We start from the raw sequence: 57,671 nt of genomic DNA, 5'->3' as shown, positions 1-57,671 counted from the left end.
TAAATAGTTAATCTATAAGAAAGGAGATCATAACTATGCCAAGAGGAGATCGAACGGGTCCGATGGGAATGGGCCCAATGACCGGACGCGCGGCCGGATTCTGCGCGGGAAACGGAGCACCGGGATACGCAAATCCAGTGCCAGGACGCGGTTTCGGAATGGGCCGTGGCGGCTGGGGACGTGGATTCCGGCACGGGTTTTATGGCAACGGGTTACCGGGCTGGCAAAGGTTTAGCGGATATAACGTGCCTTACGGATACCCCTCGCCGTACCAGAACCCTGATCCGGAGACGGAAAAACAAGCCCTAATCAACCAATCTGATTTTCTAAAATCGGAACTCGATGAAGTGAAAAAACGACTTGCGACGATTGAAAAGGGAAAAGAAACCTGATCAAGTACCATCACTTGTTAACTAAGCCGTGCCGGTTTTGAAACCGGCGCGGCTTAGGCGACTCTAACCAATAAAAAAGGAGAAAATGTATGGAAATAAACAAAGAAAATCAGAATGTGTCAATGCCACGCATCGGCGACATGGCCCCTGCTTTCAAGGCCGTTACCACGCAGGGTGAGATCAACTTCCCGGATCAGTATTTGGGAAGCTGGGTAATCCTGTTTAGCCATCCGGCTGATTTTACACCAGTTTGTACCTCAGAATTCATGACTTTTGCTTCGATGGAAGATCAATTTGCCAAACTGAATTGCAAATTAGTTGGGCTTTCTGTGGACGGTTTATACAGCCACATTGCCTGGCTTCGCACCATCAAGGAAAAAATCGAATACAAAGGCATGAAGAATGTCGAGGTTAAATTTCCTTTGATCGAAGATATCACCATGGAAGTTGCCAAAAAATACGGAATGATGATGCCGGGCGAAAGTCCAACAAAAGCGGTACGCGCCGTCTTCGTGATCGATCCCAAAGGCATTATCCGTACGATTATTTACTATCCGCTCAGCTTGGGACGTAATTTTGATGAGTTGCTTCGTGTTGTCACAGCATTGCAGACTGCGGATGCATTTTCAATAGCGACTCCGGCGGATTGGCGCCCGGGTGATGACGTCATTGTTCCGACAGCCGGTTCTTGCGGCGTTGCCAAAGAGCGCATGGAAGGCAAGGAAGGAATCAAATGTCTCGATTGGTTCTTCTGCCTTAAAGAAATCGACAAAGAAAAGGTGATGAAAGCCATCGTAAAACAGGTAAAAATCTAGTAACTTTACGATCGTAAATGTTAACCCGCTTTTAATCCCAATCGGGAGAAGAAGGGGAAAGTTTATGAAAATTGCTTTTACAACATCAGGAAATGATTTGAGTTCTCTTTTAGACAACCGGTTTGGTCGAGCGCCGCTATTTCTCGTCTATGATTTGGACAACGAATCTTACAAATTGTTTGATAATCTGCAGAGCCAGAATACGGTACAGGGCGCTGGCGTCCAATCGGCGGAAGCCATTGCGCGCTTGGGAGTGCAGGCACTGGTGTCCGGAAATTGCGGGCCAAAGGCTTTCAGCGTACTTTCTGCCGCCGGGATTAAAATTTTTACAGCGGAGAATTTGACGATAGCCGAGGCTCTTGCACAATATCGCACCGGTAAACTTCCCGAATTAAAAAGTGATGATGTCGAAGGACATTAATTTGAGCGAATCTGAAATTTTATTCAAACCGATTGGAATCATTCACAGCGAGAACACTGCTGAAGATCAGACGCCAATTCAACCAGTTTATGCAAAAGAGTGTTCGGCGCAAGTTGAAGTATTTCCAGAATTTGCCGAGGGACTTCGTGATTTGGATGGGTTTTCGCACATTTATCTGATCTATCATTTTCATCGGGCACAACCGGCAAAACTTCTGGTAAAACCGTTTCTTCAGGATGTTGAACGCGGCCTGTTTGCGACACGAGCGCCCAACCGGCCGAATGCTATAGGATTGAGCATTGTCGAACTTGTCCGGCGCAAAGGCAACATTTTGTACATAAACGGCGGAGATATTCTGGATGGCACGCCGCTGATCGATATTAAGCCTTATATAAAAAGGTTCGATCGGATCGAAACGCTCCGGGATGGCTGGCAGGATGACGTAGACGAGAAATCAGCTAAAAAGAAAGGCAAACGCAGGATGATTGAATTATAAAAACGTACCTTGACTGCGTTCCCTGCTTCGTTACTCAGGCTCTCGACGCGGCGCGCCGAGTTACAGAAGACCCGGTGATTCAGGAACAAATACTCCGGGAAGTGTTGAAAAAAACCAGCGATATGAACATGAGCATTTCTCCGCCCGTTATGGGACAATTTTTTCATCGTCGTCTGCGTGAAATCACCGGACAGCGCGACCCATATCAGACGGAAAAGGAAAAACATAACCGTTTGGCTTTGGATTTATTTCCCAGATTGAAAGCCGAGGTTGAATCGGCGGAAGATTCGTTAGCTATGGCTACTCGTCTCGCCATCGCCGGAAACATTATCGACCTTGGCGTCAATGGTCATCTGACAGAAAATGACATAATGCGCGCTGTTCATCAGGCATTGCAAGAGCCACTCGCCGGCGATTGGGAAAAATTTCGGGCGGCTATTTTCGGCGCCAAGAATATTCTTTATTTGGCAGATAATGCCGGCGAAATCGCTTTTGACCGCTTGCTCATTGAGCAGATTTTAGAAAAACGGGTAACGCTGGTTGTTCGCGGCGCGCCGATTATCAACGATGCTACAATTATTGATGCGCAAACCGTCGGGCTTGATAAAATCGTCAAGATTATCGACAACGGCTCGGATGCGCCGGGCACGATATTGGCTGATTGCAGTCGGGAATTTATCCGGCGATTTGAGGATGCAGACTTGATCATTGCCAAAGGTCAGGGCAATTACGAAACACTCAGCGATGAACCGCGCAATATCTATTTTCTCTTCAAAGTGAAATGTCCGGTAATTGCGAATCATATCGGATTACCAGTCGGGACACAGGTTCTGATGAAATCCAACACCGAAAGTATAAAAGAGAGGTCTTTCTGATGATTCTCGCCATCGCATCCGGTAAAGGCGGAACCGGCAAGACAACCGTTGCCGTGAATCTTGCGAGCGCCTTTGACCGTGAGATTCAACTTTTGGATTGCGATGTCGAAGAGCCAAATGACCAATTATTTTTAAAAGGTAGCCCGCTTAAGCAAGAAATTGCCACAATTTTAATTCCACAAGTCAATGAAAATCTCTGCGATGGATGCGATGAATGCAGTCGGATTTGCGAATTTCACGCCATTGTAACGCTTGGCGCTAAACCTCTTATATTCCCAGACCTGTGTCATGGTTGCGGTGGTTGTGCGCAAATCTGCCCGCAAAAAGCCATCCGCGAAGTCGATAACCGGATCGGAATTATCGAGACATTTCAGGCGGATAAAATAACTTTGATTCACGGCCAGTTTGATATTGGGGGAGCGCTGGTTCCGCCGTTGATCCGCGCGATCAAAGCCCGTTTAAACAGAAAAATTCCAGCCATTCTGGACGCTCCGCCGGGAACATCCTGCCCGGTAATCAACACAATCAGAGGGGCGGATTTTGTGGCGCTCGTTACAGAACCGACGCCTTTTGGATTGTACGATCTGAAACTTGCCGTCGAAACGGTGCGGAAAATGAAAATTCCGTTTGGTGTCATAATCAATCGCGCCGGAATTGGAGACGACCGTGTGAATTTATACTGTAGCGCAGAAAATATTCCGATCCTCATAGAGATTCCTAATGATCGGCGGATTGCCGAAGCCTATTCCCGGGGCGAACTGATTGTAAAGGCTCTACCCGAATATCGCAACCTCTTTCTAAATTTGATCAAAAAAATAACAAGTTTGAAAAATACAGGGAATTTTAAATAATGACCGTTCAAGAATACAAATATTCTTACGGACCCGTTCCGTCGCGGCGACTGGGGAAAAGTTTGGGAATCAACAATATTCCCGCCAAAGTATGCACCTATTCCTGCGTTTACTGTCAGGTAGGGCGAACCTCACATATGCAAAGCGAACGCCGATTTTTTTACGAACCTGAAGACATTTTCCATGACGTGCAAAGTCGGTTAGCAAAGGCAAAAGAGACTGCCGAACGAGTCGATTATCTCACCTTCGTACCGGATGGCGAGCCTACGATGGATATTAATCTGGGCAAAGCAATTACCTTGTTAAAGATGCTGAACGTTCCCGTCGGCGTGATTACCAACAGCTCGCTGATTTGGCGGGAAGATGTGAGAGAAGAACTCAGCAAAGCCGATTGGGTTTCGGTGAAAATTGATTCCGTCCGGGAAAAGACATGGCACAAGATCAATCGACCCCATAAAACCCTCCAATTACCCATGATTTTGGACGGAATATCGACATTTGCAAAATATTTTACCGGCAAATTGGCGACCGAAACAATGCTTGTCAAAGGAATAAACGACAATGACGAGTGCCTGAAGGAAGTGGCTGATTTTGTCAATAAAATCCAACCGGCTCAGGCTTATATAAGTATTCCTATTCGCCCGCCAGCGGAGAAGCCGGTACAAAAACCGGATGAAGAAACTCTCAACCGGATGTTTCAGGTTTTTACCGATAGATTCGATCGAGTAGAATATCTGATTGGCTACGAAGGAAACGCCTTTGCCTTCACCGGAAATATTGAAAAAGATTTGTTAAGTATAACTGCTGTTCATCCAATGAGAGAAGATGCGGTTAGCGCGTTTCTTTCCCGAGCAGGTGCGTCTTGGGAAATCGTCGATCGACTGGTTGCTCAAGACAATCTTGCGGCAACGAATTACCAAGGACACACATTCTATCTGAGAAAGTTCGCGACAAAATGAGATACGAAAAACCAGTAATCTACAAGGAGAAGACGACGAATAACACCTGGCACAGGCACCATCCAAACCAAATGAGACAAGGTTATTGTGATCTGAAAGAGGAACGTTGATTCATGAAAGAATTGGTTATTATCAGTGGCAAAGGCGGAACCGGTAAAACCAGCCTGACTGCATCATTCGCCGTTTTAGCTGATCGATCGGTCATCGCTGACTGCGATGTTGATGCGGCGGATATGCATTTAGTGCTTTCGCCGGAAATCAAGCAGAGCCATGAATTTAAGGGCGGCCACGAAGCTGTCATTCGTCAATCAGACTGTATCGCTTGCGGTGCCTGTTTAGCGTATTGCAGATTCGACGCGATACTAATGAATCATGAACCTTCAGGCAAAGTGAAATTCTTCGTTGATCCAACTGCCTGCGAAGGGTGCGGCGTCTGCGTCCGGTCCTGCCCGGTGAAAGCCATCGACTTTCCGGAACGTGTCTGCGGCAAATGGTTTATCTCGGAAACGCGCGTCGGTCCGATGGTTCATGCCAAACTGGGAATCGCGGCTGAAAATTCCGGTAAATTAGTAACGGTAGTGCGCCAGCAAGCACGCCTCATCGCCGAAGAACAAAAGCGCTCACTGATTATCGTGGACGGCCCACCGGGAATCGGTTGTCCGGTGATCGCCTCCATAACCGGTGCAATGATCGTGCTGGTTGTGACTGAGCCAACTATTTCCGGCGAACACGATTTGGAGCGCGTAATATCGCTGACGCGGCATTTCGGTATTCCGACACATGTTTGCGTCAATAAATGGGATCTCAATCCAAAAATGACAGAACGCATAGAAAAAAAAGCACGGCAAAACGGCGCGCGGGTCATCGGACGCATCCGGTATGATCAGGGCGTGACAGACGCTCAAATGCAGGCGCTGGCAGTCGTGGAAACCGAAGCGGACAGCGCACAGGATATTAAAGAAATTTGGAAACAACTCAATTTGTAAAAGAATAAAAAAGCATGGAATCTGTCAATTTAACAGTTTTATCGGCGGTGGTACGAAATTATGCGGTAAATTATCCGGTTCTTTGTAGTATTTTGTATAAGTGAAAATGCTAAAAATTAACTTAGTTAAAAAGGAAACCAATTCATGAGAATCGCCATCCCTTTAGTCGGCGGACGACTGTCCATGCACTTTGGTCATTGCGAGTGCTTCGTCTTAATCGATATCAACGATACTGAAAAGAAAATCATCAAACGTGATGATCTCAACTCCCCACCACATGAACCGGGACTTTTACCCAGATGGCTGGCGGAGCGCGGTGCGAACCTGATTATCGCCGGCGGCATGGGTCAACGTGCATTGGCGCTTTTTGCCGAAAACAATATTCAGGTGATCATTGGCGCTTCCGCGGAAACCCCTGAAAAACTGGTTGACGACTACCTCAAAGGTACGCTTCAGATCGCTGATAACGCCTGCGATCATTAAAAATAGGTTCAGAGTAAACATCAATGCCGGGCGTTTATTTCGCCTGAATAATTCACCACGAAGAGCACTCCAGCCTGACTGGCATCGTTCAGGCGGGGAGAATCCGAATTCTCATCACGTGAAATTCTCTCTTTAATCGTTCAAATATCTCTCTTGTGATAGATAAACGAAAATAAACTGATTTTCTGTATCCTCTTGTTATCTATGGTGAAAAATTGCCCTGACTTTGTGACAAGTTTTTCGTAAAATTGCCCTGACTTTATTACAAGTTTGAGGTGCGTTGTGAATTTTAAATATCGCTGTAGCGATTGCGGGGCTGAATATCCGGCCGACCAAATCCGTTATCTTTGTCCACGATGCGAACAGATTCCCGGCGAATTTCAAAAAGGTGTGCTGGAAACCCTTCTCGATCCGGAATATTTGGCGTCGCTGAAAAATAAACCGGCGGTTACTCCGGCCGATTTTCTCGTTTATCAATTGCCGGAGGCCGCCGCCTATCCGGTGGGCAATACGCCGCTCGTTGCGCCGGAAAAATTGCGCCAGCAATATGGCTTACCGAATCTTTTCCTGAAAAATGACGGCGCCAATCCGTCCGGCTCGCTGAAAGACCGCGCTTCGCAATTGGTTGCCGCACAGGCTTTATACCATAACGAGAAAACCGTTGTCCTGGCCTCGACTGGCAATGCCGGTTCGGCGATGGCCTGTGCAGGTGCGGCGCTCGGCCTGAATGTCATCCTTTTCGTTCCGGCGACTGCGCCGAAGGCCAAACTTCTGCAGTCGGTGCTTTACGGAGCAACAGTCATTCCGATTCGCGGCACTTACGACGACGCCTTCAGACTGTCTATCGAGTACACAAAGCAATTCGGCGGTATCAACCGCAACACGGCTTTCAATCCGCTGACCATCGAGGGTAAAAAAACCGTTTCGATCGAAATGTTCAATCAACTTGGCCGGAGCGCGCCGGACATCGTCTTCGTGCCGGTTGGCGACGGCGTGATTTATGCCGGAGTTTATAAGGGTTTTGCCGATCTGAAAGTCGCCGGACTGATTGCGAAAATCCCGCAAATCGTTAGCGTACAGGCTAGCGGCTCAAATGCCATCGCGAAAGCTTATCAATCCGGAAGGATGCTGACCATTGACAAGGCGACAACCGCGGCTGATTCCATTTCAGTCGCTTCGCCGGCTAATGGTCGGATGGCCATCAAATTCATGCAAGCCTGTAGCGGCTGGGCTACGGAAGTCAGCGATGCCGAAATTACCGCCGCTCAGTTGCAACTCTGCCAGGATGCGGGCGTTTTCGTCGAACCGGCCGCCGCCGCGGCCTGGGCGGGATTTCTGAAAGATAAAAGTAACCTCGATCCCTTGCAGAAAATCGTTATCCTTTTAACCGGCGTTGGTTTTAAAGATATGAATGCAATAGAAAATAAGATCGCTATTCCACCGACAATTGAGCCAAATCTTGAAGCAATAATCAATAGTATGAAAAAGTATTAGTGTAAATTCGTGTCCATTCGTGGTTAATAAGTTTGATACAGTCGTCCTCGCCGCCGGGCTTTCCACCCGCATGGGCGCCTTCAAACCGTTGTTGCCTTTCGGGCAATCCACGATAGTCGAAACAGTCATTGACACCGCGCTGGAAGTGTCGGAGCGGGTTATCGTCGTGGTGGGCTTTCGGGCGCAGGATATTGTCAATCTGAAACGCTGGGACGAACGCGTGGTTTTCGTCGAAAATAAACAGTACGCCAAAGGCATGTTTTCTTCGGTGAAAGTCGGCGCCGCGCAGATTCAAACGCTACGTTTTTTCATTGCACTCGGCGACCAGCCACAGATTCCGGCTAAAGTTTACCAAAAATTAATCGCCGCAGAAAAAGCCGACATTGTCCAGCCATCGTTCCATCGTAGTGCCGGACATCCGATCCTCGCCAGCGAAAAAGTCCGGACGGCAATTCTGGCGGCAGACGAAAACGATTCTTCCATAACTCCTAAAACGATCATTAATCAATTCAAAAGGCGGTTTGTAACGGTTTATGACGAAGAAATTCTGCTGGATCTGGACACGCCCAATGATTATGGAATACTTCAATCCACCGCAGAACGAATTGCCAAAATGAAAGCGAGAACAAAGTGAACACCCTGTTTAATAAAATCACGGAAATAACTGCTTCTGGACAGGCTTGCGTTTTGATTACCGTCATCGAAAATTCCGGCGCGGCGCCGGGCAAGGTTTCTTTCAAGATGCTGGTTCTACCAAACGGTAAAACATTCGGCACGGTCGGCGGCGGTAGTCTGGAGGCAGAGGCGATCCGCCATGCCGGCTTGATTTTCCAATCGCATAAGTCGGAATTGAAACGATACGATCTCGATTCTCTTGGTATGCCCTGCGGCGGCAGTTCAACGCTCTTTTACGACTATTTTCCGGCGGTGCGCACGCTGTTAATTTTTGGCGGCGGCCATTGCGGGCAGGCGCTTTATAAAATGGCGCCGCAGATTGGTTTTCGGGTGACGGTTTACGATAATCGATCGGAACTCAAACCGCAATTCGCGCCCATCGACTTCATTCAGTGCGATTTGGAAAAATTGCCGATGGTAACTTTTCCCGGGTCGAATCTCTTTGCGGCGATTATGACCTACAATCATCAGTTCGATTACACTGTTCTGCGCCAATTGCTGACTTGCGGAAAGTCATTCGAATATATCGGCCTGATCGGTTCACTGCATAAAGTTAAAGAAACCCGCGCGCGATTGACTGAGGAAAAGATTGCCATTCCGGAGCAATTTTACTCGCCGATTGGCCTGAATATCGGAGCGCAGACACCGGCTGAAATCGCGGTAGCCATCCTGGGCGAAATGATAGGCGTAATCAATAAAACCGAAACCGATTCATTGAGGAAGAAATCCTAGATAACCGCGGAGACTGCAGCGGTCGCGGAGAAAACTAAACTTGTATTTTCTTCCAATTTGAAATGAAATATTTGCAATTTGAATTTTGAAATTAGCAATCTCCAGCCACCAATTTTCAATTAAAAATTCTCTCTACCATTATTCACCAGAAACGATTATCTTTGTAACCGATGTCCGATCAACAGAAAATGGATCTAAAATATGTCGGCCAGCCGATTGTGCGGTTTGATGCCGCCGATAAAATGCGTGGCGCAGCAAAATATACCAATGATCTGGATTTTCCGGATATGCTCTTTGGTGTAACGATCCGCTCGAACCGTCAGCGGGCGAAGATTCTGCGGATTGTCGCTCCGGAATTGCCGCCCGACGTCATTTATATCAAGGCTGAAGACATTCCCGGTGAAAATTACGTCGCCCTGTTCAACGAAGATCAACCCTTTTTGGCGAAAGATGTCGTCAATTACATCGGCGAACCGATTGCGCTGTTAGCCGGAAAAAATGAGGATGAACTGCGCGCGATCGCTTCACAATTTCAAATTGAATACGAAGATTTGCCGGCGATTTCAACGATGGAAAACGCGCTGTCCGGGAATTTTCCGCCGATTTACGGCAGTGACAACATTTTCAAGAGTTACGGCTACGTCAAGGGCGACCCGGATAAAGCTTTCGCAAAAAGCAAATTCGTGCTGGAGGAAACCTTCCGCACCGGCTATCAGGAGCATATCTATTTAGAAACGCAGGGCGTGATTGCTTATCCTTTCAAGAATGGCATCAGGATCGTCGGTTCAATGCAATGCCCGTTTTACGTGCAAAAAGGTCTGGCACCAGTGCTAAATCTCGACCCGGAAGATATAGTCGTTGAACAGGCGACCACCGGTGGAGCATTCGGCGGCAAGGAGGAATATCCATCGCTGATTTCCGGTCACGCGGCGCTTCTGGCGCTGAAATCTGGCAAACCGGTCAAAATCGTCTATGATCGAAGCGAGGACATTTCCGTGACAACCAAACGCCATCCGTCGCAAAGTATTCGCCGGATCGCTTTCGATAAGAACAGTCGCATTATCGCCATGGACATCGATTTCATATTGAATGGCGGGGCGCACAGTACGCTCTCACAGGTAGTTTTGGCGCGCGGCGCGCTGGGCTCGCCGGGAGTTTACAAATGCGATCATATCCGTTTAGCGTCGAAAGCCGTAGCGACAAATCTGTTGCCGTCGGGCGCGTTTCGCGGATTCGGCGCTCCGCAGGCGTTCTTCGCCATCGAAGCTCAGATGAATCACGCCGCTTATCGCCTGGATCTCGACCCTTATTCTCTGCGGAAAATTAATATTTTGCGCCTCGGTGACCGTACGGCGACCGGCCAATTATTAGCAGAATCCATTGGCTTGGAAAAAGCATTGAATGTTGTCGCCGAGCGTACGAATTTCGTTGAAAAATATAATCAATACCGCAATCAGCCGCGAAATGGTCAACTTTTAAAAGGCATCGGTATCTCTGCGTTTTTCCACGGATGCGGTTTTACGGGCAAAGGCGAAGAAATTATCAAGGCAACCGCCTCTGTCGATTATTCAAATGAAACCGGATTATTGATCCGTATCGCCACTGTTGAAATGGGACAAGGCATGAATACCGTCATGCGTCAGATTACCGCCGACGCGCTGGCTCTTCCCATCGAAAGAATCACGGTGGCAATTCCGAATACAGCCATTGTGCCAAATTCCGGGCCGACGGTCGCTTCGCGCACGACCATGATCGTCGGCGGATTGGTTTTTCAATGTTGTACCGATCTGATGGAGCAGGTCGGAGCGACGCCCGCCAAAAAGGATTTTGCCGAAAAAGCGAAACTGGCAACGAATGGTATTTTCACCGCGACGCGTGTTTATCGCGTGCCGGACGACGTCGTCTGGGATGATGATAAATTTGTCGGCGACGCTTACCCAATTTACTCCTGGGCGGCGTCAGTAGTGGAAGTTACTGTTGACCCGCTGACTTTTGAAGTGACGGTTGGAAAAATCACGGCGGCGCACGACATCGGCAAGGCAATCAATCCGGTTCTGGTTGAAGGCCAGATCGAAGGCGGCTCTTTGCAGGGACTCGGTTACGCCTCGCTGGAAGTTATGACGGCAACAAACGGCAGATTGAATCAAGCAAGCCTGACGGATTACATCATTCCGACAACATTAGATGCGCCGGAAATCGAATCCATTATTCTGGAAGAAAATTACTCGCGCGGGCCGTACGGCGCGAAGGGCGTCGGCGAACAACCGTTAGTCGGCATTCCGGCGGCATATCTCGGCGCGGTCGAGAATGCGCTGGGCGTCGAATTCCATGAGATTCCCTTGACCCCGGAAATGATTTACCATAGAGTACACAGAGAGCACAGAGAAAATATTAGATAGATAGATGAAATCACGAGAGGAATTAAATAAGATTACGGAGAAAATAATAGGTAAGGCTACTGATGTTTATCGTGCACTGGGTCCGGGTTTGCTGGAATCCACCGATGAAGCATGTCTTGTGTATGAATTAAAGCAATTAGGTTTGAAAGTGGAATCTCAGAAAGATCTGCCGGTGGTCTATAAAGATGTAAAATTAGACTGTGGTTATCGGATAGATTTATTAGTTGAGGGTGAAATTGCGGTTGAATTAAAAGCCATCGAAAATCTTCTCCCAATTCATACAGCCCAATTATTGTCTTATCTTAAACTTTCTAATCGAATCTTAGGATTATTGATAAATTTCAACGTAGTAAAATTAATCGATGGGGTTCACCGAATTATTAATGACTAAAGTAAAGAAAATAAATAAAAATACCTCTGTGCCCTCCGTGTCCTCTGTGGTGAATATTATTGTAAATGGTATAGCTCGGGTCTCAAAAGCCTCTCCCTCAACGCGTCTGCTCGATTATTTGCGCAGTGAATTAAAGCTGACCGGCACGAAGGAAGGTTGCGGAGAAGGCGAATGCGGCGCGTGTATGGTTCTGCTCGATGGCAAACCGGTGAATTCCTGTCTGGTTCTGCTCGGCCAATGTGACGGTCGGGAAGTGACCACAATCGAAGGCATCAATGCTAATGAACTTTTCAAATCCTTCGAAGAAACCGGCGCGGTGCAATGCGGGTTCTGCACACCGGGATTCGTCGTATCGGCTTACGCCCTGCTGAAACACAATCCGCATCCGACTGTCGCTGAAATTAAAGAAGCACTCTCGGGAAATCTCTGCCGGTGTACCGGATATAAGAAGATCGTTGAAGCGGTGGAGAAAGTGACAAGTGACAGGGTGAGTACATGGCAATAAAATCCCATAAAGACCTGAAGGTTTGGAAGAAAAGTATGGAACTCGGTTCGGAGGTTTATTCTTTAACACGGGATTTTTCCAAAGAAGAAACCTGCGGGATTACTTCACAAATCCGCAGACCCGTAATATCCATTCCAGCCAACATTGCCGAAGGCGCTGGACGAAGTTCTAAAAAAGAATGCATTCAGTTTTTATTTATTTCGTTAGGATCGTTAGGCGAATTAGAAACGTTATTAATTATTGCAAATAATCTAAAGTTAATCAAAAATATATCTGCTTTGGATGAAAAAGTAGCCACAATCCGACAGATGCTGATAGGACTAATAAATTCATTGAAAAAAGAAATAGAATATTTTTACGTAATTGATATGCATAAATTACCCGTCACTCATCACCCGTCACTTTTAAATAAACATGTGGTACGAAAAACTCAAATATTACCGTCCATCTAAAAAATCGGAAGTGCTCGATCTGATGAGCCAAACCGTGGCACAACCAATCGCCGGGGGCACTGATTTACTTGTGCAAGCCCGCACAAATGTCAAACGAGTGCAGGTATTCATTCAGATCAATCATCTTTCGGAACTTAGTCAAATAAATTTCAGCGAAGGAAAGTTGACAATCGGAGCCGGTCTGACCTACGCCGCCTATCTCGAGCAGGCGAAAAGTATTTTTCCGCCGCTGACCGATGCAGTGACTCAGATTGCTTCGCCGTCAATCCGCAACATGGCGACTTTCGGCGGGAATATCGTTAATGCTTCTCCGGCGGGCGACACACTTCCGATCTTTTACGCGCTGGATGCCGAACTCACGCTCGAATCAGCGCAAGGTATCCGGAAGATTCCGGTTCGCGACTTCATCACCGGGCCGAAGAAGACAATTCTCCGCTCGGACGAACTGCTCACAGAAATCCGGCTGAACATTCCGTGGAACTATAAATATTCATATCGCAAGATCGGGCCGCGCAAGGCGCTCTCACTCTCGAAGGTCGCTTTCCTCGGTCTGTACCTGCCGGATAACAACGAAATCCGCCTGACATACGCCTCGGTCGGACCGACGATTATCCGGGCTTACGAAGCCGAGCAATTATATCGTGAAGGAAAATCCGCTGAAATCCTCGATTGCATCGAGCGCAGGGTCAGACCGATTACCGATCAACGCTCGACCGCGGAATACCGGCGCTATCTGTGCCGGGCTCTGACGGAAGAATTTCTGTTAAGAACCGCAAAAATATTGGTTTGATAAGCAGGTTCTTTCAATTAAATTAAAAAAGATGTCTTACGATATTATCAATAAAAATTGTTTGGATGTTTTTTCAGCAGGTGAAATAAGACGCCATGTCGATCTGACTTTTTTGGACCCGCCATTTAATCAAAACAAGGAATACGCGTTTCACCAGGACAATATGATTGATGAATCCTATTGGGAAATGATGCAAACCGTATGTCGATCAGTTTTCGAGATTACCGCTACGGGCGGCACAATCTATTTTATGCAGAGAGAGAAAAACATTGAGTTTGTACTACAATCCCTTCGGAAAACTGGGTGGACATTGCAGAATGTGATAATTTGGAAGAAAAAAACTTCTGCGGTTCCTGTCACGACGAAATTCGGGAAGCACTACCAAATTATTGCTTATGCCACAAAAGGCGAGCGCGCAAAGACTTTCCACCGCTTGAGAATCGATCCCGAACTTCCATTAGAGTATAAACTACCTAGAGAAAACGGAGTATTTATTACCGACGTGTGGGATGACATTCGGGAATTGACATCCGGTTATTTCGCTGGAAATGAAGCAATCCGACTATCGACTGGAGAGAGATTTCATAAACAACAAACGCCAATCGCATTGCTCTTAAGAATTATACTCTCTTCAACAAATGTAGGCGACTTCATTTTTGATCCATTCGCTGGCACGGGCACATCTTTGATAGTGGCACATCAGCTCCAACGGGATTCTTTAGGCATTGAAATAGATCCCCAAAATGTCGCTTGTATCCGGGATCGACTTGCCGTCATTCATGAATCCGATTCGATCCAGAAGTACTATAGTGATTATAAATATTCCGAAAACATCAGTAGTATCTGGGCAAACGATTCCGGTAATTTAGTGCCTAAAGCCCAAAAGGTATTAGGACTCTTCGAAAACTAATGTATTCGATCTACCATTTCTTCAAATCAATTCATCAAAACAGGTCACATTTTTAGACGCACAAAAGTTACAGGATTTTCCTTACGAACGAGATATGTTCTCTTGCGCCAATGATGGTATTTTCCCTGATTTTGCTCTTAAAATCTCTCCACAAAACGATTTATACACCGGCGGCGAATTAATTGAACTAAAAGACGGTAAATCATTTAGCGTTTCTTCTTTCAATTCAACGATTCCAACAGGGCAAAAACCAATTTCTTCACTAATACGACATCAAAACAGTACTATCAAAATTCAGATGGAAAACGCTGGCGATGATATAGATTCCTTACCGATACGAGATGTATTTTACTTGATTCGCGGAATAAAAAGAAGCGCTGTTCCTTATCTAAAGGTCGTTTTGGTACATGGCCACTTTTTTGAAACTATACCGCCAGAAGAGCTCATCCAAAAATCATTTCTTCAGGTATTAGAAGAACGCTTGAAAGAAAAGGAGGTTAAACTATCGTCTTTCGCGATCAAGCAATTAATCAGTATTTTTTCTGAACAGGATAATTTCAGCAAAGTACGGTCTGTCGATAAATCTTCAGTAAAATTACGTTTCAGAATCATGACAGAAGTTAAAAATGAAGGCAATATTCTCAATTCTCGACGCTATCCACAAATCGCTGATAATTCCCTGAATCTGATAACTCCTTTCTTTGATGATAATTCACGTGAAATGGAAGTAAACCGGATGAAATGCGTATTCGGAGATGACTATAACCAGCTAAATGTCTTTTCTTTGAAACATCCATTAAACGGGTATTTTATCGTCTTTCAGGCAAAATTGTAAAAATTCCCATATCTCTACAATCGTCCCCTAACGAAAAACTCTTCCAGTTTTTCTATATATTCTCACGTATCCAATTCATTAATTCTTACATTAGATTTTCATATAAAAGCCTGTAAAATTAAACCGGATTAATTTGAATCGAAAACTGAGTGTCACAAAGTAGTATATACGGCGGACAGTTTTTGGAGGAAACCGTCCGCCGTATCGAAATTATTAATTCATGATGAAATTTTGATGGGTGAGATTCTCTTCGGCTTCTATGACTACAGACTGATACAAAGTGTCAGCCGTAAATCCGTCAGCCGCGGCGGAAATATCATAAGTTCCCGCAAGAACAACTAACTGATAATAACCATCAGAATTTGTCAATGTTGTGATTGAGTCGGAACCAGAAACGGCATAAACCGAAGCACTGGCAAGAGCTGTTTGATCAGACTTCGCCACTTTTCCGGAAATCGTACCCGAAAGGACTTTCTTGATTACCCGAAAAGTTGGCTGAAGAGAGTACCGATCCTGTGTGGGATGTTTATTAATGGATCTTTCCGCATCGAAATCCAGATAAAGTTCCGTGATTTCATCCGCATCTATGTCAAAATTTATATTCAGTTTTACTCCGGATTGGGAACCACTCGGAACTCTAAGTTCATAAGAAATGCCGTCCACCACAATCAACGAACTATCGCCCAGCATTAGCCGGATTTGGGAATAGTGTCCTTCTTCAAGTTCTGATTCCACCAGATTTGACATTTCACCGTTTACCAGAGTCAGAAAATCGATGACAGTGTCTTTATCGCTAACCATCGTCCAGCCTGAAGTCGAATCGTCGGCTTCTGCCTCGTGAATACTGACTGAATTGATATTGAGGTAAATATGCTCGACGTTTCCTTTGAATGGAGCGTCGAAAGCCTGAATGATCAGTGAGCCTGTCTTCGTTTCGTCAAAAGTACTATCGCATTTCATTAAAATCAACAATATGATGCCAATAAGAAAAATAAGTTTTGTTTTCACTTTTTACTCCTTTTGTTTTCAATTAGCAAAATCCCTACCGTAATATTACCATCTTCCAAAATCGGAATCTGTGTGTATTATCACAAACCATTTTTCAAGAAGAGTATGAGATTACCATCACATTGAAAATTCTTCCTATGGTTTTTAACGGAAAACCATTAAAATTGAAGCGCGTTTTTAAAAGGAAGATTGCTTTGAATAAAAGTCAAAACTATTTCGATGTAATTCTGATCGGAGCGGGATCTGCCGGGTTATTCGCGGCGGAGCGTCTGATTGGAAGCGGATTGTCCGTTTTGGTAATCGATCGCGGCGAAGAGCCGTCTCTACGCACCGATATGAACTATGGAATCGGCGGTGCCGGAACATTTTCCGATGGGAAATTAAACCTGACGCATCGCATTGGCGGCGAGCCGGGCAGCTTCGGACGAACACCCGCTGAAGTTGAAAAATTGATCCTTCAGATTGATAATATTTTTACAGAAAGCGGCGTCGAAGACGGTTATTCCGGCGAAGACGGAGGCGAATATCATAAACTGCTTCGTCAGGCAAGCGCCGTCGGAGTGGAATTCATCTTTGCCCGGCAACGCCACATCGGGACGGACAGACTTCACATCGTCATCGAACGTTTTTACAGACGACTCGTCGAACGTGGAATTCAGTTCAGGAAAAATTTAAAAGTCGATGAAATCCGACTTAAAGATGACCATTTTGAACTTGTCTGCGGGAATGAAAAACTGAACGCCGACGCGGTCATCGCCGCTCCCGGGCGCGCCGGCGCTTACTGGTTGAGAGAACAGGCTAAGCATCTGAATATTCAAACCATCTACGGGCCGATCGACGTCGGCATTCGCGTCGAATTTCCCGCCGTGATCTATCACGAAATCGGGCAAATCATGTACGACGCCAAGTTCAGGCTTTATAGCAAATCATACGACGATCTCGTCCGAACATTTTGCACGAATCCCAACGGCTATATTGTCAGCGAACATTTTGACGACTTCGTTCTGGTAAACGGTCACGCGCGGCGGGATTCTAAAACCGACAATACTAACTTTGCCTTATTGTCGCGCGTTGTTTTAACTGATCCCGTCGAAGACACCACCAAATACGGACGCGATATTGCCCGCTTAGCGACTACAATCGGCGGTGGCAAGCCGATTATTCAGCGGCTAACCGACTTTCTATCGGGAAGACGTTCGACATGGGATCGAATCTCACGTTCGTCAATTGTTCCAACGTTAAAGGATGCGACGCCCGGAGACATCGCCATGGCATTCCCTCAGCGAATCGCCACAAATCTGATGGAAGGTTTGAATGTTCTAAATGCCATTATTTCTGGATTAGTCTCGAACAACACGTTGCTTTATGCGCCGGAAATCAAATTTTACGACACGAAATACAATGTTACGCCATTTATGGAAACCTCCATCAGAAACTTTTTCGTTGCAGGCGACGCAAGCGGACACAGTCGAGGAATCGTCTATTCCGCCGTGACCGGTATGTTCGCCGCAGAAGGCGTGATGAAAAATCTCGGAAAACTTTAAAAATCAATCGGAGTCGTTTATGGATGAATTATTGACAGAAAAACCGAAAAGACTAATCTCTCTCGACGCTTTCAGAGGAATTACCATTGCTGGGATGATCCTGGTAAACAATCCCGGAAACTGGGGCAAGATTTACCCTCCATTAGGTCACGCGCATTGGCACGGCTGGACGCCGACCGATTTTATCTTCCCATTTTTTCTGTTTATCGTCGGCGTCGCAATTGTCTATGCCTTCTCCAATCGCTTGGAAGTCGGTGCGCCTCGAAAATCGATCTATTTGAAAATTGCTAAACGAACCGCGTGGCTATTCGGCATCGGTTTGTATTTAAGCGCGTTTCGCGGAATCCCAACTCCTGAACTCAAAGTCTTAGGCGGGTTGCTAATTATCGGACTTCTGGGATTGTATATCGTCCCCAGACTTTCCATCTCCACCGAAGTAAAAGAGCAATATTTAAAGTATATCAAAATTGCGCTGACTTTCATCGTTATTTTACTGGCTTTTACCGGTATTATGGATGTGAAATTGTCCACTTTGCGAATTCCTGGCGTTTTACAACGAATCGCCGTCACTTATGCCATTGCCTCGATTATCGTTCTCAACACGAATATCAAGTGGCAAGCGATTCTTGCCGTTGCCTTTTTGGTCATTTACTGGTTGGCGATGAAATTGATCCCCGTTCCGGGTTACGGCGCGGGAATGCTGGCTTTGATAGACGACCCGACTGGAAATAAAATGGGAAATTTGGCATGGTACGTTGACAGTATTTTACTAAAAGGTCATACGTGGAGCGGCGCTCCCGCGGCTGGCTTTGATCCTGAAGGAATTCTCAGTACGATTCCGGCGATTTCGACGGTTCTGTTCGGCGTGCTGACGGCTCACTGGCTCAAAACAAAAAAAAACGACCTTGAAAAAGTTGTCATGCTGTTCGTATTTGGAGTCATTGGATTAGTCGTCGGAGAAGTCATGGGAATCTGGTTCCCGATCAATAAAAATCTCTGGTCGCCGTCTTACACGGTTTTCATGGGAGGAATGGCGCTTCTTTTTCTGGCAATGTGCTACTGGGCGATCGATATCAAGGGCTATCATAAATGGTCGAAACCATTCGTAATTTTCGGATCGAACGCCATCGCAGTCTATGCATTATCAAGCCTGACGGCGCGTGCGCTTGTTTTTTGGTGGAAGGTTCCGTCAGCCGACGGAACGCCAATGGCGCTGAAGACTTTTCTATATCAGCACTATTTCGAATCGTGGGCGAGTCCGTACAACGCGTCGCTTCTTTGGGCGCTAAGTTATGTTCTGATCTGGTTCATTTTCGTCTGGATTCTTTATCGGCGGAAGATTTTTATCAAAATTTAATTCGCACAGAAGATCGATCATTTATGCCATTCCCAGAACTACAGGAATTTATAAATATCGTCGCTTCACCGATGAAGCAAGATGAAAAACTTTCGGCGGTTTGTTTAACTTTGAACCGTACGGTTTCCTATTACAACTGGGTCGGTTTTTATATGGCCAACGATGAAAAACAGGAATTGGTTCTGGGTCCGTTCGTTGGCGCGCCAACCGAACACGTTCGGATTCCATTCGGGAAAGGAATCTGTGGGCGCGCGGCGGATGAACTGGAAACAGTCGTCGTTCAGGATGTCGCCAAAGAGGAAAATTACCTGTCTTGCAGTATCAACGTTCGGAGCGAAATCGTCATTCCGGTTTTCAAAAACGGCCGATTCGTCGCGGAATTGGACATCGACTCGCATGCTCCGTCTGCGTTCACAACTGAAGATCGCGCGTTTTTGGAAAAGGTCTGCAGCATTGTTTCTTCAATATTCTGAAACTTTTTCCATTGGCAGTTTTTTAACCGGAAGCCGATAGATTTCATTTTGGGAATTCGGTGGATGCCAATTATCGGCGTTGCACTTGTTTTTCTGTCAATTGCATGTTAAAATCTGATTGTTTTTTTAAAGAAGGAAGAAAAATTGAAAATACGTGAAAAATTTACAGTTCCGGTCATCATACTGGTTGTTCTGACTCTATTTTTAGTGGTCTCGCCGCTGGGAAAAGTTATTTGCGCCACCGGCAGTGACCTTTATTTGAAAATAAAAATACTAAACGATATCATTGGCATCGTGAACGAAAACTATGTCGAAAATCCCGATTGGGACAAAGCGATGGACGGCGCATATACCGGATTGTTAGAGAGTCTTGATCCGCATTCGGTCTTTATCGATCAGAAACAAATGTCCAAAGTGCAGGAAGATTTTTCAGGAAAATTTGAAGGCGTCGGCATTGAATTTGACGTACTCGACGGCTTTATCACGGTTATTTCGCCCATCGCGGGCGCACCGGCGGAAAAAGCCGGTATAACGATCGGTGATAAGTTCGTGAAAATCGACGGCGAGTCCGCTTATAAAATCAAGCGCGACGACGTCGTAAAAAAATTGCGCGGACCCAAAGGATCTAAAGTCACCGTTACCGTTCGCCGCGAAGGAACGGAAGATTTCGACGTCGTTATCATTCGGGATGAAATTCCGCTTTATAGCGTTTCGGCTTCTTTTATGCTGGATGAAACCACCGGATACATTTTTCTGAACCGATTCAGCGAAACGACCGAAGACGAAGTCGAAAAAGCGCTCACCAAACTCGAAAGAATGGGAATGAAACAGTTGATCTTCGATCTGCGGAGCAACAGCGGCGGGTTTCTGGATCAGGCGGTGAAAATCGCCGACAAATTCATCCCCGGAAGGCAAATGATTGTCTATACAAAAGGCAGAATAAAAAACTCTAACGAAGAGTTCTATTCGGGACGCGATGAAAATCACGGCATGTTTCCGCTGGTCGTATTAATCAACCGAGGTTCGGCAAGCGCCAGCGAAATCGTAGCCGGCGCAGTTCAGGACCTTGACCGCGGAATCGTTGTCGGCGAAACCAGCTTCGGCAAAGGACTCGTGCAACGTCAATTCCCGCTTCGCGACGGCGGAGCAATTCGAGTCACTGTCGCTCGGTACTATACACCGAGCGGAAGACTTATCCAACGTCCTTACGTCGGCAATATTGCCGATTATTACGAGACGTTCGGCGAAGAAAACCGGGATTCTATTCTCGCGGTAGAAGATACGGTCAAACAGCGACCGGAATTTAAAACACTGATCGGCAGAACGGTTTACGGCGGCGGCGGGATTACGCCAGACTACCATGTGAAATTTATGCAAAATCTCACCGGTGATACTTACAAGTTGCTCAGACACCCATCCCGGATACTGTTCGAATTCAGCGCAGATTTTGCCAAGAGAAATCCGCAGTATCAAGCCGAAAACCAAAAAGATTGGTTCATTGAAAAATATGAAATTAGCGCGAAGACATGGGATTCTTTCAAACAAGCCGTGAAGGATAAAAAGATTGACGTCAGTCTGACAAATCTCGACAAGGACGCCGAGTATATTAAAATGATGTTAAAAGCAGAAATATCTAAAAGTTATTGGAGCTATGACGAGTATTACAAGACAATCAGATTGAAAGACAATCAGGTCATAGCGGCCAAACAATATTTTAAAGAAGCCGAGAAAATGACTTTGAAATGATAAATTGCACACCTAAAATACCGTTAATATTTGCCGAATTGATTATTGACTTTTATCAAAATTTGGCTTAAAATACCAAGCATTTATTTGGAATTTGAAACAATGAAATGGAGGATTTAAACTCATGGTTGCACTATTTATACGTGGCGGATATTTCATGTGGCCTATTTTGCTTCTTGCAATTTGGGGTTTTATGATCGCTTTTGAGAGATTTTATACACTGACAAAATCCTCAATTATCACAAAGAAATTCATCCCTAAATTAACCAGCACGCTAAGAGAAAATGGCGTTGATGCCGCGAAAAAAGTCTGCGTAGAAACATCCGGACCTATCGCCGAAATTTTCGCCGCTGGACTCGAAAAAGCCGACAAAGGCATTTCCGAAGTCGAAAAAGCCCTTGAAGCGACAGGTGCGGTCGAACTGGCATTTCTGGAAAAAGGAATGATCTGGTTATCGACGGTCATTTCCCTTGCCCCAATGTTCGGATTCGTCGGAACGGTATCCGGAATGATCGGAGCCTTCGACTCCATCGCCAAAGCCAACGATATTTCTCCCGCCATCGTCGCCGACGGTATTGCCGAAGCCCTGTTGACCACCATTTTCGGTCTAATCGTTGCCATGCCGATGCAGATCTTTTACAACATTTTTATGTCGCGTATCGATGCTATTAGCGTCGAAATGGAAGAAAGTTCAATTACTTTTCTCGAAACACTGAAAACAACTCTCGATACAAACACAAAACAATAAGAATCGTCCACTATGGCCCTCATCAAAAAGAAAAAAATCCCCGATGCCGATATACCGACCGTCTCTCAGGCAGACATTGCATTTCTTCTTCTTCTCTTCTTTATGGCTACATCGACGATGGATACAGAGAAAGGACTTGGCATCATTTTACCGCCGGAAGGCGGCACTATAGAAGTTGCCAAGAAGAATATTACGAATTTGGTCATCGATCCTCGTGGAAAAGTTCTCTTGAACAATAGAGAGATTGAGATTTCTGATATCAAAAATTCAGTTAAAGCGTTGACTTCCTTAAATCCGAAAATGATCATCTCCGTCAAATCTCATCCATTAACCAAGTACAGTGTCTATATCAAAGTTCTGGATCAGTTGAAAATGGCAGACGCCCGAAGGATTTCAATCGCAGAATAGGAATATGTTCGATGAAATTAATTAGAAAAACAAAAGCTAAGATGACTATTCCTCAAACATCGTTGCCGGATATCGTCTTCATGCTTCTCTTCTTTTTCATGTCGGCTACAACGATGAGAGATTACGAAGGATTAAACATCGTTCTGCCTGTTGCCAGACAGATCGAAAAACTCGGTTCTGATACACACGTTTCCACTCTCTGGATCTCTAAAGAAGGCTTATTATCCGTAGATGGAAAATTGATAGAAATCAATTCTATTCGGACAATCTTTTACGAAAAACGTACAGCCGATCCTCAATTAACGGTTGCGATTCGATCCGACGCTCAAGTCACGATGGAAAGGATCCACAAAGTGCATAAGGAGCTAAGATTAGCGGATGCTTTAAAAGTCAATTACTCAGCCGATAGAGCAATTTAAGGAGAGTTAAAATGATTGTTAGAGTCAATCCGGAAAAAAGTTTAAAACTACGATACAATTTTATCCTCAGAGTTGGAATGGTCGGCGCTCTGTTATTGACGATCGTAACACTTGTTGCTTTCCCGAGATTTCAGGAATCGGCGGTTGCTATTAAAAAATTGGAATTCGTCATGGAAACCACCGATGTACCGATCATTGAACAGAAAATCGATCAAGCCGCCGCTCCGACGCGTCCGGCAATCCCAATCGAATCAGAAAGAGAAGACTTTTCCGAAGATATTACGATCGATGAAACGACCGACCTGAGCGATTATCAGGCATGGGAAGCCCCGCCTCCGCCACCGGAACAACACGAGGAATCCTCCGGGCCACGAATTCGGTTCATTCCTTACGAAAAAGCTCCGGAACCGCTCGGTGGATTTGCCGCGATTCAAGCGAACGTCATTTATCCGGAAATCGCTCAAGAAGCTGGAATTGAAGGCACCGTAATTGTTCAGGCATTCATCAATGAATTTGGAATTGTAGTGGAAACCGTAGTTCTCAAAGGCGTTCCGAACACGGGACTCGACGAAGCCGCCTGCGCCGCGATTAAGAAAACGAAGTTCAAACCGGCGCAACAAAGAGATCAGAATATTGGCGTCTATATTTCCATTCCGATTATTTTCAAGATCAAGACGAATTAAGTTTCACAATCCAAAAATTGCACAAAGAGAGACGATTCAATCAATCGCCTCTTCTTTGTTTTAACGCCAAGTCTTTTCCCTCCAATGGAAAATGGGTTGACATTTATTCGAGAAGACCGTAAAATCGTTCGTCGGAAAAAGGAAAACGAGAAAAATATTTTGAGCAAAATTAACCAAACAGACAAACCCAAGCGATATTCGATCACGTGGAAAAGCGTCGAATCGGTGGAAAAATACTCCATAAACCGGTACAAAAATCTCGACCAACGATGGGTCAGCTGGCGGGAAAAACGAATCGTCAACCGGATATTAAATCATCTCAGATCTGCAAACCAGACGCTTCTGGACATTCCAACTGGATATGGTCGTTTTACGGAACTTTTTCTAAAAAACGACTTTTCCGTGACAAATGGCGATCTGAATCTCTATGCACTGGAATATCAGCAAAAACTGCATCGCGGTTCGACGCGCGTCGTCGTCTCGGATGTCAATGCAACGCCTTTTAGAAAAAACGAATTCGACGTCGTTTTTAACTTTCGCCTACTTCAGCATTTCAAAACTAGCGCCGAGCGGCTTTCTACCCTCTCAGAACTATATCGCGTGACCAAACGTTGGGTGGTTATTTCCGTCTATCTGGAATCTTCACTTCACCGACTGAATCAAAAACTCTCTTCGCGTCCGAGAAAAATGACAATGGCAACTACCAAAGACTGGGAAAACGAGGTGAGCGAATCCGGCATGAAAATCGTCGATTCATGGTGGGTTTTGCGATTCTTCCACGCAAATAAAATTTTTCTACTGGAAAAACAAGTATGAGCAAATGTTGGCAACGACAATCGTCAATCTCCAATCGATTTTAACCTTGATTTCATTTCGAGGGATTATATGAAGAAACTATTTCTGTTTTTCGCGGTGGTTTTTTCAGTTCAGGCGGCTGAACTGATTGATTTGCCTTTTATTTTTCAGCGTCCGCTGAGTTACGGAACGGTTCCAATCTCTGTAAAATGGTCTCCGAACGATGCAAAGTTGGCATTTCTTTGGAACGAAAAAGGTGAACAATTTCGGGATATCTATATCAAAGACATCGAGTCAACCGGTATTCAACGGATCACTTCTTTTGGGAAGAATCTTTCACTTTCACCTACAAATATTATCCGGAACCTTGTATGGTCGCCGGACGGAAAATCAATCATTTTTGAATTTCAGAGCGACATTTATCAATGTGGCATCCGAAGGGACGATAAACCGGCAATTTGGATTCCATCTGCATCACACCCCTCTTTTTCACCCACCGGTAAATATATCGTTTATGAAAAAGACTCCGATATCTGGATACAGGAAATTTCCTCGGGAAAAATCATACAACTCGCCTACGCTTTGTCGGTTGACAATACGCTTGCAAGCCATCCATTGTTTGCCGAGACTCCTCGTTTTCAATGGTCATCCGATGAAAATTCGATTGCATTTATCGAAGCTAAAAATAAACAAGCGCCCTGTTTAGTCATTCGCCAAATAAAAACGAGTCAATTGCGAAACGCCGATATTCGTTTTCCTATCCATCCACAAACGATCGTTCGTGATTTTCAATGGGCGCTTGACAACCAATCCATTGCCATTGATGAAATCGCCACAGACCTGAGCGAGCGATATCTTTTACGTTTCGATGTCCGGCAATCTGTTGTTGATACTTTATATCGGGAAACCAACCCAAAACGAGTGGGAGCGTTTGGCGGAAAAATTTTCTGGATCGATGGCGGACAAAGCTTGTTGTTTGGTTCTTCAGCAAACGGATACGATCATTTGTACACTGTCAAAGTTGAATCCCGTATCGTCTCGGCTTTGACACGCGGTCAATTCGATATAATCGATTATTCGGCTGAAAACCAAAAACAAAAGATATTTTACACTTCGGGTGAAGTCGCGACCGAAATACATATCTTCAGCGTCGATCCCGCAACTGACAAGTCCGAAAAATTAACGTTCCGAAATGGTGTCCATTCATTCATTACTTCCAATTCAGGAGAAAAAATCGCTGAGGTTTTTTCGAGTTCTCAACAGGTTCCGGAATTATTCTGGTCGAACGCTACGCCGAAAAGTAAGATGGTCAGAATTACCCAATCAATTTCGCCAGAGATGGAAGATTATCAGTTGAAATTGCCGCTGACTAAATCCGTTCGCAATCCGCAAACCGGGAGGTTAATCTATTATCATTTGTGGTTACCTGAAAAAAACCTCGTTTCATCCAAATATCCGGTTATCTTGAATATTTTCGAAGAGACTCGATCCCAAAAAATCCACGACGCTTGGAGCATTAACGGTTTAGTAAATCAATGGCTTTGCGACCAAAAATTTATCGTCGTCGAGATGACTGTTCGCGTAATAGACGCCGATTCGATCGGGCATTCAATTTCCGACATGAAAATAGTTTTAAAAGAGATCAGTAAATATGATTTTGCCGACGTCAATCGTGCCGGTATTATTGGAACGCACTTTGGCGGATACGATGCAACCGTTGCGATGTTCACTGCACCTGAATTGTTTAAAGCGGGCGTTGCCATCACAGCGCTCCCCGAATGGCAGGAAGAAATGCCAACCTGTGAGCCAGATATTTTACCATTTCTTTTCGATCATGTCGATACCGAAAAAGCATTAAAAAGACTGGATTCTTATCCGAATCTTACCGGACATTTATTATTTATTCAAGGTGCCGAAAGCAGTATTGAAGCGCTTTTACCAACGGTGACTCTTGCGGAAAAAATGACGGATGCGCGGAAACGCGTCGATTTTATTTTTTATCCGTGGAAAAATCTGCATCTCGAGGCTGATGAGACTACTATCGATTTATATCAAAAGATTTATGAGTATTTCCGCAGATATTTGCGATAGACGGCGTCAAAAGGTATTTAGGCATCAAGTCAGCGTGGCATTGTATAACCAATCAACCAAGCGCTGACAGGTTTAATCTACTTAATTAACCTAATCAACCTAATCAACCTAATCAATCCGCCGGTGGCGGACAAGCCCAATCTACCTATTCAACCGGATCAACCTGATTTTCAATTGGGAAGCGAATTGGAAGAAACCGGTGGGAAACTGGGCTGTGATTCCTTATCCGGTAAAATAATCTCGCCGAATTTCGATTCGAATTTGGAAATATTTTCCTGAAGCGTAAATAGCAATGTCTTAGCGTGAATAGGCGTCATGATGATTCGGCTCTGAACGATCGCTTTGGGGGCTCCGGGCATCAAGCGGGCAAAATCCAGAACGAATTCCGCCGGCGAATGCGAAATCACGGTAAAATTGCTGTAATTCCCTTCGGCTTTAGATTCGGGGATTTCGATGTTTAATTGCTGAGGCGCTTTTTTCTGTTCCATGATAATTATCCTAACTGTTTCAATAATTAGTATTTAGAACCTTCACCGGAATTTTCTTCATCCCACTCATCCTCATTGGGAAGATTATCGTTGCCAAAGAGTTTCCACGGATCCTCCGCTTCGGCTTCTTCGGAGAGGCTCTCATTGAGTTCAGTGTCGTCTTCAAATTCATCCCAGACTTCTTTCCGCTTCTCGAACTTAGATGGATCGATGTCAGGTTCATCGTAGTCTTCTCGCTCGCTTTTAAGCATTTCCTCGCCATACAAGCTCATATCGAAAAAATCGATGTCTTCTACAATGTCATGGAACACTAGGAGTTCGAGAAAATCGAGGTATTTTGGATCGCGAAGATTGGTCTTGCAATGCGGGCAGATGAGCGATTTTTTCAAATCCTCTTCTTTAAGTGGATGGTTACATTCGGGACAAACTAAATCTTCCATACTAACTCCTCTTCAAAAGTGGCGATTAATATAATCCTCGATATCCTATCCGTCAAGGTATATTTTTTCATTTCGTTTCTCCGGAAAGAATCCGAATCTGGTCGTCTAAAAGTGACTTGATGCGCTGATAGCTGGGCTCAATTATATCTTTATTTTTTTTGATCAACAGATTGAAGATCGAGGCTGTGGCGGAGGAATGAAATCCGATTCGCATCGCCGCTCCGCAGTTGTAAACCAGATACGCGTTGGTCGGATTCGGATCGGATGATAAATCCACCGCCGCCGAATATTCATATTGAAAAACATCCTGAGCCAGGTGGCCAAATGGCAGGCGGGATTCATCCAAATCCGAGTTGAGGATCGGAAAAAACAGAGAAAGGTCGATATTCTTCAGGACGGGAAAAAAGGATTGATAAACGCAGACTTTAATGAAAAATGCATTATTGATGATAAACGAGAAAAGCATCCGCTGTGCGATTTGAAATTCATCTGGGGCAAACGGCAAACAAAGGAGCAGGTACTTCCTGTCGCGTTTTAGTTTTTCACCTTTCAACTCGTAAAGAGAAGATTGACGGATTATCCGCTTCGCTGTTTTTTTTGTAATGCTCATCTCAATTGTCCAAATATTTCTTTTCGTTCGTCCTGAAGCGATCGTGATTTCAATCTAAATTCTTGTCCGAAGATAACAGATTACTTGAAAAAAACAAATGGTTTCTCAAGCCCATCGGAAACGCGCCTCACTTTTACCACTGAGTTTTTCATTTGTTTCATTCTTCCGATTCAATTAAGATAACGATGTAATCTTGATACCGTAGAAATTTTCAAAAGGAGTAAATGATGAAACGTTTCCGATCGATCATTGTCATTCCAACTGGACTGATCATTCTGCTTCTTGCCTGTTTGACCAACGCTCAAACCGAACTTGTAGAACTTAAGACGATCATCCCCGATATTGAATTAGACATTCGTTACGCAACGACAAATAATTTTGTCAGACAGGTTCTTTATCCGTCAAATCGCTGTTTTTTAGTTCGGGAGGCCGCAATTGCACTGAATGAAGTTCAGGCAGATTTAAAAACAAATGGCTACAAACTGAAAGTCTATGACGGATATCGTCCGCTTTCTGTTCAGCGGCGCATGTGGGAAATTTTTCCGAATCCCAACTTCGTTGCCGATCCGAAAACCGGTTCCCGCCACAACAGAGGTTATGCGGTAGATGTAACGCTAATTACTATCGATGGAGATTCTATCGATATGCCGACACCATTTGACGATTTCACCGAAAAAGCCAGTCGAAGTTACCAAAATCTTCCTGAGTCAGCGCTAAAGCACCGACAAATTCTGGAAGACGCAATGGAAGCGCATGGGTTCACCGGTTTGTCAAGCGAATGGTGGCACTTCGACTATCAAGGTTATGAAAACAAACCCAATTTAGATATTCCCATCGATCAAATTTCAAAATGAGGTCATCATGAATCAAAAGCAGGCAATCAAAAAATTGCTAATCGGACTATTTAGCCTGACACTCATTTTCGGACAGATATTAGTTGCAGGCGATCATCTCTTAAGCGGTCAAGCACAGAACGCCGGATTCGATCTTGAAAAACTCCAGCGCGTCGATGCAGTGATTCAACAACATATATCGGATGGAAAAATCCCCGGCGCCACGTTGCTCATCGCACGAAAAGGTTACATCGCATATCGAAAAGCATACGGCAACGCCCAACTGACACCAACCGTTGAAAAAATGACCGAAGATAAAATATTTGACATGGCTTCCTGCACAAAACCGGTTGCAACAGCTTCCTCCGTTATGCTTCTTGTTGAGGAAGGGAAAATACGTCTCGCAGACCCGGTGAAACTGTACATTCCTGAATATACCGACTTTATCGATTCCGTCGGAAAGAAAGACGAACCCATCCGGGTTTACCATTTATTGACGCATACCTCCGGTTTACCGCCTTATACTAATGCAAACGCATTGAAAGAAAAATTTGGCTCGCCATGCCCCGACCAGCTTGTTCAAACTATCGCGACAATCAAGAAACAGAATCCGCCCGGAAAGGTCTTTGATTACAGTTGTCTCGGATTCATCACGCTTGCTGAGATTGTTCACAGAATTTCTGGTAAAACGATTGATGAATTTTCGCAGGAACGCATTTTTACGCCACTTGGCATGAAAAGCACCCTGTTCTGCCCGCCGGAAAAATTCCAGCCACGCATCGCGCCGACGGAAGTCATCAATGGAAAACCGTTGAGAGGATTCGTTCATGATCCGCTCGCTCAACTCATGGACGGAAAATCCGGAAATGCCGGACTCTTTTCAACCATCGACGATCTGGCAATCTTCTGCCAAATGCTATTAAATGGCGGAACCTACGGCGGAACGCGTATTTTTTCGCCGCTGACCGTTCAAGCAATGACATCGGTTTATTCAGATCTCGCCTTCGCTGGACGCGGACTCGGATGGGATGTGAACTCTGCATACAACTCGAATCTCGGCGATCTGTTTCCCGAAGGAACATTCGGTCACACCGGCTTTACCGGCACATCGATCTGCGTCGATCCCAAAACCGAAACGATCGTCATTTTGCTGACGAACGCCGTTCATATACCAAACAGCAGCGCCATTCGGCTCCGGTCACTGGTGGCAAATATTGTTGCGGCGAGTATTGTAAAATATTAGCGGTTTCCGGATTATTCAACCGTGACCGATTTTGCCAAATTGCGCGGCTTATCGACATTCAAACCTTTTTGATCGGCAATTTCGTATGCCAGCAGTTGTAACGGTATAGCATTGAGCAAAGGCGATAAATCCTCATCTGTCTTCGGAACATAAAAAATATGGTTTGACAAAGCGCTGATCAGTTTATTCTCACAATCTGTGACAGTCAGAATTATACCGTGACGAGCCTTGACTTCCTGCATATTCGACAGGACTTTATCGAAAACTTGACCATTTGTCGCTAAAAATATAACCGGCATATTTTCGTCGATCAGCGCAATCGGCCCGTGTTTCATTTCTGCCGCGGGATATCCTTCGGCGTGAATGTAGGAAATCTCCTTTAACTTTAACGCTCCTTCAAGTGCAACGGGAAAATTGATGCCCCGTCCGAGATAAAGTGCATTTGTCTTTTGCAAGTAATCCGAAGCAATTTTCGCAATTTGTGATGCACTGTTGAGAATTTCCCTAACCTGCGCCGGAATTTGAGTCAAATTTTTGATGAGCGCATCCGAGACTGGCAGACTTTTTTCCTGCCGAAACCGGAGACTTAACAGCAACAGTGCCATCGTCTGACAAACAAACGCCTTTGTGCTGGCGACGCCGATTTCAGGTCCGGCATGAAGATAAATTCCGGAAGTCACTTCGCGGGCGATCGTCGAGCCGACAGCATTCACAATTCCGATGACCTGTGCGCCAGCGGATTTGGCCTTGCGGAGAGCCGCTAACGTGTCCGCTGTTTCTCCCGATTGCGAGATAACGACGACGAGAACATTCTCATCAATAATGCCTTGCCGATAGCGAAATTCGGAAGCATAATCAACTTCCGCTGGAATGCCCGAATATTTTTCAAAGTAAAATTTCCCAATAAGAGCCGAATGCCAGCTAGTTCCGCAGGCAGTGAGAAGAATTCGTTTAACTCTTCCGAAATCGACTGATAAAGAAAGTTTGATCTGGCCATCCTTGATCCGACCTCGAAGCGTGTTCAGAATAGCTTCCGGTTGCTCGTAGATTTCCTTGAGCATGAAGTGCTTGAAGCCTCTTTTCTCAATCTGACCGGCCGTCCATCGGATTTCCTGAACTTCGGGCGTGATCGTGCTTCCGTCCAATTTTCGAATGACACATTCCGCTTCTGTGACGGTGGCGATTTCGTTGTCGTTCAAATAGACCACCTTTTTAGTATGTTCGACAATCGCAACGGCGTCCGACGCCACAATCGTCTCGTCCTGACCTAAACCGATGACCATTGGCGAGCCTTTCCGGGCAACGACAATTTTATTTTCCAAACGGTGAAGAACAGCAAGGCCATAGGTTCCTTCGACATTTTCCAGAGCCGCCGCAACGGCAGATTCCAGATTTCCACGATAGAATTTCTCAATCAGATGCACAATTACTTCCGAATCAGTTTCCGATGCGAATTTGTGCCCTTCCCGCATCAGCACCTCTTTTAAAACCGAATAATTCTCGATAATGCCGTTATGAACAATGGCAATCGACCGGTCGCAGGAAAGATGCGGATGCGCGTTGACTTCATTCGGCTCGCCGTGAGTCGCCCAGCGCGTATGAGCAATTCCGATCCGACTATCAGTGACGCTGGAATCAACGGCTTTTTCCAGTTCCAAAATTCTGCCTTGGCGCTTGACCGTCACCATATCAGTTCCGGTAATGACAGAAAAGCCCGAACTGTCGTAACCGCGATACTCCAACTTTTTCAACCCATCTAAAAGAATCGTCAATGCCGGACGATTGCCAATGTAAGCGATGATTCCACACATATCAGTTTGCTCCTATAAAAGAGTGCAAAAACGGACAGCCGATTTGTCCGAAAATTTATTATTTTTACAAATCTATTTCCTTTAAAGTGACGACCGTTGCACCCCAACCGCCGCCTGTTTCATCCGAAAGTCGGTAAGAATCGACTTCCGATGGCATTTTCTCTAAAAAATGATGAACAGTTTCCCTAAGAGCGCCGGTTCCTTTGCCGTGAATGATCCGAACCTGAAAAATGCCGCGCCGACGACATTCGGAAAGATAATCAGCCAACAATTCTTTCACTTCGCGCGGCTGGAAAGTATGTAGGTCTAGCGTTCCGTCGATCGGAATTTCGATGGAATTGGCGTTTTCCTCTTTCAAATTTACCAGTCGAAAAGCATCTCGCGCCTCCGAAACGAATTTTTCCACCAGTTGCCGCACTTTATCGCCGTTTGAATCTTCGACGCCTGTGTGCGCATCGACCGCCGCCGGTCTAACATCCAGAATGGCTTTCCGGACGTTTCCGGAATTCAGTCCGCCGGCGAGAATCACCGGTTCGGGCGAAAATTCAACCAACTTCCGGCTGATGTTCCAATCATGAGTTCTGCCGGTCGCGCCGCTGGCGCCGGTTTTCGGATCGTACGAATCAAGAATAAACGCATCGACCAGCGACGAGAAACGTTCGACATCGATGGATAATTCGGTCAAACCCGTTTTGACGATCAGGCTTTTAATGAGGCGAAGTCGCGGACGCTGTTGTTTTATCTTGACGAGTTCCGGTATCGTAATCATTCCGTGAATCTGGACAATCGACAAGCCGAGAAAATCTGCCAGATCGAGAATCCCTTCGGCGCGATCTAAGTACGTAATCAAAATAGACTGATCGGCGATTTTCAGATTTTGAATAATTTCGGCGACTTTTTCGGACGGAATATCTTCCCGATGAACGGCTAATTTCAGCGGAAATCCGAGAAAATCGACGTCGCAATCCATCAGCATTTTTGCTTCAGAAAGGCTTTTAATCCCGGCAATCTGGACGCTGTTTTTCGGGAACGACATGTCGCTCATCTCAAATTGATGTAAAGTCCCCACGAGGCGTCCGGCTCGCTGACAAACGTCATTCGCTCGTTTTTCGTCGGATGATTGAACGACAACAAATAGGAATGAAGCGCGATGGCGGTACCGTCATTGAATTTGGTTTTTGAACCGTAACGAAGATCGCCGAATACCGGAAATCCGCGATGCGCGAACTGAACGCGAATCTGATGATGTCGCCCGGTGACAATTTCAACCTCGGCGAGTGAGTAGCCGTTTTCGTAATTCAGTCGCCGAAAATGCAACTCCGCAGGTTGCCCCTTGCCGCTTTTCACAATTCTGCTCGTCACGTTGTCACGCAGAATGTCGTCCTTCCATGTTCCGGAGTCGGGAATTTTTCCTTCGACGAGAACGCGGTAAATTTTCGTCACTTGCTTCGTCTGAAATTGCACAGTCAGGCGCGCGGCGGCTTTGGAAGTTCTGGCAAAAACGACCACTCCGGACGCCGGTCTGTCGATGCGATGGACGAGCCCGAGGAAAACATCGCCGGGTTTTTGATATTTCTCTTTGATGTAACTTCTGGCAATCTCCAAAAGTGTAATATCACCGGTTTGATCGCCCTGCATCAGAGTTCCCGCCGGTTTGTCGACAACCAGCAAATGATTGTCCTCATAGATGATTTTTAACGATGGATTCGGTTGATTTTTCATAATGGCTAATTTCCGGCAATTCGGCGGAAATGCCAAATCATTCCGCGCTACGGCAGAGCCAGAAACCGGTTGAAAAGTCGCAATAGGACGGATGATAATGACGGTAGGCAATTGTGCATAAAAAATCAGGCGGTTAAAAATAATATCCGAGATTGATCTGATGCTGTTGTCCGCCATGATTTGTATATTCCACTCCCGGAGTTTTCTTGGTAAACCGGATCGGACTGTCGTCCAGGCGCCGGCCGATTGGGATTAATTGTTGGAAATTATAGGTCAATCCAAACGGACCTTTACGCCATTCCATTTCCGCGTGTAAATCCAGCAAATGTAGACTGTATTTGAACGGGTAATCGAGTGGGGTAGATTCAAGGCCAAGCATCAGGTCGGCTGTTCCTTTAATCCAGAAATCGTAAAGAGCGTGGGTATAAACTGAACCAGCTCGGATATTGATATTCCGGAAGTCGAAGTTGTTATCGAAACCAATCTGCTGGCTGAAGGACCGTCCGTGTGAAAAATTAAATTCAGCCGAATGGGAAATCGGAAAAAATAAATAATATCCAAGGACTGGTGTACGCAAAAATGAATCGAGATCGTAATTAGCAATCGACAGACCGCCGGATATTTTCCATTTCTGTTTTTCGATATTAATATTGATAGCAGAACCGGAGCGACCAATATCTCCCTGGCCGAGAGTTTTCAGATCAGTAATATTAGGACGGTTATTATCGATAAAATAATCGATATTATCCCTGAAAAATGTAATTGATATATCTTTTAGCAAAGATTGATTTGGGAGTAAAGAAAAGCGATAAACCTTATCGAATCCGTTCATAGGAATATCTATCCGCCGTTTCCCATTTTGACCTGAATTGATATAGTTAATCCGCCAGTCAGAATCGAAACCCGCATAATGCATCGAAACGCCGATACGCCAGCGCCTATTCAACCTGGTCGAAGCCCAAAAGGAAAAACCGGTATTTTTCAGACTCAGAGTACTGCCCAATTCCCTTCCGAAAGTCGGTTCGAGCAAGTCAAAGAAATACTTATTGGTTTGGGAGTCTTCGGACTCGGGAAAGGATTTTATGTTTATCGTGAAGGGCATGTTGCTCTGACTGTACTCGGTACCCAGGCTGAAGATACTGGATCCTCGTGAAATAATCCAGCGGGCGTCTATTCTGGTATTCGCGATCCGGCACCGGCTGATAAGGCTGGTCTCGTCATTAAGATTATTGAAATACAAGAAATCTTCGGCTAATTCACCCGTGAAAAGATGACGGGTCTTTCCTATTTGCCAGGGCAATCCGAATTGCACCCTATTACTTTGCTCAGCCAGCGTCAGGGTTGTTTTGCCATAGATTTTTTTGCGATATACGTCATCGTAACCAGTCGAAAAGGAAATGTATTTTTCATGATAGTATGACTCGGAAGACACACTCTGATTAATTTGCGGAAAGCCCATCAGGCTGTAAATCGACTCGTACCATTGGCCGGCGAAAACTGGCGCGCTGATTAATAGAACCGTAAAAAAAGTGGGGAAAAGTTTTCGGCTTTCCCCCACATAAAACATGCGGATTAAGTGCAATCCCGTTCCTATTTAAGCAGTGTCATCTTCCGGATAGTCTGATGACCATTAATTTCCACCGTGGCAAAATATATTCCGGAGGGATAACGAGAAGCGTTCCATGTATAAGAGTACTTTGAAAAACCGTCCCTTTTACTTCATGGTCAATATTTTCACAATTTTAAAATTTCGGTGGTCATTTCTAGCCCGAATGATCCCAGATACTGTCCAGTCGATACAGTTTTTAGCATTTTCCCTTGTCAATTTCTATCATTTTTACCTGCTTTCTGAAGGATTTCACCTTCGGGACGTACCTGTCCAACTAAGCCGCCATTTTAATCAAATAACTGCCTCGTAATAGATTATAGACGATGCAATTCATCATGAACCTCAACTCATTCCTCGCCAGATTCCGAGCCCTCGCACATTCGTAATTCAGGATGCGTTTCATATATGCGAATGGATGCTCAACCTGCGACCGGATCGACGAGTGTCGTTTATTCTGTCTGATCTGTTTCTCCGACAATTTATGTCCTCGTTTTCCTTTGTTCAGGATTCCATAATAAATCCCTTTTCTTCGAAAGTCACGTTTACCCTTGTCACTGAAATATGCCTTATCTCCAAATACAGATTGCTCGTCACCGCTGATTAAATCTCCCATTTCCTGACTGTCGTGAACATTGGCTGATGTCAAAGACGCCCGCCGGATCAACTTGCTTTTCACATCCGTTCCAATATGTCCCTTATATCCATAATGATATTTCCCGTTCTTTTTCGTCGATCTGGCATCCATGTCGATCCCTGAAGTTTGGGTTGGATTCTTTTGTAGTTCCTCTCTTTTTTTCTCACTCAATGGGCGATTGTAGGACTGTATGATCGTCGCATCCACTATGGTCCCTTTCTTTAATATCAACCCCCTCAACTTCAAATCGTCTAATATTAAGTCAAATATTCTGCTTAACAGTTTGTGCTCTGTCAAAGCCTCTTTAAATCTCCATATCGTGCTGTAGTCCGGAACCTTCATATCAAGTCCTATTCCTGCAAATCGCTGAAACGAGAGTCGGTCATTTAACTGGTCTTCTAACTCTGGATCAGACAGATTATACAAATATTGCACAAACAGAATTTTCGCCATCATCAAAGTCTCTTTTCGCGGCCGGCCTCCGATGTGTTTATCAGTCTTATCAATTACTGAAATTAATTCAACAAGACGATCCCATTTTACGATCTTATCTATCTCTGTTAATTTCATTTCCGCTTTCGTAACAATCCGATTTTGACTGGCTTGATAATCTCCAAGACTCAACTGGTACATTTGACGTTCAACTCCCTTTTTTAAACAACCCAAATTTACCAAAATCTGAGGTCCTTATGAAGAGGTTTTGCAAAGAATTCTATAAGTGATCCGGCCAGCCGCCATCCGGTTGTTTACGAGTTGTTCGACCGTACGGCCTTGCAAATCAACAATGGATAATTTCACGACGGATTCCTGCGGCAGATCGAATTCGATATTCGTCATCGGATTGAACGGGTTCGGATATATCGGGTAGAGTTTGAACTCAGTCGGTAAAATCTGGTCTCTCTTGGCTATGCCGACCTTAAAGCGGTCTGGGAACATGCCTCCCAACGTACTGTCGGTGCCCATGAAGAAATTCTTCATCATTGTTAGGAAACTGGTCGGCGGATTGTCGAACCAAGCCGATATATTGACCCGCTCACCATCGATCATTACCGTAGAATCCGGAGTTGCAAAATCTTCATACAGACTCCACGCCATGTCAGCCGACATTGCGGACATAAATTGCATATTTTCGGCATTCATATCAAAGTCATCCTGATAGGGTTCCATGGCGACGAACAGATCATTCAGATTATCAAAGAATATTCCGAAATTCTCGAACGTGTCTTCCAACCAGTCACCTATTTCATGAAATTTTCCAATACCATAAGGAGTGACAGTCATAAAATCCGGATTGGATTGTTCCAATATATTGATCATATCCATTGGGCCTTGTACATTAGAGAAATCCAAATACTCAGGATCGAGATCCAGAATAAACATCTGGTCGAGTTCGTTGTATAAACTTGTCAATGCATCGGCCATCATTGACATGGCTTTACACGCCTGTTCAATCGCCTCAGTTGCGAGGTAGACCTGAGAGACGGTCAGATAATTAATTGAAAATTCACTGTCTTTACCCAGAACATAGGAATCCAGACCATCATCATAAGTTTTGACCAAAACCACATAATTCGTTATATCAGGACTTCCGATATACTGATCGACATGATAGCGGATAACGTCAATCTGATCCTGCACGTCGAAATCGCTCCATTCATAGGTGGCGAGCAGGCTGTCGATCCGTCCGTCGGAGATCATTTTCATGACCGACTTGATGTTACCGAAATATTCTTCATCGTTCAATAAATCGTATAGCAGGGTCAGCGCCAGACCAAAATGTTCGTCGGGTGTCAGGGGGGTAAGTGGCGAAGATTCTTTAAGCGCCAGCGCCGTTTGATAGGCATGTAGCTTGGTCTCAAATTGTTCTCTTGTGTCATTGGCATTCAGAATAATATCGGAAGCGATCATGGCATACATGTCGGCAGTCAAGCCGTTCGGGAAAGTATTATAAAAGGTGTAAGTCGATTGCTCTCCGCCGCGATAGTAATCCTTGTAGACACCCATCGGTCCGTCATGGTGTGCCAAGCTCTCGATGATGCCTCTGGGCCGAATGACTTTATTTTCCGCCTCAGGTCCGATTGGATAGGTTTTACCGCCCAAAAGGGCGTCGATTTCGGCAATGCCTTTTTGGAGCGAATCCATCCACGCCAGTTCGAATTCAAATGGAGCAAACGGTTGATTCCAGAGTAATACCTAAATGCTGTCGATCAAAGCGCTTAATGAATCGAGTCCTTCCTGAACGACTGTGACTCCCGGATCAATGGCGGTGCTGTTATTATTCAGCGAATCAAGAATCTGGGTAAATCCGCTGTCAAGGGTCTTGGCCATGGTCTCGCCGAGTGTAGCGATCATTTTTTGCCGATCGAAAAACGTTCGGGAAAAAACAAACAAGGTGTCTTCATATTTGGAGCCCACTATCTGGACTTTAAATTCAAAGTCAGCAGTGCTATCATAGACGGTGCTCCAGTGATCTCCAAAGGCTTCCATCAGCGGGCTGGTTTTTTCTCCAAAGTAGTCGATAGCCTCACCCATTTCATCTGCCAGCATGCTATTGTTAGTCAACCATTCATCGATTGAATCACGATAGGCCGGATAAGTACCAGATTCGAAGAATTCAGTCAGGTTCAGTACAAATGCATTCGGATTACCGGCATCGAACACCGGAAAAATATCTGTGATGGTTTGATTAACTCCCAAGATAATATTGTCACTCATTTTTTCCATTAAATATTCAAGATCATTGACCAGAGTGTCGCCATTAACATAGGTACGAGCGGCCTGGATAATGGCCAGTCCCATGTGGGCTTTCATGGTTTGAGCGTCGTCGACTCCCGGCAATAACTTTAGAAACTCAGTTTCCATGCTGTCAAGATAAACGTTATATTCCAACGTAATTTCTTTCTGGAGAATGAGATCAGGGACTTGAGCAAAAAGGGTGGTCGCAAAAATCAGTGCAACTAAAAAGGGCATTTTTAACAATTTATTCATAACTCCTCCGTTTAAGACTACTATAATTTAGCAACATTTTGACGAGAAGATGTTATCAATCTCACAGAATTGAACATTTTTCTTCTCAGGGGCTGGTTCGAAAATCAAACAACCCGCTTTAAATTTGTCCACGTTACGGCAGATCGGAAAACCGGTTGAAAAGTCGCGATAGTATGGATGATGATGACGGTAGGCGATGTGCAAAAATTATCACCACTTGATTTGAAATGTCTTTTTCACGCCTTTTACCCTTTTTCAAAAGAATCTTATTTGCGTTGGATTTACCGACATCTTTAGAAAAAACAAATCCATGAAATAATTGCCATAAATGCCAAAAAAATGCTCAAAAAATTTGCATCCTGGATTTATATTATGGCTCAGGATGTTGAAAACAGTTCTTAAACCCCGCCGAAAACTAAAGCGGGAGCAGATTTACTGATGTCTTATCAACCGGCTCGTCTAATTCTCGAAGATGGAAGCGTTTTTCACGGATTTTCTTTTGGCTTTCCTGCGTCGTCCGCCGGCGAAGTCGTCTTCAATACCGGTATGACCGGTTACCCGGAAGCCCTTACTGATCCGTCGTATTTTGGTGAAATTCTTACACTGACCTATCCGCTCGCGGGTAATTACGGCGCCCCGATTTCAGCATATCCGGATTTCCCGAATCCCGATTTTGAAAGCAATCAAATTCAGGTGCGCGGTCTCGTCGTCGCTGATTATTCAGAATCGTTCAGCCACTGGCATTCCAAGCAAAGTCTCTCAGATTGGCTTATCGCACAAAAAGTCCCGGCGATCACCGGAATCGACACGCGCACGCTAACGCAGATTCTTCGGAATAAAGGCACGATGCTTGGCAAGATCTTTATCAACGACGATATAGAATTTTACGATCCAAATCAGCACAATCTAGTCTCGGAGGTCAGCCGGAAGGAATCCGAAATTCTGGGCAAAGGGAACAAGCGAATCGCTTTAATCGACTGCGGCGCCAAGCGGAGCATTTTCTCTAACCTGATTAATCATGGATTCGAGATACTGGCGCTTCCGTGGAATACCGACATTTCAGCGTACGATTTCGACGCGATTTTAATTTCAAACGGTCCCGGCGATCCCACTATGTACGCCGAAACAATCCGCTCGGCGAAATTCGCATTCGACCATAACATTCCGACATTCGGCATTTGTCTGGGACATCAGATCATGGCGCTCGCCGCCGGCGCAAAAACGTTCAAACTGAAATATGGTCACCGCGGACAAAACCAGCCGGTTATCGATCATCTTTCGGGTCGTTGTTATATTACGTCGCAAAATCACGGCTACGCTGTAGAAAAAGAGACTCTTCCACGCGATTGGCAGGCTTGGTTCAGCAACTTGAACGACCAAACAAATGAAGGAATCATCCATCGTTCCGGTAAATACCTGAGCGTACAGTTTCACCCGGAAGGTTCTCCCGGTCCTGTCGATACACGATTTTTGTTCGATCGCTTTTTGGAATTAATTAAGTGAACCCCGAATGGACACGAATAAACGCGAATGATTAGAAATATATGATTTTCGCCCGTGAAAAAACACAAAGCGACAAAAAGGGTTTTTACAAAGTCAGCAAATGAGAATGAACAAAATTAATTCTGAATATCTTTTATTCGTGCGTATTCGTGTTCATTTGTGGTTAAAAGGTGCATCATGATCAAGAAAGTTCTTATCCTCGGTAGTGCCGCCTTAAAAATCGGCGAAGCGGGCGAATTCGATTACTCCGGCAGTCAGGCGATCAAAGCACTAAAAGCCGAAGGCGTTTATACAATTCTCGTCAATCCAAACATTGCGACGATCCAGACTTCCGAAAACCTTGCCGACGAAGTCTATTTCCTGCCGGTCAATTCCGAATTCGTCGAGAAAGTTATCCAAAAAACACGCCCGGACGGCATCTTGCTCGGCTTCGGCGGGCAAACCGCGCTGAATACGGGCTTGGAATTGCATCACCTCGAAATTTTACAGAAATATGACGTGAAGGTTCTGGGAACGCCGATCCAGGCGATCATTGATACGGAAGATCGACGGCTCTTCATCGACCGGCTGAATGAGATCGACGTGAAAACGGCGCGCAGTCATACTGCTACGACCGTTGAAGACGCCGAGAAATTCGCTGATAAAATCGGTTTTCCGGTGATGGTTCGCATCGCCTACGCGCTGGGCGGACTCGGATCAGGCGTCTGCCGAAACCGAAAGGAACTGAACGACAAAGCACAAAAAGCGCTTCTCTATGCACCGCAGATTCTGATCGAAGAATACCTTAAGGGCTGGAAAGAGATCGAATATGAAGTGATGTGCGACAGGCTCGGAAACAGCATCACGATTTGCAATATGGAAAATCTCGATCCGATGGGAATTCACACAGGCGAAAGCATCGTCGTTGCGCCCAGTCAGACACTTTCCAACACCGAATATCATAAACTCCGCGAAATCGCAATCCGCGTGATCCGCCATCTGGGAATCGTCGGCGAATGCAATATCCAGTACGCTCTCGATCCAAAATCGGAAGATTATCGCGTCATCGAGGTTAACGCCCGGCTATCGCGAAGTTCGGCTCTCGCATCGAAAGCCACCGCCTATCCAATCGCTTACATTGCAGCGAAACTCGCACTCGGTTTTGGATTGCACGAATTGCCAAATAACGTGACGAAAACGACGACGGCGTTTTTTGAACCTGCGCTGGATTATGTCGTTGTCAAAATTCCGCGCTGGGATTTGAAAAAATTTCGGAAAGTCTCGCGACAAATCGGTTCCGGAATGAAATCGGTCGGCGAAGTGATGGCCATCGGACGAAAATTCGAAGAAGCATTGCAGAAAGGTCTGCGGATGCTGGAAATCGGCGCCAACGGGCTGGTCGGCAACGACATCGAATTCGACAACCTCGAAAAGGAACTCCGGGAACCGACAGAAGAGCGCATCTTTGCCGTCGCTAAAGCTCTGGAAATTGGGAAAACCGTTTCGGAAATTCACCATTGGACGCACATCAACGAATGGTTTCTCTATAAAATCCAGAATGTCGTCGAAATCGAAAAACAATTGATCGAGTCGCGAACTAAATCCATTTCAAGAGAACTTTTGGAATCGGCCAAAAAGCACGGCTTTTCCGACAAACAAATCGCTTTAGCAATCGACAAGACAGAAGCGGAAATTTCCCAACTCAGAAAACAATGGAATCTCCGACCGTTCATTCGTCAGATCGATACGCTGGCGGCGGAATTTCCCGCCCAGACGAACTACCTTTATCTCACTTACAACGCTGTTAAGGACGACGCGGCTTATCCAAATCCCAACACCGTCATCATTCTCGGTTCGGGCGCCTACCGGATCGGCAGTTCTGTCGAATTCGACTGGTCTTGCGTGAATGCCGGGCAGACGCTCCGGAAATTGGGTTACAACACGATCATGCTGAATTATAATCCGGAGACTGTCAGCACCGACTATGACGAATTCGATTACCTGATCTTCGACGAGATCAATTTTGAGAACGTGATAGAAATCTATGATTCATTCAGGTCGCTCGGCGTGATCGTTTCGATGGGCGGACAAATCCCGAACAATCTGGCAATGAAACTTTATCGTAACAACGTCCGCATCCTCGGAACATCGCCGGAAAGCATCGACCGAGCCGAAAATCGCCGTAAATTTTCCGATCTGCTTGACAATCTGGGCGTCGATCAACCAACATGGAAAGAGTTGACATCGATCGACGAGTCTAAGGCGTTCGCCGCCGAGCATGGTTATCCGGTACTAATTCGCCCTTCCTATGTGTTAAGCGGCGCGGCAATGGCGGTCGCTTCCAATGACGAAGAACTGGTTCAATATCTTCAGCGCGCAGTGAAAATTTCCCCGGAATATCCGACCGTCATCAGTAAATATTTAGAAAATGCGAAGGAGATCGAGATCGACGCCGTGGCACAGAATGGAGAAATCGTCCGCTACGCGATTTCCGAGCATGTCGAAAACGCCGGCGTTCATTCGGGTGACGCTACACTGGTTTTACCGCCGCAGAGGACCTACATGGAAACCGTCCGGCGCATCCGCATTATCACCGAAAAGATCGCTAAATCTTTAAACATCAACGGGCCGTTCAATATTCAGTTCCTCGCGAAAAAGAACGAGGTCAAGGTCATCGAATGCAACCTCCGCGCCTCGCGCAGTTTTCCATTCATCTCCAAAGTGCTGAAGGATAATTTCATCGACTGCGCCACGAAAATCCTCATGCGGATTCCCGTTGCCAAGAGTTCGCTTTCGCCGTTTGAACTGAATTACGTCGGCGTCAAAGCGCCACAGTTTTCCTTCACACGATTACAGGGCGCCGATCCGACTCTTGGCGTTGAGATGGCCTCGACAGGTGAAGTCGCCTGCCTTGGCGACGATTTCGACGAAGCTTTTCTCAAAGCGCTGATCTCCGTTGGCTATCGCCTGCCGATCAAAACGGTTCTGCTATCAACCGGCCCGATCGAATCGAAAGCGGAACTGCTGGAATCGATTCGCGCACTGAGAGATATGAACGTCAAACTATTCGCCACTACCGGCACGGCAAAATTTCTCGAAGCGAACGATATTTCCGTCGAATCGCTCTACTGGCCGCTCGAGAAAAAAGAACCGAACGCAGTTACCTTTATCAAGGAGCGAAAAATCGATCTCGTCATCAATATTCCCAAGAATTATCAGGAAAAAGAGCTCACCAACGGTTATCTCGTTCGACGCGCCGCGGTCGATTACAACGTTATGCTCATCACCAACCGCCAGATCGCGATGCGGTTCGTCGAGGCGCTGACGCGGATCAAACCGGAAAATCTCAAGGCGCTGAACTGGGGAGAGTACTGAGGTTATTTCAACGTGGAGCAACGCTGGCTACAGCATTTTCATGTCAGCAAATAGGCGGGTAATACGCGAATATCGTTCTGGGTGGAGAATTCATCCCTGATGCTCACAATATAACCTGCCGGACATTGGTATTCCTTACGGAATAAGTTTATCTGGCTGAGAATTTTTTGCTGTTTCTGAATTTTTGACTTTATTTCGATGGGAAGAAGTTCGCCCTGTCGATTCAGAACAAAGTCAATTTCATTTTTCGCGCGGGTTCTCCAAAAATGGAGAGACGAAGATGCGGGTTGAGTCTTGTAAAGTTGTGAAAACGCAAAATTTTCGGCAAGCGCTCCGGTGTCTGTCCTGAATTCCGGTTTTTGAAAATTTTCGAGAACGGCGTTGCGAATGCCATTGTCGATGAAAAAGAGTTTACTCGATTTTTTCAATTCAGTACTCTTATTTTGAAAAAACGGCGGGATGCGTTTGACGATAAATGATTCTTCCAAAATGTTGAGATAATTCAGGATCGTTTCATGATAAATCCCGACCTCAGTAGCAAGGCTATGAATAGAGAGTAGATTGGCGATGTTTGCCGCAAGATACCTAACCAGGTGGTTGAACTTATCAATTTTTTCGATCGTAAACATCGTGCGAATATCTTTCACGATATATGCGTTGACGATTTCCGTCAGATATTTGACTTTCCGATCGAACTGGTCAATTTTGGCGACTTCAGGATAGCCGCCAAACAACAGAAATTCATAGAGAAGCGGCAACAACTCGTCACGACCAAATCGTAATTCATCTTCCTTCCAATCAAAAAAATGACGATTCAATTTTTCATAGAGATGGTCTTTGCCTCTAAATAACAGAAATTCACGAAATGTAAGAGGAAAGAGGTTAAAAATATACTTCCTGCCGGCAAGCGAATCCTGAAAACCCGTTTGGATTTGTACGGACGATGAACCGCTCAGGAATAATTTGATGGAATCCGAATGGTAATCGACCAACAGTTTCAAAAGATTGGAAAAATCTTTCAGATACTGGATTTCATCGACAAAAATGTAGTTCCTGGTTTTGAGATCTAAGCCGTGAAATTCCAAAAACGAGAGCAGGTTTTGGACGCCACCCTCAAATACCTTTTTATCTGACATTTTTTCCAAATCAAAATAGTATCGATTGGACTCGGGAAAATTTGTCATCATCCGTTTTATCAGAGTTGTTTTTCCTACCTGCCTTGCGCCTAAAATGAAGATTGCCTGCTTGCAGTCAATGTAGGTCTCCAGTTCTTTCTCGATGTCGCGGTAAAACATGTGTACTCCGATTAATTATACTTAACGCGAACGAAATTTAGGTACCACCCGTAAAAATGTCTAAACATTTATTGGGGTCAAGGCGAAATATTGTTTAAAGATGCCCTGAAAACCAAAGAGGCTGGAGAATTCCAGCCTCTTCTATTTTCAGTTTAAACTATCTGTCTATTTCTGCTCGACAACGGCTTGAGCCGCGGCGAGACGCGCAATCGGAACGCGGAAAGGCGAGCATGAAACGTAATCCATGCCGACCTTGTGACAGAACTTGACCGATCTCGGTTCGCCGCCGTGTTCACCGCAAATACCAATTTCGAGTTCAGGACGAGCCTTACGACCGCGCTCGATGCCGATCTGGATCAATTCGCCGATTCCTTCCTGGTCGATCGACTGGAACGGATCTTCGGGCAGGATTTTCTTCTCGATATAATCCGGCACAAATCCGCCGATGTCATCGCGCGAAAAGCCGAAACCCATCTGCGTCAGATCATTCGTTCCGTAAGAGAAGAATTGCGCGACTTCAGCAAGTTCTCCGGCAACCAAGCAGGCGCGCGGAATTTCGATCATCGTTCCGTACATGTATTTAATCTTCTTTAAACCATATTTTTTCAGCGTTTCTTGATAGACTTCGTCGACAATTGTTTTCTGATTCTCGAGTTCTTTGGTAAGTCCGACGACCGGAACCATGATTTCAGGATACGGTTTTTTACCTTCCTTTGTCAATTCCGCCGCCGACTCGAAAATCGCGCGAATTTGCATCTTCGAGACCTCCGGATAAGTCACGCCGAGACGAACGCCGCGATGTCCCATCATCGGATTCGATTCATGCAGATCATCGGCGCGCTTTTCCAGTTCTTTCAGCGTGATGCCGAGGTCTTTAGCCAATTGTTCGAGTTTTTCTTTCTTTCTCGGAACGAACTCATGCAGAGGCGGATCGAGCAAACGAATCACGACGGGATAACCGTCCATTGCTTCGATGGTTGCCTTGATATCCTTTTTAACATACGGATAGAGTTCGTTCAGCGCTTTTTGACGTTCTTCGAGCGTATTCGATACGATCATCTTGCGCAATGCGAACAATGGCGCGTCGCTTCCTTCACCATAAAACATGTGTTCGGTGCGGAACAATCCAATGCCTTCGGCGCCGAATGCGCGGGCGCGTTTAGCGTCGGCAGGCGTGTCGGCGTTGGTTCGGACGCCCAGTTTCCGGATCGAATCACAGAGTTTCAGGAATTTGATCAGGATCGGATTCTCGGTGGCGTCGATCATTGGCAGTTGGCCTTCGTAAACGTAACCCTTTGTGCCGTTCAACGTGACAAAATCGCCTTCACTAAATGTCTTGCCATTTACCGACAGCGTCCGCTTCGCATAATCGACATGCAGTGCGCCGCAACCGACGATACAGCATTTTCCCCAGCCACGAGCGACGAGTGCCGCATGGCTAGTCATTCCGCCGCGCGCCGTCAAAATCGCCTGCGAAGCTCTCATGCCATCGACGTCTTCCGGATTGGTCTCTTCGCGAACGAGGATAACCTTCTTGCCTTTAGCCGCCCATGCAACCGCATCCGCCGAATTGAAAACGATCTGACCGCAACCGGCGCCGGGACCTGCGGGCAAACCCTTAGCCACAACGGCAAGTTTGGCTTCCGCTTTCGGATCAATGATCGGATGAAGCAGTTCGTCCAACTGTGCTGGCGAAACGCGCAGAACGGCGTCTTCTTTTGTGATCAATTTCTCTGCCAGCATATCCATCGCCATGCGAACGGCCGCTGGACCGTTGCGCTTTCCGACGCGGCACTGCAGCATGAACAGGCGATTATTTTCGATCGTGAACTCAACATCCTGCATGTCGTGGTAATGACTTTCAAGGCGCGTGCGATATTCGTTCAATTCTTTGTAGAGTTTGGGCATTCCCTTTTCCAGTGTGACCAATTCTTTGTTATGTTCGGATTTGGAATACTGGTTGATCGGCGCGGGCGTGCGAATTCCTGCGACGACATCTTCGCCTTGAGCATTGATGAGATACTCGCCATAGAATCCGTTCTCGCCGCTTCCGGGATTTCGACTGAAGGCAACGCCGGTGGCGCAATCTTCACCCATATTTCCAAAAACCATCGTTTGAACGGTCACGGCTGTTCCCCATTCGTCCGGAATATTTTCAATGCGGCGGTAACTGATGGCGCGTTTGCCGTTCCATGAAGCGAAAACAGCGCCGATTCCGCCCCAGAGTTGCTTCATCGGATCGTCCGGAAATTCTTTGCCAAGAACTTTTTTAATGGTCTTCTTAAATTCTTTGCAGAGATCTTTCAATTCTTCCGCGGTTAATTCGGTGTCAGAAGTATAACCTTTGGCTTTTTTCTTTACGTCCATGATGCGTTCGAGTTGTCTGCGAATGCCTTCGTCGTCTTTCGGTTCGATGCCTTCGGCTTTTTCCATGACCACATCGGAGTACATCATGATCAGGCGGCGATATGCGTCATAAACAAAGCGCTCACTACCACTCTGTTTGATCAAGCCGGGAATCGTTTTTTCGGTCAGACCTACATTCAGGACGGTTTCCATCATTCCTGGCATGGATTTGCGCGCGCCGGAACGAACGGAAACCAGCAGTGGATTTTTCTCATCGCCGAATTTTCTTCCCATGATCTTCTCGACTTTAGCCAACGCTTTATTGACTTCTTCATAGAGAGACTCGGGATATTTTTTCTTGTGTTGATAGTAATAGGTGCAGACTTCCGTCGTGATGGTAAACCCCGGCGGAACGGGAAGTTGCAGGTCGGGGTGTCCGGCCATTTCTGCTAAGTTGGCGCCTTTGCCGCCCAGTAGGTTTTTCATGCTTTCGTTTCCATCGGCTTTTCTGCCACCGAATGAATACACGAACTTTTCAATTTTCGATTTTTCTCTTGTCATAAGTTCCTCTTTATTATCGATTCATCATTTCAAAAATACGGCACGAAAATTACCCACAAACCGCCGGATTATCAAGAAATGGTTTTCAGTGAAAGCATAGACAGATGAAGATAATAGCTTACATGCTATTCTCATGTTCCACCCCTCAGAACCGCTATTTCTAAAAAGTCTCAATTCCTCGACGTTCCAGCAAGGCGCCTTCGGAAACATAGAGATTGACAAGTGCGGTCAGATAGGCAACCATTGTCCGCGCCTCGCTAAGTTGGCTGGAAGTGAAATCATTTTGTGCCTGCAGGACAAGAATGTTGGTCGATTTACCCACGCGGAATTTTTCCAACTCTGCGGCAAGTTTCTTTTCCTGCAGTTCACGGGTCATTCGAGTTGCTTCGATCTGTTGTCGGGTGCGGATAACCTCGGCGTATGCGGAACGAATCTCAACCTGCGCTAATTTTTCCATATTTTGAAAGGCAAGCGATTGCTGTTCGCGGGAGAGACGCGCGCGGGTGTGTTGCGCCGATGCCGTCCGGTTTGCCACAGGAATTTCCAGCGTCAGTCCGGCGCTCGCCTGATAGTATGGAGAATTCACGTCAGGATAGGCTTTATCGAATGATTTGGCGTAGGTCGTTTTTCCCAACGTGACGAAAAAATCCAGTTGAGGCAACAAACCGTTTCGCGTCCGCCTGACTTCCAGATCACCTTTCTGAAGATTAAGCCGAGCCTGCTCCAAATCCGGTCGATATTTCAGTCCAATCTGTTCGTGAATCGTCACTGACGCCAACGTATCGTTCGGCAAAAAAGGCTGATCAATTGGTTGAAATTGTTGTGACCATGACATCTCTTTCCCCGGATTCAGTAGATACATAATCCGCAAACGCGCTTGCTCGTGACGGCTCTGAACATCAATCAATGCGCTTTTCCGAGCGGCGAGTTCCGCTTCGACAGCGGCTAATTCAATTTCCGGGAGTTTTCCAACCTTGATGCGTTCCAGCGATTCCGATAATTGACGTTCCGCCAGTTCAAGCGAATTCCGCTGAATCGCGATCTCTTGGCCGGTCAAATACAACTCCCAGTAACTCGTTTCAATATCCGCGACGATAGATTCCGCAAAGCCCTTTAATTCGGATTGCGAGATATTCAGATCAATTTTTGCTTTTCAAAGCGAGGCAAGATTGACGCCAAACCCAAAACCTTTTAATAGCGGTTGCGTCACGGTTAAGCCAATAGTACCGGAAAATTGGTCGGTGTACAAATTCGACAAAGCACCCGTCATTCCGGTTGAAGCTGTTACTGCTGTTCCTGTTGGTAATATCTCCGAAATTTGTAAAGAATAATTAGAGCGGTTATCCTGAAGTTCTACGGGTGTCGGGCGCGTTCCCAACAGACGTTGTGATTTATTTTGACTTTGTGTTCCAGAAATTTCGAGCGCAGGATCAAAAAAACCTTTTTGCTCTTTTACGTATGTTTCCATGATTTTCGGTTCCAGTCGCTTAACCGCCACTGTCGGATTGTTTTTCAACCCAAGTAAAATCGCGTCTTGTAAACCGATTCGCAGTGTATCTGCCAGTTCCGGTTCAGACGCCAGCGCAGATATTCCTCCCATTATTAGACAGAGGAGAATTTTTCGTTGCAACGTTCTTTTATTTTTATAGCGCATCTAACCGCGCTCCTTTCGGATTCTCAGCCGTTGCTCGAAAACAGAATAGATAACCGGAACCAGTACCAATGTGATGAGCGTCGAGCTAAGTAAACCGCCAATCACGACGCGAGCGAGCGGAGCCTGTGTTTCGCCGCCTTCACCTAAACCAAACGATAGCGGTAATAAACCTAAAACCGTTGTCAACGTTGTCATCAAAATCGGTCGCAGGCGACGACTTCCGGCCGTCTGAACAGCATCGGTCAAATCCATCCCGTCCTGTCGGCGCAATTGATTCGTATAATCGACAAGAAGAATCGCATTGTTGACAACGATTCCGGCGAGCATGATACTACCAATAAATGCCTGCATGGAAAAAATTGTATTGGTGAGAATCATCGTCAGTGTAACGCCAATGATTGCCATTGGAATCGAAAAGAGAACGACCAACGGATCGACAAACGACTCGAATTGCCCCGCCATAACCATATACACCAGAAAAATGGCAAGCACCATGCCAACCAACAATTCCTTGAAAGCTTTTTGCTGTTCCTCGTAATCGCCGCCAAACTGGATCAGAAAGTCTTTTGGTATTGGTAAAGTGCGCAGTTGTTCACGGATGTCGCCAATGACCGATCCCATATCTCTGCCGGTGAAATTTGTTCCGATGGTGATGATTCGTTCTTGGTTCTTGCGTTCAATAGAAACCGGCCCTTCCTGATGAATCACCGTAGCAACATTTCGCAAGGCAACGGGATAACCCCGACTGTTCAAAACAGACAAATCCAGCAATTCATCCAAATCTTTTCGGTCCTCTTCGCTGAGGCGCACAAGAATTTTGTACTGCTTTCCGCCTTCGCGATAATAAGATGCCTGCGTCCCGCCGACTGCCGTTTGAAGCGCATCGCCAATTCGCGTTACACCAAGTCCTAAATCTGCCGCTTTCTCACGATCGATCTGAATGACCTGCTCCGGACTTCCTTCCTCGCGGCTGATTTTGGTATCGGTGACGCCTGGAACTTTTCGAATAACTTCATCGGCGCCTTGTGCAAGTTTCTGTGCCGTTTCCAGATCGTATCCACGGATTTCGACATCGACCACATTTCCCGAAGAAGTTCCCATTCTCAATATAAAGAGTCCCTGGCCGGCTCTCGTCCGAATCGTGACACCCGGTAGTCCAATAAGCGATTTTCGCAGGTCGTTTGCTATTTGTTCGCTACTCCGTTTCCGCTTATCACGAGAAACCAGTTGAATCCGGATATCAGACATGTGTCCTCCGGAAGAACCATAGCCGCCACCGCCAATATTTGATAAAACGGATATGGCTTCTAGTACTTGCTTTGAAATAACATCTTCGACAGCTTTAGTCGCTTGATCGATAAGTTCCAACCGGGTTCCTACGGCCATTTCCAGGCTGACCTGAACTTGTCCTTCATCAGCAGTCGGCATTAACTCGACGCCGATAAACCGCACCAGAATCACCGCCAAAATGAAAAGTCCCAACGTCACGATCAGAACTGTTCGTTTATGACCGAGAGCCCACCGAAGTATCCTTGAGTAATTTTGCTCCACTCGCCGGAAAGCGTCTTCACTCCATGAATAGAGCCGATGCAGAGCATTTTCGTCCTGATAATGTTCCGATCTCTGAAATTTGAGAAAGCGCGACGATAGCATTGGAATTAGCGTCACGGAAACAATGAGCGAACACAGCAGAGAAAAAGTGATAACATACGCCATTTGCTGAAACATAATTCCGGAAACGCCGCGAATAAAAACGACAGGAAGAAATACAACGATCGTCGTCAGCGTACTGGCAAGAATTGCCGACCATACTTCCACCGCCCCATCCATCGCACTCTGTTGGTATGAAGCGCCAGACTCCCGGTGGCGATAAATATTTTCGAGAACGACAATCGCAGAGTCAACGAGCATACCAATCCCAAGCGCCAGCCCGCCGAAAGTAATCGTATTCAACGTGAATCCACCGAAGTACATCAGTCCGAAGGTAGCAATAATTGAAATCGGAATCGCCGTTGATATAATCAGCGTACTGGAGACATTTCGCAAGAACAGAAAAAGAATCAGAACCGCTAAAATGCCGCCGATGAGCGCCGAATTGCCGACACTGCTGATCGAATTTTTAATGTACGTTGTGAGGTGTCCATTATCGGAATAAGTCGAATCTGTGGAATATCGCGGTTAATGCGTACCATTTCCAGTTTCACCGCATCGGCGACTTTTACCGTATTTGCGCCAGACTGCTTGTTGACAGCAATACGAAGCCCCGGTTTGCCATCAATACGTACCATTTGTAAAACTTCTTCCCATGAATCGATCACATCGGCGACATCGCGAATTTGAATCGGCACACCGTTTCGTGCGGTAATCACCGTATTTCGGATTTCGTCAAGACTAGAATATTCACCCTGTGTTCGGACAAGCACGTCGAGATTTCCCTTCTCATACAAACCAGCGGGAACGTTCCGATTTTCACTTTTCAGCGCGTTCAGAACAGATTCCGGTGAAATGTTCAGAGCCTTCATTTTTGCAGAATGTAAGTCAACATGGATTTCCCGGTAGAGTCCACCGCGAATATCGACCGATGCAACGCCCGGTGCTTTTTCCAGCCGATATTTGACTTGATCTTCGACGATTCGCCGCAACTCTAGCGGACTTAGGCTACCAGAAACGCCAATATTCATGATCGGAAAAGCCGACACATCAAACTTTCGGATCATCGGACGATCAATATCTTCGGGAAGCCGACTCATTACTCGGTCGATACGGTCGCGGACATCGTTCGCCGCGACATCCAAATCTGTCCCCCAGTTGAATGAAACCCGCACGACGCTTCGTCCTTCGGTGGAGGTCGAGGTAATTTCATCGACGCCCTGCACCGCCGCCAGCGCCTCCTCGATCGGGCGAGAGATGGATTCTTCCATTTCCTGCGGTCCTACATTTCCATAACTCGTGATGACCGTAATCGTCGGATAACTGATTTCCGGCATCAGATCGATGGATAACCGGCTAAATGACACCAATCCGAGCGTAATGACAATAAGATAAATGATTGTGGTTAAAATAGGTCGTTTAATTGGTCCGGCGGCGATATTCATTTCGATTTTTCCCCAATTTGCAAAGAATCAGGCGCTGATATTTCAATTGGTTTCATTTGGGGAAGAATCACCAAACTGCCATCTTCAAGCAAATGCTGACCCAATGTAATGACGCGCCCAGTAAGAATCGGCGCAACAATCTCCGTGTATTCCGACGTCACGATTCCGGTCGTCACGGAATAATATCGAGCAACGGTTGTTGATTCTGGAACCACGAAAATACCGACTCCTCCGTTGGAAGTCACTAATGCTTTACTCGGCACGACTTGCGTATTCGCTTTTTCCGCCGTGATGACCTCAACGCGGGCAAACATTCCAGGCTTTAGTTCATGCGTCTGGTTAGCCACTTCTACTTCCATCTGGGCAACGCGGGAGGCTTCTTGCAACATAGGCGCAATGCGGGTTACTTTACCCCAAAACGCCTTATTTGGAAATGCATCTACCGATACTTTTGCCGATTGACCGGAATTAATTTTTCCGTAATCTCGTTCGATCACCGTCGTCCGAACGATTACGCGGTCAATGCCAACAACCGACACAACGGCAGAATTCGCCGACAGGAGTGCGCCCTCATCAATATAACGTTCACCAATAAGACCGGGCTGAGAAGCGATCAGCGTTGTGTAACTCAAACGAATCTTGGCAGATTTTAATGCCGCTTGACGTTGTTCCACCTGAGCCCGTGCCAAATCGAAACGCGATTTCTGCGCGGAATAATTCGACACCGCGGCATCTAATTCGCTGGACGATGCAATGCCTTTTATCTGAAGAGACTCCACGCGGTCTTTTTCCTGTTTTGCCAAATTAAAATTCGAGCGGGATTCGCTTAATGAAGATTCGGCAATGCGCAAATTAGCTTCCGCTTCCAAAACGCCCTGCTGATATTCGGCATTGTCGATTCGGGCAATGATTTCTCCTGCTTTGACTTTGTCGCCGATCCGTTTTCGAATCTCAATTAACCGACCGGCAACTTTGGGTGAAACAACGTATTGATAATCGGGAAAAACTGTTCCTGTCAATTCCCGAACTTCCACGATGGGCGCAAATCGAACGCTATCCACCTCAACGGCTACCGGCAGTCGCGCCATTCGGACCAATTTCTGCTTGTTGGCTCCGGAAAACAAATTGACTAAACGCCAACCCAATAATGCCACCAAAACAATACCAATACCGATTAATATCTTTTTCTTCATCGATTGATCCTTAACTACATTTTAAAAATCCGTACACTTTGACACATCTCATCATGGAAAAGCGTCAAATGTTTCGTTAATTTTCTGCACGATTTGTCAATGTCGGCATTTTCCGGCCAACCCATTCACTGGTTACCGACAACCAGATTCATCCTAATCAAACCATTAATGGCAGACAAACCCAATCAAATTTGCTTAAACATGACCAGCTTCGAAGAAATCACCGACTCCCGCGAGGCTGACATGTTCGATGGAAACAATTAGTTTGTGACACGCTCTAACCGCTTCATTATCGAAAAGATAAAAACCGCCGAGAACAGACATGAGATGACAAAAATCGACCACAACTGCCAGAGTTCGAGAACACCCCAGAAAGTGCTGCCTACGAACAGCAGTTTATTGCCGACTGCGGTAGCCAATAACCAGCCGCCCTGCATGAGACCCTGGAAACGATCCGGAGCCACCTTGGATACAAAGGAGAGTCCCATCGGACTGAGAAACAATTCCGCGATCGTGAGAATTAGGTAGGATGAAATCAGCCAGTAGGGCATAATCCGCGATGAGTCGGGAACCTGACTGAACTTAATCGCACCGGTTTCATCAATGAGTTTTAATTCGTGAGGAGAAACCAGGTTCAGCGAGCCAATCAGAAGTACCAGGAATCCCAGCGCCGCGATCACCATACCATAGCTGATTTTGCGGGGAGTGGAAGGTTCCTTGCCTTTTTTATTCAGCCAGGAAAATAGTCCCATCACAACGAAGGTGAGTGAAACGATGAAAAGCGGATTGAACGATTGGAAAATCTCCGGCGCGATTGGATTCTGCGCTTCTCCCTGTTTGAACAGATAATAAATAACCGCGGCGCTGACGACTAAAAATCCCACTCCCGTAAAACGCACATTTCGGGCGTTTTTTCGCCCCAAGATTAAAACCAATCCGATTAAAAAGGCGATCAATGACAAAATATTTGGCAGTGTGAAAAACATATAGGTATATGGATCGACGGTCTTGACGGTATAGTCGCGGGCGAAGAAAGTCAGCGTCAGTCCGTTCTGATGGAAGGACATCCAGAAAAATATGACTACAAAGAACACCAACAAGAGCACCATGACCCGCGATTTTTCTTCTTTTTTTGAGATCAGTAAAATCCAGGTCACGAAGGTAACGAACAGCCCGATCGCGGCGCCAGTAGCGATGTCTTTCACCAAACTGATCAGATAAGCCACAACTGCACCAGCTACAAGGGCACTAATTATCGCCAGCGGTTTACCTGCCAACGAAACTTTTGAATCGCTTCCGGCCGTGGCCTTTTCTTTACTGGGTAAATATCGGTTAAAGATGATATAAACCACCAGTGAGATGATCATCGCAATGGCGGCGATCCCAAAAGCAAAATTGTACCCCGTGGAGAATACCTCGAGATAGTTATGAGCAAAGGCAGAAAGATCTGTCACAGGACCGCTCAGACTTACCCTGTTTGCCATGGTTTGCAACTCACCGGAATCTTTCAAAGTACCATTAATAAACTGGTGACAAATGGCCGGCAAACTACCGTCATGTAGTAAATTGTTGGACTTCAGCCACCAGTTTCTGATACCGGTCGCCGCGAAAGGGGCAAAGAAAGCGCCAACATTGATTCCCATGTAGAACAGCATATAGGCCGAATCGCGGACTTTGGAATATTTTTCATTATCATACATTTGTCCGACTACGGCTTGCAGATTGCCTTTGAACAGACCATTACCGAAAGCGATGGTGAACAGGCCGATGAGTGTCACGGTAAGCGACAAATCGGGGATTGCAATTAACAGATAACCGGCAAACATAACGATCTGTCCGAACAGTATCACCGTTTTGTATTTCTTGGTAGAATCAGCGATAATGCCTCCAAACAACGCTAGGGCGTAGATGGCAAAGTAAAACCAGCTGTAAATACTTCCGGCAGTATTTTCGTCCAGACCATATTTGGACTGAAGAAACAACACCAGAATTGCCATCATCGTATAAAAGCCGAAGCGCTCGCCCATGTTGGCAAAGAAAGCAACCGCTAAACCTTTGGGGTGGTTTTTAAACATTCTTCATTCCTCCTGATTGACTGATCATGAATATCTAACAACGAGAAAAACCAAAACAATTGCCGAAAATATAGTCGTTACGAAATCAAAATAAAAGCACATTGATCCAAAGGTATAAATTTGGGGTTTGAAATATGGTCCGATTTACCCTACTATTAATTTTTCAGAGAAACGATGTTTAATTCGACAATCTTTTGTGAGTCAAATTCGGGCTATTTAATCAGTATCATCCTTTTCATCTGTTCAAAATCGCCAGCTTTGATTTTATAAAAGTAAATCCCTGACTTCAATTCCTTGGCGTTGAAATTAACAATATGCTTACCAGATGGCATCCTTTGGTTTACCAGTGTTTTTACCTCCCTGCCAAGCAAGTCATAAATCTGCAGTTTTACAACACTCTCGACCGCAATTGAATAGACAATGGTTGTCATAGGATTAAACGGGTTTGGATAATTCTGAAACAAGGCAAAATCTGTTAATATTTCTCCAGGCATTTCGATAGCTGTGATTTGATTTCCGGTAATGAACGCCGCCGATTTCAAATTCATCTCCGGCTTTAAAATCGCGGTAGTCCCTGAAATTATCAACTTTGAATTTTTCACGGATTGTCTGTCCTCGATCCCCGCTATCATGGTCTTCATGGTAATGACTAAGGATAAGGTAATCCAGGTGAGAAACGCCATTTTTCTTTAATAAAGGAATAATCACGCTATCGCGGATAAAAGCCTTGCCACAATCTACGAGCATTTTTTTACCATCCGGTAATAAAAACAGCACCGAATTGCCGTGATTGACATCCGGAGCAGTAATTGTTAGCTCAGCCGGTTTTCTTTTGGGAACAACCTGCAAATTTAGCAACCCCGCCTCGCCCGAATTAAAATTGATCGCAACAAGCTGCTCACCATCGGGTAGAGTCGTCAAAGATTCGGCTGAGATTTTAACAATCCAGGCATCTTCTTCGTAGGGATAAGGCTCTTTGCTGAAAAACATTTTCCTTTTACCAGCAATCACTGATTTGACAGTCCGGCCATAAGCGTTAACCTTAACGTAAATATCTAGTGGAAAAGATATGTAAAAGACATTTCTCTTAGGCGTAATTTCTGGTTGAAGTGCCGCGGTAATATCGACCTGGCTGACCGGTGTATAGTTAATCTTCTTCCGAATCATGCCTAGTTATATTAAACTATGCTGTTGTAACGCCGCGAATCCCGATTATTCGGGAGGAGCGAAGTTACAACAGCAGGAAAAACGAAAGCCTGCCCGACATTCAGGCGGGGAAGAAGTCTTATGGAACCAGCTGAAAGAAAATTAGCCCAGAAGCGCTTAAGCGCCCTAGAACTGGCTAAAGCACTTGGAAACGTTTCCGAAGCCTGTCGCCAACGGGGTATTAGCCGGAGCCGTTTTTACGAGTACAAAAAGCGATTTCAAACCCATGGAATGGAGGGATTAGTTGATCTACCACCTATCCATAAAACTCATCCCCA

General features: G+C 45.7%; 53 protein-coding genes and 2 pseudogenes (1 of these 55 running past the window's edge). 35 read left to right on the top strand and 20 right to left on the bottom strand.

The features are described 5' to 3' along the window. The 20 genes from COT43_01310 to COT43_01215 all read left to right on the top strand — a co-directional run. A protein-coding gene (locus COT43_01310) for a hypothetical protein (GenBank protein PIS30745.1) crosses the window boundary here: on the top strand, nucleotides 1-3 show its 3' end. It extends 606 nt beyond the left edge of the window; only the last 3 of its 609 coding nucleotides appear in the window; its start codon lies off the left edge, out of view; it ends in the stop codon at nucleotides 1-3. A 32-nt stretch (nucleotides 4-35) separates the two neighbouring features. Then, on the top strand, nucleotides 36-392 hold the full coding sequence (locus COT43_01305) for a hypothetical protein (protein PIS30744.1): 357 nt from the start codon (nucleotides 36-38) through the stop codon (nucleotides 390-392). Between the two features lie 89 nt (nucleotides 393-481). Continuing rightward, complete coding sequence (locus COT43_01300) at nucleotides 482-1,207, top strand: peroxiredoxin (GenBank protein PIS30743.1); 726 nt, start codon at nucleotides 482-484, stop codon at nucleotides 1,205-1,207. Between the two features lie 64 nt (nucleotides 1,208-1,271). Continuing rightward, complete coding sequence (locus COT43_01295) at nucleotides 1,272-1,628, top strand: dinitrogenase iron-molybdenum cofactor biosynthesis protein (protein PIS30742.1); 357 nt, start codon at nucleotides 1,272-1,274, stop codon at nucleotides 1,626-1,628. Continuing rightward, a complete protein-coding gene (gene tsaA, locus COT43_01290) occupies nucleotides 1,612-2,124 on the top strand; it encodes a tRNA (N6-threonylcarbamoyladenosine(37)-N6)-methyltransferase TrmO (GenBank protein ID PIS30741.1) in 513 nt (170 codons plus the stop codon). The genes COT43_01295 and tsaA overlap by 17 nt, the downstream gene beginning before the upstream one ends. Further along, nucleotides 2,121-2,999 (top strand): hypothetical protein, encoded by an 879-nt coding sequence (locus COT43_01285; protein PIS30740.1) that lies wholly within the window; start codon nucleotides 2,121-2,123, stop codon nucleotides 2,997-2,999. The genes tsaA and COT43_01285 overlap by 4 nt, the downstream gene beginning before the upstream one ends. Continuing rightward, nucleotides 2,999-3,850, top strand: coding sequence for a (4Fe-4S)-binding protein (locus COT43_01280; protein PIS30739.1), 852 nt, complete (start codon nucleotides 2,999-3,001; stop codon nucleotides 3,848-3,850). Before COT43_01285 ends, COT43_01280 begins: the two co-directional genes overlap by 1 nt. Then, a complete protein-coding gene (locus COT43_01275) occupies nucleotides 3,850-4,809 on the top strand; it encodes a radical SAM protein (GenBank protein PIS30738.1) in 960 nt (319 codons plus the stop codon). The genes COT43_01280 and COT43_01275 overlap by 1 nt, the downstream gene beginning before the upstream one ends. A 113-nt stretch (nucleotides 4,810-4,922) precedes the next feature. Then, entirely contained in the window at nucleotides 4,923-5,795 is an 873-nt protein-coding gene (locus tag COT43_01270; GenBank protein PIS30737.1) for a (4Fe-4S)-binding protein, read from the top strand. 144 nt (nucleotides 5,796-5,939) lie between these two features. Next, nucleotides 5,940-6,278: an ATPase gene (locus COT43_01265; GenBank protein PIS30736.1), complete on the top strand. Its 339-nt coding sequence runs from the start codon at nucleotides 5,940-5,942 to the stop codon at nucleotides 6,276-6,278. A gap of 282 nt (nucleotides 6,279-6,560) precedes the next feature. Next, nucleotides 6,561-7,772 carry a threonine synthase gene (thrC, locus tag COT43_01260; protein PIS30735.1) on the top strand — a complete coding sequence of 404 codons (1,212 nt, stop codon included), beginning with the start codon at nucleotides 6,561-6,563 and terminating at the stop codon, nucleotides 7,770-7,772. Nucleotides 7,773-7,791: 19 nt separating this feature from the next. After that, nucleotides 7,792-8,406 carry a hypothetical protein gene (locus tag COT43_01255; GenBank protein ID PIS30734.1) on the top strand — a complete coding sequence of 205 codons (615 nt, stop codon included), beginning with the start codon at nucleotides 7,792-7,794 and terminating at the stop codon, nucleotides 8,404-8,406. Then, nucleotides 8,403-9,179: a hypothetical protein gene (locus tag COT43_01250; protein ID PIS30733.1), complete on the top strand. Its 777-nt coding sequence runs from the start codon at nucleotides 8,403-8,405 to the stop codon at nucleotides 9,177-9,179. The genes COT43_01255 and COT43_01250 overlap by 4 nt, the downstream gene beginning before the upstream one ends. Nucleotides 9,180-9,349: 170 nt before the next feature. Next, nucleotides 9,350-11,578: an aldehyde oxidase gene (locus COT43_01245; protein PIS30732.1), complete on the top strand. Its 2,229-nt coding sequence runs from the start codon at nucleotides 9,350-9,352 to the stop codon at nucleotides 11,576-11,578. Between the two features lie 4 nt (nucleotides 11,579-11,582). Continuing rightward, a complete protein-coding gene (locus COT43_01240; protein PIS30731.1) occupies nucleotides 11,583-11,969 on the top strand; it encodes a GxxExxY protein in 387 nt (128 codons plus the stop codon). Further along, a complete protein-coding gene (locus COT43_01235) occupies nucleotides 11,962-12,474 on the top strand; it encodes a ferredoxin (protein ID PIS30730.1) in 513 nt (170 codons plus the stop codon). The genes COT43_01240 and COT43_01235 overlap by 8 nt, the downstream gene beginning before the upstream one ends. Then, entirely contained in the window at nucleotides 12,471-12,926 is a 456-nt protein-coding gene (locus COT43_01230; protein ID PIS30755.1) for a four helix bundle protein, read from the top strand. Before COT43_01235 ends, COT43_01230 begins: the two co-directional genes overlap by 4 nt. Then, nucleotides 12,889-13,716, top strand: a complete 828-nt coding sequence (locus COT43_01225; protein ID PIS30729.1) for a hypothetical protein — start codon at nucleotides 12,889-12,891, stop codon at nucleotides 13,714-13,716. The genes COT43_01230 and COT43_01225 overlap by 38 nt, the downstream gene beginning before the upstream one ends. A 31-nt stretch (nucleotides 13,717-13,747) precedes the next feature. Next, nucleotides 13,748-14,626, top strand: a complete 879-nt coding sequence (locus COT43_01220; GenBank protein PIS30728.1) for a modification methylase — start codon at nucleotides 13,748-13,750, stop codon at nucleotides 14,624-14,626. 94 nt (nucleotides 14,627-14,720) lie between these two features. Beyond that, on the top strand, nucleotides 14,721-15,461 hold the full coding sequence (locus tag COT43_01215) for a hypothetical protein (protein ID PIS30727.1): 741 nt from the start codon (nucleotides 14,721-14,723) through the stop codon (nucleotides 15,459-15,461). A gap of 213 nt (nucleotides 15,462-15,674) precedes the next feature. Here COT43_01215 and COT43_01210 read toward each other — a convergent pair whose 3' ends face one another. Beyond that, nucleotides 15,675-16,469 (bottom strand): hypothetical protein, encoded by a 795-nt coding sequence (locus COT43_01210; protein ID PIS30726.1) that lies wholly within the window; start codon nucleotides 16,467-16,469, stop codon nucleotides 15,675-15,677. 122 nt (nucleotides 16,470-16,591) lie between these two features. Here COT43_01210 and COT43_01205 point away from each other — a divergent pair, with 122 nt between their 5' ends. The 10 genes from COT43_01205 to COT43_01160 all read left to right on the top strand — a co-directional run bounded on the left by COT43_01205 (nucleotide 16,592) and on the right by COT43_01160 (nucleotide 26,733). Then, entirely contained in the window at nucleotides 16,592-18,013 is a 1,422-nt protein-coding gene (locus COT43_01205; protein PIS30725.1) for an FAD-dependent oxidoreductase, read from the top strand. Between the two features lie 19 nt (nucleotides 18,014-18,032). After that, complete coding sequence (locus tag COT43_01200; GenBank protein ID PIS30724.1) at nucleotides 18,033-19,370, top strand: DUF5009 domain-containing protein; 1,338 nt, start codon at nucleotides 18,033-18,035, stop codon at nucleotides 19,368-19,370. 23 nt (nucleotides 19,371-19,393) lie between these two features. Continuing rightward, entirely contained in the window at nucleotides 19,394-19,843 is a 450-nt protein-coding gene (locus COT43_01195) for a hypothetical protein (protein ID PIS30723.1), read from the top strand. A gap of 144 nt (nucleotides 19,844-19,987) precedes the next feature. After that, nucleotides 19,988-21,589, top strand: a complete 1,602-nt coding sequence (locus COT43_01190; GenBank protein ID PIS30722.1) for a S41 family peptidase — start codon at nucleotides 19,988-19,990, stop codon at nucleotides 21,587-21,589. Nucleotides 21,590-21,713: 124 nt separating this feature from the next. Beyond that, on the top strand, nucleotides 21,714-22,337 hold the full coding sequence (locus COT43_01185) for a flagellar motor protein MotA (protein ID PIS30721.1): 624 nt from the start codon (nucleotides 21,714-21,716) through the stop codon (nucleotides 22,335-22,337). Between the two features lie 12 nt (nucleotides 22,338-22,349). After that, complete coding sequence (locus tag COT43_01180) at nucleotides 22,350-22,745, top strand: biopolymer transporter ExbD (protein PIS30720.1); 396 nt, start codon at nucleotides 22,350-22,352, stop codon at nucleotides 22,743-22,745. 11 nt (nucleotides 22,746-22,756) lie between these two features. Further along, nucleotides 22,757-23,164, top strand: a complete 408-nt coding sequence (locus COT43_01175) for a biopolymer transporter ExbD (protein ID PIS30719.1) — start codon at nucleotides 22,757-22,759, stop codon at nucleotides 23,162-23,164. An 11-nt stretch (nucleotides 23,165-23,175) separates the two neighbouring features. Next, a complete protein-coding gene (locus COT43_01170; protein PIS30718.1) occupies nucleotides 23,176-23,847 on the top strand; it encodes a hypothetical protein in 672 nt (223 codons plus the stop codon). 84 nt (nucleotides 23,848-23,931) lie between these two features. After that, complete coding sequence (locus COT43_01165) at nucleotides 23,932-24,663, top strand: hypothetical protein (protein ID PIS30717.1); 732 nt, start codon at nucleotides 23,932-23,934, stop codon at nucleotides 24,661-24,663. Nucleotides 24,664-24,732: 69 nt separating this feature from the next. Further along, nucleotides 24,733-26,733: a hypothetical protein gene (locus tag COT43_01160; GenBank protein PIS30716.1), complete on the top strand. Its 2,001-nt coding sequence runs from the start codon at nucleotides 24,733-24,735 to the stop codon at nucleotides 26,731-26,733. Between the two features lie 170 nt (nucleotides 26,734-26,903). Here COT43_01160 and COT43_01155 read toward each other — a convergent pair whose 3' ends face one another. The 3 genes from COT43_01155 to COT43_01145 all read right to left on the bottom strand — a co-directional run bounded on the left by COT43_01155 (nucleotide 26,904) and on the right by COT43_01145 (nucleotide 28,271). Then, nucleotides 26,904-27,221, bottom strand: coding sequence for a DUF3467 domain-containing protein (locus COT43_01155; GenBank protein ID PIS30715.1), 318 nt, complete (start codon nucleotides 27,219-27,221; stop codon nucleotides 26,904-26,906). Between the two features lie 26 nt (nucleotides 27,222-27,247). Then, on the bottom strand, nucleotides 27,248-27,661 hold the full coding sequence (locus COT43_01150; GenBank protein ID PIS30714.1) for a hypothetical protein: 414 nt from the start codon (nucleotides 27,659-27,661) through the stop codon (nucleotides 27,248-27,250). Nucleotides 27,662-27,728: 67 nt separating this feature from the next. Beyond that, nucleotides 27,729-28,271, bottom strand: a complete 543-nt coding sequence (locus COT43_01145; GenBank protein PIS30713.1) for a hypothetical protein — start codon at nucleotides 28,269-28,271, stop codon at nucleotides 27,729-27,731. Between the two features lie 227 nt (nucleotides 28,272-28,498). Between COT43_01145 and COT43_01140 the strand changes: the two genes are divergently transcribed. Then, nucleotides 28,499-29,125, top strand: coding sequence for a peptidase M15 (locus COT43_01140; protein PIS30712.1), 627 nt, complete (start codon nucleotides 28,499-28,501; stop codon nucleotides 29,123-29,125). A 7-nt stretch (nucleotides 29,126-29,132) separates the two neighbouring features. Then, a complete protein-coding gene (locus COT43_01135) occupies nucleotides 29,133-30,347 on the top strand; it encodes a hypothetical protein (protein PIS30711.1) in 1,215 nt (404 codons plus the stop codon). A gap of 11 nt (nucleotides 30,348-30,358) precedes the next feature. Here the strand turns inward: COT43_01135 and glmS are convergent, their stop codons facing one another. The 8 genes and pseudogenes from glmS to COT43_01095 form a co-directional block, all read right to left on the bottom strand. Next, nucleotides 30,359-32,158, bottom strand: a complete 1,800-nt coding sequence (gene glmS, locus COT43_01130) for a glutamine--fructose-6-phosphate transaminase (isomerizing) (GenBank protein PIS30710.1) — start codon at nucleotides 32,156-32,158, stop codon at nucleotides 30,359-30,361. A gap of 64 nt (nucleotides 32,159-32,222) precedes the next feature. After that, nucleotides 32,223-32,516, bottom strand: a complete 294-nt coding sequence (locus COT43_01125; GenBank protein PIS30754.1) for a DNA mismatch repair protein MutS — start codon at nucleotides 32,514-32,516, stop codon at nucleotides 32,223-32,225. Nucleotides 32,517-32,525: 9 nt separating this feature from the next. Further along, nucleotides 32,526-33,194 (bottom strand): annotated as a pseudogene (locus COT43_01120) (N-(5'-phosphoribosyl)anthranilate isomerase). A gap of 5 nt (nucleotides 33,195-33,199) precedes the next feature. Beyond that, complete coding sequence (locus COT43_01115; protein ID PIS30753.1) at nucleotides 33,200-33,880, bottom strand: RNA pseudouridine synthase; 681 nt, start codon at nucleotides 33,878-33,880, stop codon at nucleotides 33,200-33,202. A 133-nt stretch (nucleotides 33,881-34,013) separates the two neighbouring features. Continuing rightward, the gene (locus COT43_01110; GenBank protein ID PIS30709.1) at nucleotides 34,014-35,447 is read right to left on the bottom strand and encodes a hypothetical protein; all 1,434 of its coding nucleotides are present in this window, start codon (nucleotides 35,445-35,447) and stop codon (nucleotides 34,014-34,016) included. Between the two features lie 316 nt (nucleotides 35,448-35,763). Next, nucleotides 35,764-36,756, bottom strand: coding sequence for a hypothetical protein (locus COT43_01105; protein ID PIS30708.1), 993 nt, complete (start codon nucleotides 36,754-36,756; stop codon nucleotides 35,764-35,766). Between the two features lie 54 nt (nucleotides 36,757-36,810). Continuing rightward, nucleotides 36,811-38,265 (bottom strand): hypothetical protein, encoded by a 1,455-nt coding sequence (locus tag COT43_01100; GenBank protein ID PIS30707.1) that lies wholly within the window; start codon nucleotides 38,263-38,265, stop codon nucleotides 36,811-36,813. Nucleotides 38,266-38,316: 51 nt separating this feature from the next. After that, nucleotides 38,317-39,111: a hypothetical protein gene (locus tag COT43_01095; GenBank protein PIS30706.1), complete on the bottom strand. Its 795-nt coding sequence runs from the start codon at nucleotides 39,109-39,111 to the stop codon at nucleotides 38,317-38,319. A 438-nt stretch (nucleotides 39,112-39,549) separates the two neighbouring features. Here COT43_01095 and COT43_01090 point away from each other — a divergent pair, with 438 nt between their 5' ends. Then, nucleotides 39,550-40,614 carry a carbamoyl-phosphate synthase (glutamine-hydrolyzing) small subunit gene (locus COT43_01090; GenBank protein PIS30705.1) on the top strand — a complete coding sequence of 355 codons (1,065 nt, stop codon included), beginning with the start codon at nucleotides 39,550-39,552 and terminating at the stop codon, nucleotides 40,612-40,614. A gap of 177 nt (nucleotides 40,615-40,791) precedes the next feature. After that, nucleotides 40,792-43,968 (top strand): carbamoyl phosphate synthase large subunit, encoded by a 3,177-nt coding sequence (locus COT43_01085; GenBank protein ID PIS30704.1) that lies wholly within the window; start codon nucleotides 40,792-40,794, stop codon nucleotides 43,966-43,968. A gap of 38 nt (nucleotides 43,969-44,006) precedes the next feature. On the opposite strand, the gene COT43_01080 is transcribed toward COT43_01085, so the two are convergent. From COT43_01080 to COT43_01045, 8 genes and pseudogenes are all read right to left on the bottom strand, one after another. Next, entirely contained in the window at nucleotides 44,007-45,263 is a 1,257-nt protein-coding gene (locus COT43_01080; GenBank protein ID PIS30703.1) for a hypothetical protein, read from the bottom strand. Nucleotides 45,264-45,428: 165 nt separating this feature from the next. Continuing rightward, nucleotides 45,429-48,149: a pyruvate, phosphate dikinase gene (locus COT43_01075; protein ID PIS30752.1), complete on the bottom strand. Its 2,721-nt coding sequence runs from the start codon at nucleotides 48,147-48,149 to the stop codon at nucleotides 45,429-45,431. Between the two features lie 181 nt (nucleotides 48,150-48,330). Beyond that, a complete protein-coding gene (locus tag COT43_01070) occupies nucleotides 48,331-49,233 on the bottom strand; it encodes a hypothetical protein (GenBank protein PIS30702.1) in 903 nt (300 codons plus the stop codon). A 90-nt stretch (nucleotides 49,234-49,323) separates the two neighbouring features. Beyond that, entirely contained in the window at nucleotides 49,324-49,824 is a 501-nt protein-coding gene (locus tag COT43_01065; GenBank protein PIS30701.1) for a hypothetical protein, read from the bottom strand. Then, nucleotides 49,825-52,919: pseudogene (locus COT43_01060) on the bottom strand (acriflavin resistance protein). Then, nucleotides 52,916-54,112, bottom strand: a complete 1,197-nt coding sequence (locus tag COT43_01055; protein ID PIS30700.1) for an efflux RND transporter periplasmic adaptor subunit — start codon at nucleotides 54,110-54,112, stop codon at nucleotides 52,916-52,918. Before COT43_01055 ends, COT43_01060 begins: the two are co-directional and overlap by 4 nt. Before the next feature lie 260 nt (nucleotides 54,113-54,372). Beyond that, nucleotides 54,373-56,187 (bottom strand): MFS transporter, encoded by a 1,815-nt coding sequence (locus COT43_01050; protein ID PIS30699.1) that lies wholly within the window; start codon nucleotides 56,185-56,187, stop codon nucleotides 54,373-54,375. Nucleotides 56,188-56,399: 212 nt separating this feature from the next. Then, on the bottom strand, nucleotides 56,400-56,870 hold the full coding sequence (locus COT43_01045; protein PIS30698.1) for a hypothetical protein: 471 nt from the start codon (nucleotides 56,868-56,870) through the stop codon (nucleotides 56,400-56,402). A 604-nt stretch (nucleotides 56,871-57,474) separates the two neighbouring features. Between COT43_01045 and COT43_01040 the strand changes: the two genes are divergently transcribed. Beyond that, the coding region (locus COT43_01040) for an IS481 family transposase (protein ID PIS30697.1) at nucleotides 57,475-57,671 on the top strand (197 nt) is incomplete at its 3' end.

It is taken from the genome of Candidatus Marinimicrobia bacterium CG08_land_8_20_14_0_20_45_22, from assembly GCA_002774355.1.
In the GTDB taxonomy this organism is placed as follows: Bacteria; Fidelibacterota; UBA2242; order UBA2242; family UBA2242; genus 0-14-0-20-45-22.
This window is presented reverse-complemented; position numbering and strand designations above follow the sequence as displayed.

Excerpts from the sequence above, each read along its gene's own strand:
- COT43_01105 (PIS30708.1), bottom strand. The coding sequence starts at position 36,756 with ATGTACCAGTTGAGTCTTGGAGATTATCAAGCCAGTCAAAATCGGATT.
- COT43_01275 (PIS30738.1), top strand. The coding sequence starts at position 3,850 with ATGACCGTTCAAGAATACAAATATTCTTACGGACCCGTTCCGTCGCGG.
- COT43_01160 (PIS30716.1), top strand. The coding sequence starts at position 24,733 with ATGAAGAAACTATTTCTGTTTTTCGCGGTGGTTTTTTCAGTTCAGGCG.
- COT43_01240 (PIS30731.1), top strand. The coding sequence starts at position 11,583 with ATGAAATCACGAGAGGAATTAAATAAGATTACGGAGAAAATAATAGGT.
- COT43_01265 (PIS30736.1), top strand. The coding sequence starts at position 5,940 with ATGAGAATCGCCATCCCTTTAGTCGGCGGACGACTGTCCATGCACTTT.
- COT43_01050 (PIS30699.1), bottom strand. The coding sequence starts at position 56,187 with ATGTTTAAAAACCACCCCAAAGGTTTAGCGGTTGCTTTCTTTGCCAAC.
- COT43_01220 (PIS30728.1), top strand. The coding sequence starts at position 13,748 with ATGTCTTACGATATTATCAATAAAAATTGTTTGGATGTTTTTTCAGCA.
- COT43_01165 (PIS30717.1), top strand. The coding sequence starts at position 23,932 with ATGGAAAATGGGTTGACATTTATTCGAGAAGACCGTAAAATCGTTCGT.
- COT43_01145 (PIS30713.1), bottom strand. The coding sequence starts at position 28,271 with ATGAGCATTACAAAAAAAACAGCGAAGCGGATAATCCGTCAATCTTCT.
- COT43_01065 (PIS30701.1), bottom strand. The coding sequence starts at position 49,824 with ATGCGCTATAAAAATAAAAGAACGTTGCAACGAAAAATTCTCCTCTGT.
- COT43_01245 (PIS30732.1), top strand. The coding sequence starts at position 9,350 with ATGTCCGATCAACAGAAAATGGATCTAAAATATGTCGGCCAGCCGATT.
- COT43_01110 (PIS30709.1), bottom strand. The coding sequence starts at position 35,447 with ATGTTTTATGTGGGGGAAAGCCGAAAACTTTTCCCCACTTTTTTTACG.
- COT43_01150 (PIS30714.1), bottom strand. The coding sequence starts at position 27,661 with ATGGAAGATTTAGTTTGTCCCGAATGTAACCATCCACTTAAAGAAGAG.
- COT43_01195 (PIS30723.1), top strand. The coding sequence starts at position 19,394 with ATGCCATTCCCAGAACTACAGGAATTTATAAATATCGTCGCTTCACCG.
- tsaA (PIS30741.1), top strand. The coding sequence starts at position 1,612 with ATGTCGAAGGACATTAATTTGAGCGAATCTGAAATTTTATTCAAACCG.
- COT43_01185 (PIS30721.1), top strand. The coding sequence starts at position 21,714 with ATGGTTGCACTATTTATACGTGGCGGATATTTCATGTGGCCTATTTTG.
- COT43_01215 (PIS30727.1), top strand. The coding sequence starts at position 14,721 with ATGTTCTCTTGCGCCAATGATGGTATTTTCCCTGATTTTGCTCTTAAA.
- COT43_01045 (PIS30698.1), bottom strand. The coding sequence starts at position 56,870 with ATGGCGTTTCTCACCTGGATTACCTTATCCTTAGTCATTACCATGAAG.
- COT43_01200 (PIS30724.1), top strand. The coding sequence starts at position 18,033 with ATGGATGAATTATTGACAGAAAAACCGAAAAGACTAATCTCTCTCGAC.
- COT43_01175 (PIS30719.1), top strand. The coding sequence starts at position 22,757 with ATGAAATTAATTAGAAAAACAAAAGCTAAGATGACTATTCCTCAAACA.
- COT43_01270 (PIS30737.1), top strand. The coding sequence starts at position 4,923 with ATGAAAGAATTGGTTATTATCAGTGGCAAAGGCGGAACCGGTAAAACC.
- COT43_01140 (PIS30712.1), top strand. The coding sequence starts at position 28,499 with ATGAAACGTTTCCGATCGATCATTGTCATTCCAACTGGACTGATCATT.
- COT43_01180 (PIS30720.1), top strand. The coding sequence starts at position 22,350 with ATGGCCCTCATCAAAAAGAAAAAAATCCCCGATGCCGATATACCGACC.
- COT43_01170 (PIS30718.1), top strand. The coding sequence starts at position 23,176 with ATGATTGTTAGAGTCAATCCGGAAAAAAGTTTAAAACTACGATACAAT.
- COT43_01080 (PIS30703.1), bottom strand. The coding sequence starts at position 45,263 with ATGTTTTACCGCGACATCGAGAAAGAACTGGAGACCTACATTGACTGC.
- COT43_01235 (PIS30730.1), top strand. The coding sequence starts at position 11,962 with ATGACTAAAGTAAAGAAAATAAATAAAAATACCTCTGTGCCCTCCGTG.
- COT43_01095 (PIS30706.1), bottom strand. The coding sequence starts at position 39,111 with ATGAATAAATTGTTAAAAATGCCCTTTTTAGTTGCACTGATTTTTGCG.
- COT43_01225 (PIS30729.1), top strand. The coding sequence starts at position 12,889 with ATGTGGTACGAAAAACTCAAATATTACCGTCCATCTAAAAAATCGGAA.
- COT43_01115 (PIS30753.1), bottom strand. The coding sequence starts at position 33,880 with ATGAAAAATCAACCGAATCCATCGTTAAAAATCATCTATGAGGACAAT.
- COT43_01295 (PIS30742.1), top strand. The coding sequence starts at position 1,272 with ATGAAAATTGCTTTTACAACATCAGGAAATGATTTGAGTTCTCTTTTA.
- COT43_01305 (PIS30744.1), top strand. The coding sequence starts at position 36 with ATGCCAAGAGGAGATCGAACGGGTCCGATGGGAATGGGCCCAATGACC.
- COT43_01085 (PIS30704.1), top strand. The coding sequence starts at position 40,792 with ATGATCAAGAAAGTTCTTATCCTCGGTAGTGCCGCCTTAAAAATCGGC.
- COT43_01300 (PIS30743.1), top strand. The coding sequence starts at position 482 with ATGGAAATAAACAAAGAAAATCAGAATGTGTCAATGCCACGCATCGGC.
- COT43_01055 (PIS30700.1), bottom strand. The coding sequence starts at position 54,112 with ATGAAGAAAAAGATATTAATCGGTATTGGTATTGTTTTGGTGGCATTA.
- COT43_01090 (PIS30705.1), top strand. The coding sequence starts at position 39,550 with ATGTCTTATCAACCGGCTCGTCTAATTCTCGAAGATGGAAGCGTTTTT.
- glmS (PIS30710.1), bottom strand. The coding sequence starts at position 32,158 with ATGTGTGGAATCATCGCTTACATTGGCAATCGTCCGGCATTGACGATT.
- COT43_01155 (PIS30715.1), bottom strand. The coding sequence starts at position 27,221 with ATGGAACAGAAAAAAGCGCCTCAGCAATTAAACATCGAAATCCCCGAA.
- COT43_01135 (PIS30711.1), top strand. The coding sequence starts at position 29,133 with ATGAATCAAAAGCAGGCAATCAAAAAATTGCTAATCGGACTATTTAGC.
- COT43_01100 (PIS30707.1), bottom strand. The coding sequence starts at position 38,265 with ATGGATTCGCTCCAAAAAGGCATTGCCGAAATCGACGCCCTTTTGGGC.
- COT43_01280 (PIS30739.1), top strand. The coding sequence starts at position 2,999 with ATGATTCTCGCCATCGCATCCGGTAAAGGCGGAACCGGCAAGACAACC.